Here is a 57,671-nt window from a genome sequence, read left to right as displayed (position 1 = left end):
CCGCCCAGCTGGAGGTCACGGCCGACGACACCGCGCCGAAGGTGGACGACCCCGCCGCCGGCTGCGACTGACCCCGCACGCCGCTCGATCCCGCGGTGTCGCGAATCGAGCGGCGATGCGGAGCCCGGTAACGCGGATCGCACGGAGGGAGCGGCACAAGGTTCGGGCGGGGTTCGCCCCCCGCACGCCCGGAGTGCCCGGGGGTGCCGGGGGTGCCCCCGCCCATCACCCCACGCACCGCTCGATCCCGGAGTGACGGGGATCGCGAGGGGTTCGCCCCCACCGCCTTGCGCGCCCGGGCTCCCCCGCCCACCGCCCGGCGCGCGGTGGATGCCCAGGGCCCGGCGGGTGTCCGGGGCGCGGGGGCGTCCGGGGCGCGGGGGTGTCCCGGGCGCCCGTCCGGGGCGCGCGTCCGGGCGGAGATTTGTCAGTGGTGATCTCTAGCCTCCGGCACATGACAAACGCGACGCAGGCGTATTGCTACGCCGCGCCTTCGATGCTGGTGGACGGGCGTCTCGGGCTCTCGACGTCCGGGGGCAGGGCCCTGAGCGGCCCCGCCGTTGCGCCGAGGTTCTTCAGCGGGGTGGTGACCCAGGCGGCGCCCGCGGCGGCGGCGCTGCTGGGCGTGGCCGACGTGGCCCTCACCCGTTATCACCAGCCGCGTCCGGGGTGGACCCGCGATCCTGTCGTCACGTGCGGCGGCGACCGGCTGCGGCTCGAGTCGTTCTCCGCCTGCGGCGGTGTGTACGCCCGGCTGGACCTGCTCTGGGACGCACTGGACGGCGAGGTGTTCGACCGGGGGACGACCAATGTCGACGTCAACGGCCCGCTGCGGGAGGCGCTGGCCCGCGTGGGCCCGCGCGACCCGCTGCACCTCGGGGTCGGCGCGGACGAGCTCACGGTGACCACACTCGACGGCGCGGTGGTGGAGAAGAAGGTGCCGCTGCCCGAGCGGTGGCTGCGGGGGTTCGCCGAGGTTCAGGTGATCGCGGCGCGGATGGACCTGCGGGCCGAGCTGCCGGGGATGAGCGCGGTGCGGTTCCTGCGGTCCCTGCCCAAGCGGGCGACGGCCGACCTGTGGGTCGCCCCGGCGGGCCGCGATCTGCGCGTCTCGGACCGGCCCGGCCCCGGATCGGTGTGCCTGTCCGGCGTGGGCCGCCTGGCGACGCTGCTGCCCCTGCTGCGCTTCGCCCGGGGCCTCAAGGTGTACGGCCCGGCGTCCCCCGGCGGCCCGGCGTCGAGCGCGTGGGAGCTGGAGCTGCCCGGCATGCGCTACACGCTGGTCCTGTCACCCGAGCGCTGGCGCGGGTTCTCCGGCGAGGGCGCGGTGCTCGCCGACCTCGCCACCGACGAGGCCGAGGCCGACGCCGACGTGGTGGGGATGCTGCTCAACTTCGAGCCCGAGGTGGAGATCGGCCTGCTGGCCGACCGCGCCGGGCTGTCGCCGACGCGCGTGCGCGCCGCGCTCACCCAGCTCGGCACGGCCGGGCGCGTCGGCTACGACCTGTCCGACGCGGCGTACTTCCACCGTGAGCTTCCCTATGACCGGGAGCACGTGCGGCACCTCAACCCGCGGTTGACGTCCGCGCGGGCGCTGGTCGCGGCGGGCGCCGTGGAGGTCACGGGTGACACGGCGCGCGTACGGACCGACGGCGGGCTGCGGGAGGTCGGCCTGACCGACGGATCGTGCACCTGCCCCTGGTGGTGGGACCATCGCGGCTCACGCGGGCCGTGCAAACACGTGCTCGCGGCGAGAATCGCCGCGCGATCCGTCACGGACGCCGACATGCGGACGGTCGTGGAGACGAGCCCGGAGGCGGCACGATGAGCGCCTGGCAGGAGGTGCGCGACCTCATCACGGCGCGTGAGACGAAGACGCTGGCCGACCGCGTGATCGCCCTCACCGAGGCCGAGCGCGCCGAGGTGGCGAAGCGGCTGCCGGGCTTCCTCACGGAGATGCGCGACACCGCCATGCAGATGGCCCGCGAGAGCGAGCGGGGTCAGGGCCTCGACGACGAGGACCCCTGGCTCGCCTGGGAGCGCCGCCGCACGGTGCGGGACGCCCTCTCCGAGTTCGGCACGGTCCTGCGGATCGCGGGCGCGGGGACCATCTCGGGGCCCGCCGCCGCGGCGGCGTGGCTGACCCGCCGCGAGCTCTACCCGGAGTGGGCGCCGGCCCCGAGCCAGGCCGAGGTGGTCCGGGTGCTGGTCACCCGCCCGGCCGAGTGGCAGGCCGACGTGGCGGCCCGGCTCGCCCTGAAAATCCGCAGGCCAGGCGACGATCGGATCGCCCCGCTGGCGCTCGCGCTGCTGCGGGCCTCCGGCATCACGCCGCCCGCGCACGACATGCTCGTCGTCGCGTGGCTGACGGGCGAGGCGGCGGACGACGATCCCCTGCTCGGCCCGCTGCTGCCGCGGATCTTCCACGCCGAGGGCGCGGGCCGCGCCCTGCGCGAGGAACGGCTCACGCCGACGCCCACCCGGTGGTTCTCCCTGGTCCAGCGGCTGCTGGAGGCCGGGCGGGTGTCGCGTGCGGAGCTCCTCGACGGCTGCGTGAGCCGGTTTCTGCGCGGGGGCAACGCCGCGGACCTGCGCTTCTTCGTGCGCCTGCACGGACTGGTCGGCCCCACGCCGCAGGAGGCGGCCGAGCGGGCCCGTGACTACCTGCGGCTGCTCCCCGCCGCCCCCGGTCCGGTCGCCGAGCTGGCCCTCACCCAGATCAACCGCTGCGGCCTCCACGACGACGCCGACGTCCAGGAGGCGATCGAGGCGCTGACCTTCAGGCCCGAGGCCAAGCTCGCCCGCGCCGGCCTGACCCTGCTGGACCGGGAGGTGCGGCGGAGTCCCGCTCGCGCCGGCGAACTCGCTCCCGCGCTCGTCACGGCGTTCGCCCACACGTCCGACGACGTGCGGCGGCGAGCCGTACGGATCGCGCTCAGGCACGCCGCGGCGCTCGGTAGGGACGCCAAGCCGATCGCCGAGGCGGTTCCACTGCTGCCCGCCGATCTCGGCCGGGAGCTCGCCGCGGTGTTCGGCGGCGAGGTCGCGGCCGAGGAGACGCCGGAACCGTTCACCCCCGCGCCGCTGCCCGTCTTCCCCGAGCCCGGCCCGTTCCCCCTGCGGGCCGTGGATTGGGCCACAAGGGCACCGTACGGGTGGGAGGCGTGCGAGCAGTGGCTCGCCGATTTCGTCGAGCGGGTGGGCAGCGATCGGGCGGCCCTGCGCGAGGCGCTCCTCCCTGCCTTCGGGGACTACTCCCCCCATCTGTACGACATGGAGTGCTGGCTCGATCCGGACGCCTGGATCGCCGCCATGGCGAAGGAGGTGATCACTCCCGGCACCGATCCCGGTGTGCCCGATCCGGAACCCGTCGATCCCTGGGCGGGATCGAGCTTCTCCGTGAGCGTGAGCGCCGTACCGCCCGACGAGCCGGAGGGCCACGATCACGAGCCGGACGGCCATGCCGGACCGGAGGGGCACACCGCACCGGACGACGCTGCCGCACTGGACGGGCACCCCGCGCTGGGCGAGCACCTCACGCTGGGCGACCATGCTGGGCGGAACGCCCCTGCCGCGCTGGACGGGCATACCGCACCGGACGACGCTGCCGCACTGGACGACCCTGCCGCACTGGGCAGGCATCCCGCGCTGGACGACCCTGCCGGGCCTGCCCGGCTGGAAAACGAAGGCGACGCGGAAGACGAAGACAGTGCGGAGGGCGAGGCCGCGCCGGAGCCGGCCTTCGGCAATCTGCCGGAGCACGTCCGGGAGGAGATCTTCCGCCAGATCCGTGAGCTCGGAGTCTCCGCCGAGCGGGTGGCGGCGATGCGCGACGGCCTGCCCGTGCCTCCCCGCGATCCCGCCGAGCCGGACTTCCGCGTGGGGATCACGTATTTCGGCTTCCGGCCGCTGTTCGGCAAGCCGGAGGAGCCGGACCCCGCGGTGGAGTTCCGCCGCCGCGCCCGGCTGCCGGAGCCCGCGCGCGTCTCCCCGCCGCACATGTTCCTGCTGCACCGGCTCAGCGAGATCTACCGGGCGCTCCAGGATGGGACGCTGCCTCCCGTCCTGCTGGCGACGCCGACGGTGACCACCGGGCACCTCGATCCCGGCGTGCTGGTGGACCGGCTGGAGCTGTGCGCCGCCGCGGGCACGGAGCCGCTGCCCGCCGACCTGCAGCAGGCGTTGCTACGGCTGCCACGGGGGGCGCACCCGGTCGCGGCCGAGCGCGCCGCACGCGTGGGATCGGAGGCGGCGTCGGCCGTCGGCGGCTGGCTTGCCCGGGGCGGCCTGCCCGATCCGGAAGCCGGGGTGAAGTGGGGCTACGTCGAGGGTGCCCATGAGTACCTGTTCGAGGAGCGCGACCCGGTGCACGTCGAGCGGGTGCGGCTGGTGCCGCTGCTGCGAGCGGAGCCGACCGGGCACCCTCTCATCGACGAGTTGCTGCGCGAGCCGTCGAAGTGGTGCTGGGACGATCACGGATACGCCATGGAGTGGTGGCCGTCGATCCTTCCGTCGCACCGCGAGGTCGTCTCCGTCAACTACCTGCCCCACCTGCTCTATCAGTGGAACCATCCAGGGGTCTATCCGCCTCATCTGAAGGGCGTGGCGGACGCCAACGGCCCGATCGGGGACGCGACCTCGCTCATCCTGGCCTACTTCCTGGCCACGAGCCACCCCGGCTCGGTGCCCCTGCTGCTGCGGATGACCAGCCGGGGAGCACTGGACGCCGAGGCGGTCGGCCGTCAGATCGCGCTGCTGATCCGCCGCACCAGGCTCGAGCCCCGTCCGGTGCTCGCGTCGCTGCGGGAGGCCGCGCATAAGGGGGCGCACGAGCAGGTGTGGGAGATCGTGCGGACCCTGTTGCCCGGCCTGCTGCCCTCCACCGGGGAGCGGCCGGCCGTCGCCCACACCGAGGCGGTGAGGTTCGCCGCCGACGTGGCCGTCTGGGTGGGCGCCCGCGGCGAGATCCCGGCGGTGTCGGCGCACGCCGCCACCGGCCGGGCGAGCCGCTTCGCCCGGGAGTGCGCGCGCCTGCGCGACCTGCTCGCCGGATGACCGGGCGCTGCCGGAACGATCCGGCCTGAGATCGTCCGTCTTGTCAGAGAAGGAGCGCGGACGTTCCGGCAGCGTGCGGGGCCGATCGTGCGCGCAGACGACGTCCGGCGGATGCGTCGTCTACCGGTGACCGGACCGGCTCACTTGCACTGCTCCAGCATGGCCGCCTTGTCGGCGGAGGTCACCGGCAGGTCGTACTTGAGGGCGACCTGGGCGAACCGCACGACGTAGGAGCAGCGGATGTCGCGGCTGGGCGGCAGCCAGGTGGCCGGCCCCGAGTCGCCCTTGGAGCCGTTGGTGGAGCCGTCGACGGGGATCAGGTTGAGCGGGTCGTTGGCGATCTGCTTGCGCTTGCTCTCGCTCCACCGCGACGCGCCCATCTGCCAGTCGTACGACAGGGGCATGACGTGGTCGATCTGGACCGCCGCCGCCTTCGACTTGGTCCAGTCGATCGTCTTGCCGGTGTAGGGGTCGTACAGGGTCATGGAGACGATGACGCAGTTGGACCCGTCGCGATATTTGACGTCCCGGCCGTCGCGCTTGAGCAGGTCGTTGCGGGTGTCGCAGCCGTTGCGCCCCCAGGGGACGTCGTCCACGTTGTCGGCCCAGGCGTAGCCGAACTTGTCGCGGTCATAGCCGGTCTTCGACCCCCGGCCCTTCGTCGCCACCTTGTCGATCAGCTCGCGGGCCTTCGCCCGGTCCTTGTCCGACGTGATCGGCTTGAGGCCGGGGCCGGTGCCGTCGGGGTTGTCGAGCGGGTTGACGCCACGCTCCGTCCCGGCGTCGTCCTGCGCGCCGCTGCTCGTGCCGCCGCCCTTGCTCGCGAGGTCGCCGTCGAGTTCCGGCATCGGCCCGCAGCCCGCGAGCACGGCCACCGCCATCGAGAGTCCGGTGATCGACACGGCGATCGACCGGGTTCCACGCCCGCCCACAGCCACCCCTAGGTAATGAAATGTCCCCCTCAGATATAGCAAAGTGCAAATAAGTGGCAAAGGAGGCGCGCGCAAGATCTCGGCGCATGACGAGGGGCGTGGCACGCCGTGCGTGCCACGCCCCCTCGACCGGGCCCGATGGAAGGCCCCGTTGTTCAGATGCGGTTGATCAGATGCGGTGAATCAGGCGGGGATCCAGTCCTGCCAGACGATCTTGTTGGCCTCGACCCACTTGCGGGCGGCGTTCTCGGCGCTCATCTTGTTCACCGCCATGTCGTAGGCCACGGCGTTCTGGTCGTCGTTGGTCCAGACGAAGTTCTTGATCAGTTCGTACGCCTTGCCGCCGGTCTTGGCGAACTTCACGCTGACGACCTTGTCGAGCAGGTACGGCGGATAGTCGCACTTGATCGTCTTGACGTTGGCGTCGCACCCGATGGCGTACGGCGGCAGGTTGATCTTGACGAGCTTGAGCTGGTTGAACAGCCACTGGGGCTCGTAGAAGTACATCAGCAGCGGGGTCTCGTTCTCGGTGGCCTTGCGGGCCGCCGCGATCAGCGCGTCCTCACTGCCGGAGTAGACCACCTTGTAGGGCAGGTTCAGGTTCCTGATCAGCGCCTCGTCGTTGGTGACGAAGGACTTGTCGCCCGCGAGGAACTGGCCGAGGCCGTCGCTCTTGTCGGTCTTGAACAGGTCCTTGTACTTGGGCAGGTTGTGCCAGTCCGTGATGTCCGGATATTTCTGGACCATCCACTCCGGGACGTACCACCCGATGACGCCCTTGTTGCCGTTCTCACCCGCGGTGATCGCGACCTTCTTGTCTTCGATGTACTCCTTCTTCAGCTCCGGGTGGCTCCAGTTCTCCAGCACGGCGTCGACCGTGCCCTTCTCGAAGCCCTTCCAGGAGTCCGCCTCGCCGCTCTCGACCTTCTCGACCTTGTAGCCGAGCTCGTGCTCGAGGAGATAGGCGACGACCGCGGCGCTGGCCTCGTAGCCGATCCAGGGGTTGATCGCGAGTCGTACGGTCTTCGTGCCGCTCCCGGCGCCTGCCCCGGCGGCGTCATCCGAACTCCCGCCACTGCAGGCGGTCATGACCAGCGCGAGCGTCAGCACGCCGGCAAGGAGACGGATCCTCATATCTAGCCTCTTTGATTTCGTACGGGCGGGTCGTGCGGGCGCGGAACGCGAACGGCGGGGCCGCGGCGACACCGGCAGAGTATTCCACAACACGCGGGATCGGCCGCGATCGCGGGGATCGCGGCCGACGCGTGCGTTCAGCGCCCGGACGGGCGGAACACCGGCACGACCTGGATCACTTCGGCATCCAGGCCTGCCACTTGGTGGGGTTGGCCTCCACCCACTTCTTGGCCGCGTCCTCGGGCGACATCCCGTTGTTGGTGATGTCGTCCGCGACCGCGTTCTGGTCGTCGTTCGTCCACTGGAAGGCCTTGATCAGCTCGTAAGCCTTGCCGCCGGTGTCGGCGAACTTCTTGCTCACGATCTTGTCGAGGTCGTACGGCGGGTAGTCACAGGCGACCTTCTTGGGGTCGCTGTCACAGCCCTCCGTGTAGGCAGGGAGGTTGACCTTGACCAGCTTGACCTGGTTGAACAGCCACTGCGGCTCGTAGAAGTACATGAGCAGCGGCTTCTTCTGGTCGGTCGCCTGCTTGGCGGCCTTGATCAGCGCGGCCTCGCTGCCCGCGTAGACCACCTTGTAGTCGAGCTTGAGGTTCTTGACCAGCGCCTCGTCGTTGGTGACGAAGGACGGGTCGCCGTCCAGCATCTGGCCCTTGCCGTCCGACTCGGAGGTCTTGAACAGGTCGGCGTACTTGTTCAGGTTCTTCCAGTCGGTGATGTCGGGGTACTTCTCCACCATCCACTCGGGCACGTACCAGCCGATGACGCCCTTGTTGCCGGTGCTGCCCGCCTCGACGGCGACCTGCTTCTCCTCGATGTACTTCTTCTTGAGGTCGGGGTGACCCCAGTTCTCCATGATGACGTCGACGTCACCGGACTCCATGCCCTGCCAGGACGGCTCCTCGGCGAGGGTCACCTTCTCGACCTTGTAGCCGAGCTCGTGCTCCAGCAGGTACGACACCACCGCCGCGTCGGCCTCGTAGCCGACCCAGCCGTTGATGGCCATCTTGACGGTGCCCGCGGAACCCGGAGCGGCCGCGGAGCCCGCGGCGCTCGCGCTCGGCGCCGCCGCGGAGTCGTCCTCTACCTTGGCGCCTCCGCAGGCGGCCACGCCGAGGCCGAGAGCGAGCACCCCTGCGATCAGGCGTAACTTCTTCATGCGTTCCTCTTCTTGTGGGGAGAGCGGCGCCCGTTGGCGCCTTGCGTGATCCGGTCGAGCATGACTCCGAGGAGGACCAGGGCGACGCCGGCGGCGAGGCCCTTTCCGTAGTCCTCCTGCTGCGCGAACCCGGCCACGACGTCGTATCCAAGAGCCCCGGCGCCGACCAGCGCGCCGATGACCACCATCGCCAGCGTCATGACGATGCCCTGGTTCGCCGCGAGCAGCAGCGAACCGCGCGCCATCGGCAGCTGGACCTTCCACAGCAGCTGCCGGTCCGTGGAGCCCGCGGAGCGCGCCGCCTCCACGACGGTCCCGGGGACCGCGCGCAGGCCGTCCTCGACGAGGCGGGCGACCACCGGCACCGCGTAGATGAAGGACGCGGTGATCGCCGTGAATCGGCCGTTGCCGAACAGGGCGACGGCGGGCAGCAGGTAGGAGAACGAGGGCATCGTCTGCGCCGCGTCCAGCAGCGGGCGCAGCCCGGCGGCGAACCACCGCGACCGCGCCGCCGCCACGCCGAGCGCGAGCCCCACGGCGATGGTGATCACCGAGGCGACCAGCACCAACGTCAGCGTCTCCATGGCGTGCTCCCACAGCTGCAGCGCGGCGACGCACAGGAGGCAGGCGGTGGCGACCAGACCGGCCGCCATCCCGCTCACCCGCCAGGCGAACACCAGCACCGCCGCGGTGACCAGCCACCACGGCGCGCTGGTCAGCACGTCCTGCAGCGGGTTGAGCAGGCCGTACGCCACCGCGTCGTTGAGGAAGCCGGTGAAGGTGTACCAGTGCGCCTCGATCCAGTCGACCACGTCGTTGATCGGCCGGACGATCTGCACCTCCCACTGCTCGGGGAAGTCCTGCGCCAGCACGGGGAGCAGGGCGAGCCCCGCCGCCGTCAGGACGGCGAACCCGCCCCAGCGGACGGCCCGCGCCCGGGTGCCGCCCTCGCGCCGCTGCGCCGCCGCCCGCGTCATGCGGTCGAGCACGATGGCGATCAGCACGATGGCGACGCCGGGCACCAGCGCGGCGCCCACGTTGACCCGGGCGAGCGCGCGGAGCAGGTCCTCGCCGAGCCCGGGCGCCGCGATCAGCGCCGTCAGCGGCACCATCGACAGCGCCGCGGCGATGGTCTGGTTGACGCCCAGCATGATCGTGTTGAGCGCCAGCGGCAGGCGGACCTTGCCCAGTGTCTGCCACCCGGTGGCGCCCAGCGACTCCGACGCCTCCACCGCCACACCGGAGACCCGCTCGATGGCCATCGCGGTGATCCTGATCGCGGGCGGCATCGCGTAGATCATCGTGGCGATCGTCGCCGACGCCGGGCCGATGAGGAACAGCAGCACCATCGGCGACAGGTACGAGAACGTCGGCATGATCTGCATGACGTCGAGCACCGGCGTCACGATCCGCCGTACGCGGGGCGAGCGGCCCGCCCAGATCCCCAGCGGGATGCCGAACAGCAGCGACAGCACCACCGAGGACAGGGTCAGCGCGAGCGTCTCGACGCTCGCCTCCCAGAACCCGAGCACGCCGACGCCGGCGAAACCGGCGAACGAGACGAGCGCGATCCGCCACCCGCCGGCCAGCCAGCCGAGCCCGGCGGCCAGCCCGAGGAGTCCGGGCCAGCCGAGCGCGACCAGGACGGCCTGGATCGCGTCGTAGACTCCGGCCGCGCCGAGGCGGATGTAGTTGACGACGTACAGGAAGATCGGGCTGCTGTTGCGGTTGGCGTCGACCCAGTCGCGGGCGTCGTTGAGCCAGTGGAACAGGGTGGCGTCGTCGTCGTGCGGCAGCACGGCCTTGCCGCGGAAGGCCACGTAGAGGACCACCACCGCGATCACGCCGGCCACCGGCGCGACCCACCGCGGCAGGCGCCGGGCCCGCGCCGGGGCCTCAACGGGCGGCGCGACCTGCACAGGCGCGCTCACCATCTACGCCTCCCCACCGGTGGCGCCGGCGGAGGCCCCGGCCACCACGGGCTGGGAGTCCGGCCGCACCGCGCCGAGGAGGTCGACCCGGCTCACCACGCCGACCAGCTCGCCGCCGGAGACGACCCGGATGGGCCGGTCGGACGCCATCGCGGCCGGGACCGCGTCGTGGATGACGGTGTCGGCGGGGAGCTCGGGACCGTCGAGCGGTTCATCGGGCTCGGGGGCACGGCAGATCCAGCGCAGCGACAGCACCTGCGCCCGGGGAACGTCCCGCACGAAGTCGGCCACGTAGTCGTCGGCGGGCGCGCCCACCAGCTCCTCGGGGGTGCCCACCTGCACGATCGCGCCCGCCCGCATGATCGCGATGCGCTCGCCGAGCTTGAGCGCCTCGGACAGGTCGTGGGTGATGAAGACCATCGTCTTGCCGACCTCGCGGTGCAGCCGGATGACCTCGGCCTGCATGTCGCGGCGGATCAGCGGGTCGAGCGCGCTGAACGGCTCGTCGAACAGCAGCACCTCGGGGTCGACGGCGAGCGCCCGGGCGAGGCCCACCCGCTGCTGCATGCCGCCGGAAAGCTGCTCCGGATAGGAGTCCTCGTGGCCTGCCAGCCCGACCAGCGACAGGATGCGCCGGGCCTTCTCGTGCCGCTCGGCCTTTCCGACGCCCTGGATCTCCAGGCCGTAGCCGACGTTGTCCACGACCTTGCGGTGCGGCAGCAGCCCGAAGTGCTGGAAGACCATGCTCACCCGGTGACGGCGGAGCTCCCGCAACTGCTTGGCCGACATGCCGCGCACGTCCTGTCCGTCGATGCGCAGTTCGCCCGCCGTCGGCTCGATCAGCCGGGTGAGACAGCGCACCAGCGTCGACTTGCCGCTGCCGGAAAGGCCCATGACGACGAAGACCTCGCCTGGGCGTACTTCGAAGCTGACGTCCCTGACGGCGGCGGTGCACCCCGTCTTCGCCCGCAGTTGCGCGGGCTCAAGGTCTGCGTCGGGGCTGCCGATGATCCGGTCGGCCTTGGGACCGAAGATCTTCCAGAGCCCGCGAACCTCGATCGCGGCTGTGCCCACTCTGATTCCCCTCACTTGGCGCTCGCCCGCGAGGCGGCGTGGACGCCCGGAAACGCCAAAGCACGGCGCGAGGGCTGCCGCTCGCACGCCGTGAATGAAGAGCGGGGGGCCAACGACTCCTCAGGGCACACGCACAGGCGTTGCGCTAGGCGCAACACGGATCCTGTTTTGACAACAGGTCTGAGGCTAGGGCCCTGCTGCCCCTCTTATGGTGAAAAATGCCACCTAATCTCCATATCGTGACCGTCCAGTGATCTTTTGGTTCGCGGGCCGTACCGGGTTGTGAAGGCGCGGCGGCGCGGCGTGAGGGCCTGCCTCCGGCGCGGCCACGTGCCGTCAGGGCCCGCCCCCGCGCAGGCTCGGCGTGAAGGCCCCGGCGAGGGGCATCGGTGCCGCGCCAGGCTCGGGTCACGAAACGCCGCCCCGCGAGGCGGCGCCCGCGTCGTCACGGACTGCGGACCGAAACCCCGCACGGCGAGGCCGCGCCGACGTCGTCACGGGCTCAGGACCGAAAACGCCGCGCGGCGAGGGGCGGGCGGTGTCACGACGGGCTCAGGTGACGAGGATGCCCCCGTCGACCGGGAGCACGGCCCCGGTGACGTACGAACCGGCGTCAGAGGCGAGGAAGACGGCGGCGGCGACGAGCTCCTCCGGATCGCCGGAGCGCTTCATCAGCACCCGCTGCTCCCGCATGCGGTCGAGATAGCCGCCGGGATACCGCGCGGTCATCTCGGAGTCGAAGAAACCCGGCTCCAGGCAGTTGACCCGGATGCCCCGTCGCGAGGTCCACTGCTGGGCGAGGTCACGGGTGAGCCCGACGACAGCGGCCTTCGACGCGCTGTAGGCCGCCTGCGGCAGCCCGGCCGTGGTCTCGCCGAGCACGCTGCCGATGTTGACGATCGACGAGCCCGGCCGCATGACCCGGGCGCAGGCCTGGGCCATCCAGTAGGTGCCGTTCAGGTTCACGTCGAGCACCCGGCGGAACTCTCCGGGCGCCTCCCGCAGTGCGGGCACGGCCGTGCCGACGCCCGCGTTGTTGATCAGCACGTCGACGCGGCCGAACTCGCCCATGGCCGCGTCGACGAGGGCCTGACACTCCTCGGGGACCGACACGTCGGTCGGGACCGCGAGGCAGCGGCGGCCGGTCTCCTCGACCAGCCGCCGGGTGCGCTCCAGCCCTTCGGGACGGCGGGCCCCGATCACCACGTCGGCGCCCGCCTCCGCCAGACCCCTGGCGAAGGCGACGCCGAGCCCCGCCGAGGCCCCCGTCACGATGGCCACCCTGCCGTCAAGACGGAACCGGTCCAGGATCACGCCGCCTCCTCGCTCACGAATCGAACCGACTCTAGAGCAAGGTTCCGCCGACACGGATCAGAGGCCGTATTCCTTGGAGATCCGCTCGTGCCGCTCGGCCTCGATGCCGACCTCGCGGGCGAGGTCGAGCCACGCGAGCGGGTGGGACCACTGCTCGGTCACGTCGTCGAGAACGGCGTCCAGCTCCGCCGGACGCACGGTGGGCGGGATCGCGATCCAGCCGAACACGCCGGGAAGCTGCTCGCCGGTGGCCGGGTGGGTGACGCGGTAGTTCTCGTCGCTGTAGACCCACATGGGCCAGCCGCGCTCGGCGAGGACCTCGTTGAACTCGGCCCACTCGTCCTCCGACGGCGCCGCGCCGTCGAAGAACCAGCTCGTGTAGCCGCCCGGGCGCAGCATCGTCACCCCGGCGAACGGGATGACGAAGCTCTCGCGCTCCTGCTCGTTCTCCGGGATCGGCTCCAGCGGCCGGGGGTCGATCACGACCACGTCGCCCGCGTTGTATTCCATGCCGCGCGGCTGCGGGATCGCGAGGCGCGCGGTGGCCGGGCCGGTCCGTACGGCGAGCACCTCCCGCTGGCTGCCGTCGGGAGCGGGGAGGATCACCCGGACCAGGTGCCACTCCTCCTCGATCGGGCCCTCTCCCGGCTCGATCGGCATGCCGAGCTTGGCGCCGGCGGCACGAACGGTCGCCCAGTCCTCCACGGCGGTGGACAGCACGATGAGCCGCCAGACGTCCTCCTCCTCGCCCTCACCGGAGTCGAGGAGCGGCTTGAGGATCTCGGCCGCCTTGGAGTTGTCGCCGAGCTGCTGCACCGCGCCCGACCACAGACGGCGCGCCTCCAGGCCGCTTCCGTGGGCGACCGCCTGCTCGGCCTCGGCCGCCGTCTGCTCCCAGCGCTCGCGGGCGCGGTGCAGCCGGGCGAGCGCGAGGTGCGAACGGGTCTCCGGCAGCCGGGCCGCCAGCGTCTCCACCCGCTCGTCCTGCCCGGCCTCGATGAGCAGGCCGGTGAGGTAGGAGATGTCGTCGTCGCCGGCTGCGGCGGGGTCGCCGTCCTCGACGATCGTCTTCCAGTAGAGGTCGGCGCCCACCGGGGCGTAGCCGAGGAAGCCGAGCGTCGTGGTGTGGCGCCGGGTGGCCTCCAGGTCGGTGCCGGACAGCGGCCACAGCCAGCCCACCCACCGCTCGGGGTCGGCGGTGCTGCCGTCGGCGGCGTCGAAGTAGGCGACGAGCTCGTCACGCGGGCCGGGCGGCGCGAGCTCCTTGGCGGCGTCGGCGGCGGCGCGCAGCTCGGCCACCCGCTCGGCCAGGCCCTCGGTGGCGCGGAGACTGGCGATCGCGGCCTCGGCGTAGTCGGCCAGCAGGCGGGCCTGCCACAGGCCCTGCCGCGCGACGGCCAGGTGACCGGCGGTCAGCGCCAGCTCGAACCTGGCGCGGTGGCCGCCCACGCTCTCGAAGTAGGAGATCCACTGTCGCAGGATGCGGCCGAGCTGCCAGGTGTTGGCGATGCCCTCGGTGAGCATGCCGACCGTGCGCGCCCACTCCACCCACTCGCGCGCGTGGTCGCCGATCACGTCGAGGTCGGGCAGCGCTTCGACGGCCTCCGGGATGCGGCCGAGCGTGGCCAGCACCTGCGACTTGAGCAGGGTCTCGCGGCGGCCCTTCGCGACCGGGTCGTCCGGCTTGAAGCCGGTCGAGGCGTCGAGCGCGGCCAGGGCGTCGTCCGCGCGCCCGGCGGCGAGCAGGGCACGCGCGGAGGCGGCGCCCAGCTCCCAGCTCGCCTCTCGGCCCGCTCCGCGCAGGCGCTCGACCGCCGCCTCGGCGTACGCGACGGCCTCGGCCGCCTGGCCGGCGTCGATCAGCGCCGCGACGTACTGCGTGGCCAGGCCGGAGAAGGCGAGGGACTCCGGGCCGACGCCGTCGAGGACGGCGCCCAGGGCGGCGAGCCGGGTCTCGGCATAACCGGGGCCGTCGGTGTTGGCCTGGGTCATCGCCAGGACCTCCACCGCGCCGGGGGCGGCAGGACAGTCGCTGACGTCGTCACGCTGGGCGAAGTCCGCCAGCGCGACGGCGTCCTCGAGCGCCGCCGCGCCGATCGCCCGGTCGCCCACCCGGCCGAGCAGGTGCCAGTAGCGCGCGAAGAACTCCAGCCACGGCTTCTCCAGCGTCTCCGCGTGCTGCGCGATCGCCGGCGCCACGACGTCGAGCTGGGTGAAACGGCCCTCCAGCGCCTGCGCGGGCACGTCACCCAGCGCCATGGCCAGCCCCGTGTTGCCCGCCTCGTGCAGTTCGCGCTGGGTGCCGCCGACCCAGGCCCAGATGTCCACGTCCATGAGCAGTCAGTCTGCCAGGTTGCCGACCATGACCCAAACGAACGCGGCCTTCGGCTCCCCGGCGCGTCAGCGCGCCCGGCCCGCCAGGGACGCCTCCCGGAGCAGGGCGCACAGCTCGGTGAGCTCCGCCGGGCCGAGCACCGCGTACGCGCGGGCGACGAGGTCGTCGGTCAGCGCCTCTGCCCTGGCCCTGCGCTCCACCGCCTCCGCCGACGGCGCGGGGTAGGGCTCGGGCCAGGCGAGGAAGCGGGCGACATCGGTGGTGCGGCCGTAAGGAACGGGGGTCCCGGCGTCGGCGGCGCCCACGAGGGTGGCCTCCAGCGGGCCGAGTCCCTCCGCCACCACGGCCGTCGCATGCCAGGCGCCACGCAGTTCCCGCACGACGTGCAGCAGGTGTGCCACGAGGGCGGGCCCGCCGTCGGGCCGCGGCATGGCCCGCCATCCGGCGAACAGCGGCGCGCAGTAGACGTCCGCGCCGTCGGCGACGGTGGCGAGCAGCTCGGCCAGCCGGTCGGCGTTTGCGAAGCCGGCGAGCCTGCGCCGCCCCCAGTCGTGGCAGGCCCCTGCGTAGAGCGCGGCGGCCTCCTCCGCGGGGAGTTTGCGCCCGCCCTCCCACGACTCGCGCACGTGCCCGGCCGGGAAGAAGACGACCGCCGCGAGCACGACGTCGGCGTCCACCTCGCCGAGGACGCCGCACCTGCCCCGGAAGTACATCTCCCGTGGGCCGAGACCGTGCCGCTCGCACAGCGCCTTGACCTCGCGGGAGAGCATGAAGCCCCCGCCGAGGGCCCCGACGACCGCCTTCGTCTCCACCACCGCGTCACGCGCGTCCATGCGCCCTCCTCGGTCCGGTCTCCCAGACTCACGGTGGCGGATCAGAACAAGATTCTGCAAGTCCTCCGGAACGATCAGAGGACGGCGGGCCACTCCCCCGAGGCGACGAGGACGGCCGGGCCGGACAGATAGCTCGTGTCCTCCTCCAGCCTGACGGTGACCGTGCCGCCGAGGACCCGGACCTCCCAGGTGCCGGTGGTCTCCCCGGCGGCATGGGCCGCGGCGACGGCCGTCGCGACCGCGCCGGTGCCGCACGACCGCGTCTCGCCCGCGCCCCGCTCGTGCACCCGCATCGACACCTTGTGGTCGCCCAGCATGTTGAAGATCTCGACGTTGACGCCCTCGGGGTAGACCCCGCGGTCGAAGGCGGGCGCGCGGCCGAGGTCGAACCCCGCCACCGGCTCCTCCACGGCGCACGCCAGGTGGGGGTTGCCCATGTTCACGTTCACGCCGCGGCACTCGCGCCCGTCGACCACCGCGCTGCTGTCCCCCAGCACCCGCGGCATGCCCATGTCCACGGTCACGTCGCCCGTCGCCCCGAGCCGTACGCGCTTGAGGCCCCCGCGGGTGGCGACGGCGAACTCGCCGGGCGCCGCGAGGCCCGCGTCCACGAGATAGCGGGCGAAGACCCGGACGCCGTTGCCGCACATCTCGGCGACGCTGCCGTCGGCGTTGCGGTAGTCCATGAACCACTCGGCCTCGCCGGCCAGCCCGGCCGCCTCGGGACAGAGCTTGGTGCGCACCACGCGCAGCACCCCGTCGGCGCCGATGCCCGCGCGCCGGTCGCACAGCGCCGCGACGTCCACCGGGGACAGGTCGAGCGTGGCGTCGGCGTCCGGCAGGATGACGAAGTCGTTCTCGGTGCCGTGGCCCTTCAGAAACCGCATGGCAGCAGTCTAGGAGGCCTCGGTGATCACGCGGATCGCGCGGTCGGCCAGATCGGGCGCGTCGAACGGCAGCCAGACCACCCGGGGGTCGCGGCGGAACCACGACTCCTGCCGCCGGGCGAACCTGCGCGTGGCGCGCACCGTCTCCTCCCGCGCCTGCTCCTCGGTCCACTCCCCCGAGAGGAAGCGCAGCACCTGCGCGTACCCGAGCGCCCTGCTGGCGGTCCTGCCCTCCGCCAGGCCGCGCGCCGCGAGCGCGCGCACCTCGTCGACGAGCCCGGCCTCCCACATGAGGGCGACCCTGCGTTCGATCCGCTCGTCGAGCACCGGCCGCGGCACCTCGACGCCGATCTGCACGCTGTCATAGACGGCGTCGTACGACGGCATCGTGGCGGAGAACGGCCGCCCGGACAGCTCGATGACCTCCAGCGCCCGGACGATCCTGCGGCCGTTGCTCGGCAGGATGTTCTCCGCGGCCACCGGGTCGAGGCCCTTGAGCCGCTCGTAAAGGGGCGCCGGGCCGGTCGCGGCGAGCTCCTTCTCCAGCCGGGCCCGCACGTCGGGGTCGGTGCCCGGGAACTCCAGGTCGTCGATCGCGGCGCGCACGTAGAGCCCGGATCCGCCCGCCAGCACGGGCGCCCTGCCGCGGGAGCGCAGGTCCTCGATCAGCGGGCGGACGAGCCGCTGGTATTCCGCCACGCTGGCGGTCCGCGTCACCGGCCAGAGGTCCAGCAGGTGGTGGGGGACGCCGCGCCGCTCCCGCATGGTCAGCTTGGCCGTGCCGATGTCCATGCCCTCGTAGAGCTGCATGGAGTCGGTGTTGATCACCTCGCCGTCCAGCCGGAGCGCCAGCTCGACGGCGAGATCTGACTTTCCCGCCGCGGTCGCGCCCACGACGGCGATCACAGGTAGCTGCCCCACACCCTCCAGTGTCCCAGCGGCGGAGAGGTCAGATGTCCCAGTCCAGGGTGGGAGGCAGGTGGCCTTCGAGGGTGAGCAGCCACCGCTTGGACTCCACGCCCTCGCCGCCGCTGAAGCCGCCGAGCCCGTTGCTCGCGACGACCCGGTGGCACGGCACGATGATCGGGATCGGGTTGGCGCCCATGATCGAGCCGATGGCCCGCGCCGGGACCCCCGTGCCGCTGCGCGCCGCCAGCTCCCCGTACGTCACCACCTCGCCGTACGGGACGGTCGCGAACAACGTGCCGAGGACCTGCCGCTGGAGCGGCGACATGAGCCGCCAGTCCACCGGCACGCGGAACTCCTTCAGCTCGCCCCGGAAGTAGGCCGTCAGTTCCTCCCGGGCGGCGGCCGTACGGGCCGGGTCGTCGGCGACGGCCATCCCGAGACGATCGGCGACGCTCTCCCTGAACCGGGGGCCGTCCTGGAAGTGCGTCGCGACGACCCCGTCTTCGGTGACGGCGGCGACCACGTCGCCCACCTTGGCCGGTACGGTCGCGAACGCCACCGTGCTGCTGTCCATGCGTCCCATTCTGCGCGCGCCCGGGCGGGGTAGGGTGATCGGGTGCTGGTCGCCGCTGCCGTCTGCCCGCATCCTCCGCTGCTCGTCCCGCAGGTCGCCGGGGCCGCCGCACCCGAACTCGACGATCTTCGCGCGGCCTGCGCCGCCGCGGTCGGCTCGCTTCTCGACGCCCGCGCCGACGTGCTGGCCGTGGCCGGCGGCGCCGACGCCACCGCGTCCTTCCCCGGCGACGCCGCGGGGACGCTGCGCCCGTGGGGCCCGGACGTACGGGTCGGCCCGGGCGATCCCGTCCTGCCCCTGTCGCTGACGATCGGCCGCTGGCTGCTGGAACAGGCGTCGTCCGGAGACGACCTGCCCGCGCTGCGGTTCGAGGCGGTCGGGTTCGACGCCCCGCCGGGCGAGTGCGCCGCGCTGGGCCGCCGCCTGGCGGACTCGGCGGGGCGGGTGGCGCTGCTGGTGATGGGCGACGGCTCGGCCAGGCGCACCGAGAAGGCGCCGGGTTACATCCACCCCGGCGCGGTGCCGTACGACGAGGTGATCGCCGCCGCGCTCGCCTCTGGCGACGCCGGCCGCCTGCTGGGCCTCGACCCCGGCGAGGCGCGGGAGCTGTGGGCGGCGGGCCGCGCGGCCCTCCAGGTCCTCGGCGGCGCGGCCCGGACGGCACCCGCCGCCTGCGAGCTGATGTATGACGACGCGCCGTACGGCGTGGGCTACTTCGCCGCCCGCTGGGCCTGGTAGTCCGCGCGCTTCGGCACGGGGACGCGCATGAGGTCGCGCGCCGTCACGACGTCCCCGGCGTAGGACGTGCGCACCTCGTCGACGAAGCGCGGCTCGTCCGCCGTCGTGTAGCGCTCGGAGAAGTGGGTGAGCACCAGCCGCCGCACCCCGCAGGCCGCCGCGATCCGCCCCGCCTGGGCCGCCGTCAGGTGCCCGTACTGCGCGGCCAGCGCGCTCTCGTCCGACAGGAAGGTCGACTCGATCACCAACAGGTCGACGCCGTCGGCCAGGGCGAACGCGCCGTCGCACATCCGGGTGTCCATCACGAAGGCGGCGCTCTGGCCCGGCTTGGGGGCGCTGCACTCGTCGAGCGTGACGGTCGTGCCGTCGGGCAGGGTCAGCGAGCCGTGCCGCTGAAGCTCGCCGATCATCCGTCCGCGCACGCCCCGCCTGGCCAGTTCGCCGGGCAGCATGCGGCGTCCGCCCGGCTCGTCCACGCGATAGCCGTACGACTGGACGGGATGCGACAGCGGCCGCGCGGTCAGCGTCACGGGTCCCGCCGGCCACCGGGTCACCTCGCCGGAGACCGGACGCGGCGCGATCACGTCGGTGTCGGCGAAGGCCGACGCGTTGCGCAGCCTGCCCCAGTACGTCTCGCCGCTCGCGGGGTAGGCCGCCCGCACCTCGTGGGTCACCTTGTCCCTGGCGATCCGCTGGACCACGCCGGGCACTCCCAGGCAGTGGTCGCCGTGGAAGTGCGTGACGCAGATCCAGGTGATGTCGTGCGCGCTCACCCCGGCGTGCAGCATCTGCCGCTGGGTGCCCTCGCCCGGGTCGAACAGGAACCCTTCGCCGTCCCAGCGCAGCAGATAACCGTTGTGGTTGCGGTGACGCGTGGGCACCGCGCTGGAGGTGCCGAGGACGACCAGTTCACGAACGGACACACGGCGATGCTAGGACGTGTCCGGCAACCGCCGCGTGCGGAGGCATCGGTCGTACACGGCGTTTCTATGGAAATTGCCTCACTCACTAATATCAGGGACATTTTTCGCGACAATGGCCGTCGGCATATTTGGAGTCCCCGGTAATCGGCGGAACCGCCGCGGGAATTCACATGCGGCGGGCAGACTGAGAAATCGGAAACGACTGCCCGCCGCACGGAAGATCACGACCTTGCCGGATTTCTCCCCAACCCCGCGGCACCGCCGCGAAGGTCACCCCGTTCTCGCCCTCACGGGCGTCGTCGGCGTGATCGCCGTCGCCGGGCTCGGCGTCGTGCTGGCCGTCCTGTCCGGTCGGACCCCCGCGCCCCCGCCCGCCCCGCCGGTGGCCGTCGACCTGGGCGCCGCGGCCACACCGGCACGTCCGGTGCCGGGATCGCCCGCCGCCGACCCCTTCTTCCCGTCGGAAACCGCACCGCCCGATCATGCGTCCGAGCTGCCGGAAACGGAACCGGAACGCGCGGCCGGACATCACGACGAGACCGGAGAAGCGGTCACGCGAGACGGCGCGGAGAACAATTCGGGAAACGACCCGAAAAAGGGGCAGCCGGTGAAAAAACAGCCGGTTCGGGAGCCGCGGGCGCATCGACGCGACGCACCACCGCCCGGCCGCGAGATCGAATCGTCACGGTCGTCCCGGCGTCCCGCCCCGGCGGCGCGCCCCTCCTCCGGGTCCCGGACGCCCTCGACGTCCTCGTCGTCACAGGGCGGCGGAGGCGACTCCGCTGACGGCCTGCCCGGGGAGGCGCGGCAGCCGCGACCGGCCCGCATGGCTCCGCAGGACGCCCGGCAGCAGACCGCACGCGGCTCCACGAGCGACGCCACGATGGCCGAGACCACGAAAGCCGGGAACACCGCGTCCAAGAGCGCCGGGGACACGGACCCGTCCGGCGCGGCGAGCACCCGGGTCGAGGACCCCTGCCTGCAGTTCGACGACGAACTGCGGCGCGACTACTGCTACGACGTCCTGCGCGCCCTCGGCCAGTGAACGTCGTGTGCCCGCGCGATGGCCGGAATCAGCGGCCGGCCCAGCGTCCCGGAGCGTGCCCCGACCCGCGCCCTTGCCCTGACCTGCCCGACGGCCGGCCCAGCATCCGGGAGCGTGACCTGCCCGGCGACCTGGCCCGTGCCTGACCCGCGCCACTGACTCGCCCAGCGGGCCGGCCCACGGCCTGCCCGGTGCTCCGCTCAGCGGCGCGGCCGGTGACCCCCGTTGAACGCCCGGTGACCCGGCCGTCGCCGGACCCGACGCGTCAGACGGCCGAGCAGGCGGACGGCTCGGCGGGCAGCGGAGCGGGACGCCCGATGGTGGGCATTCCCAGGCTGACCGCGTTGCCCCGCTGCGGAGCGGCCTGCCGGGCCTCCCACGCGTCGCCCGCGCGGGTCCGCCGTACGGACAGGACCTTGTCGGCCACCAGGTGGTGCGGCGCGGCATAGGTCACCTCGACCGTGACCATGTCGCCGGGGCGCGCGTCGGCGGCGGCCTCGCCGGCGAGGTGGACGAGGCGGTTGTCGGCCGCCCGGCCGGACAGGCGGCGGGTGGCGTCGTCCTTGCGGCCCTCGCCCTCGGCGACCAGCACCTCCAGGGTGCGGCCGACCTGCTTCTTGTTCTCCTCCCAGGAGATCTCCTCCTGGAGGGCGACCAGGCGCTCGTAGCGCTCCTGGACGACTTCCTTGGGCACCTGGTCCTCCATCGTGGCGGCGGGGGTGCCAGGCCGGATGGAGTATTGGAACGTGAACGCGTTGGCGAAGCGCGACCGCCGTACGACGTCGAGGGTCTGCTGGAAGTCCTCCTCGGTCTCGCCGGGGAAGCCCACGATGATGTCGGTCGAGATCGCGGCGTCCGGCATCGCGGCCCGGACCCGCTCGATGATCCCGAGGTAGCGCTCGGACCGGTATGACCGGCGCATGGCCTTGAGGATGCGGTCGGAGCCGGACTGCAGCGGCATGTGCAACTGGTGCATCACGTTCGGCGTCTCGGCCATGGCGGCGATCACGTCGTCGGTGAAGGCGGCCGGGTGGGGCGAAGTGAAGCGGACCCGCTCCAGGCCCTCGATGTCGCCGCAGGCCCGCAGCAGCTTGCCGAACGCCAGCCGGTCGCCGAACTCCACGCCGTAGGTGTTGACGTTCTGCCCCAGCAGGGTGATCTCCAGGACGCCCTGGTCGACGAGCGTGCGCACCTCGTTGAGGATGTCGCCGGGACGGCGGTCCTTCTCCTTGCCGCGCAGCGACGGCACGATGCAGAACGTGCAGGTGTTGTTGCACCCGACCGAGATCGCCACCCAGGCCGCGTACGCCGACTCGCGGCGGCTCGGCAGCGTGGAGGGGAAGGTCTCCAGGGACTCCTTGATCTCGACCTGGGCCTCTTCGGCGATCCGGGCCCGCTCCAGCAGCACCGGCAGCGACCCGATGTTGTGAGTGCCGAAGACCACGTCCACCCACGGGGCCCGGCGGACGATCTCGCCCTGGTCCTTCTGCGCCAGGCACCCGCCGACCGCGATCTGCATGCCCTTGCGGGCCATCTTGATCGGTCTCAGGTGGCCCAGGTTGCCGTAGAGCCGGTTGTCGGCGTTCTCGCGTACGGCACAGGTGTTGAACACGACGACGTCCGGCGTGTCGCCTTCGGCCGCGCGGACGTATCCGGCGTCCTCCAGCAGCCCGGACAGCCGCTCCGAGTCGTGCACGTTCATCTGGCAGCCGTAGGTCCGCACCTCGTAGGTCCGGGCCGCGCTTTCGGCGCCCTGGGTCGTCGCAGTCTGTGTGGTCGCAGTCATCGCACTACCAGGGTAGGCGCTTCGCCGCCCCTGCCCGTACCCGAACGTCGCACACCCGGCTGCGACGTGACGCATGGCGAGCCCTGCCGGACCATGCCGGGCGCGGACCCAATCGCGGACCCAATCGTGGACACGGAGCCGCCGTCATGACCCCGGCTCGCTTCTTTCATTACCCAGGCTTGTAACAACGGAAAGTTTCGTTTTATTGAGTCATTCATGTCTATGTGGTGCCCTTGTGAGGGCAGAAACCAACGCTCCCCACCGATTGGCCGAAACGATGCCCAACTGGAACCGATCATCCATTCTCGTCCGCAGGACGGTCGGTTACTCCATCGCCGCAGCGCTGGTCTGCACCGGGGTCAGCCTGCTCTTCCTCTTCGTCGTGGGCAGCAAGGACGCCGACATGGCCCGGGACCGGGCCACCGGGGCGTGGGACCGCACGGTGCCCTTGATCAGGGAGGGATACCTCCCCTCCATGCTGCCGGCGGGCCGCGACATCGCGATCCAGGTCCTGAACACGCAGGGACAGGTCGTCGCGTCCACGCCGCAACTCGCGCACAAGCCCCCGATGGCCACCTTCCGCGCGCCCAGCGCGAGCGTGCACGCCGAACGGGTGCTGTGCCCTCCCGCCGGGCTGAAGGACTGCATGACCGTCTTCTCGTACAAGGTCTATCAGCCGGACGGGCCGTGGCTCCTCTACATCGCGGTTCCAACCGTCCCCTGGTTCGGGAACACGGCGGCGTTGTCCTTCGCGATCGGCATGTCCCTGCTCGCGACCGCGATGACGGCGGCCGGGACCTTCCACGTGGTCAAAAGGGACATGACCGCGGTGGACGCCATCCGCACGGAACTGGCGGAGATCACCGCCACCCATCTGCACCGCCGGGTCCCCGTGGCGTGCGACAACCAGGAGGAGATCAACCTCCTGGCCGGAACGGTGAACGACACCCTCGACCGGCTCGAAGGCGCGTACAAGCAACTGCGGCAGTTCACCTCGGACGCCTCGCACGACCTGCGCAGCCCCCTCACCGCCATGCGGACGCAGCTCGAAGACGCCCTCATGCATCCGGACGACACCGACTGGCCGAGGATGGCCGGGGCGGTGCTCACCGGCGTGGACCGGCTCCAGGCGATCGTGACCGACCTGCTGACCCTGGCCAGGCTGGACGCCCGCGCACCGCTCGACCTCAGTGCGACCGACCTCGGCCGGTTGGTCGGCGAGGAGCTCGACCGCCACGACTACCGGATGCGGATCGTGCGGGATCTCCGGCGGAACGTGTTCGTCGACTGCGACCCGCTGCGGATCACCCGCCTCCTGGTCAACCTGCTCGACAACGCCGAACGGCACGCCACCTCGCTGATCACCGTCAGCGTGCGGGCCGACGGGCCGACGGCGACGCTGGAGGTCCTCGACGACGGCGCCGGGATCGCCCCGGAACACCGGGAACGGGTCTTCGACCGCTTCACCCGGCTGGACGCCTCACGCGACCGAGACTCCGGGGGGACCGGGCTGGGGCTGGCGATCGCACGGGAGATCGCGGAAGCGCATCACGGCACGCTGACCATCCAGGACAGCGAAAAGGGAGCACGGTTCGTCCTGCGTCTGCCCGTCCGCGAAGCGCCGCAGACCTCCGGCCGCAGTTCGCACGGCACCGGTCATGCCGGCCTTTTCAGCTTTCCGGTCATTCGGTGAGTTCCCCGTCAGTCGATCAAGCCGCTCTCCGGCCCCGATGAGCCCCGTCCCACCGCCGGCCGCCGGAGCCGTACGGACAAACCGGGAGTGATGTCCTGAGCAGCCGGGATGTGATCTATTCGGTACCGCTCCGTTAGTGACGCGGCGACGTTGACCCCCCTACGTTGTTGACCATGACGGAGATCAGTGGTTCCGACCCGCTTGTCAGACTGGAGGGAGTCAACAAGCATTTCGGTCCCCTGCATGTGCTCAGGGATATCGACCTGAGCGTGGGCCGGGGCGAGGTGGTCGTCGTCATCGGCCCGTCCGGCAGCGGCAAGTCCACGCTGTGCCGGGTGATCAACCGGCTGGAGACTATCGACACCGGGACCATCGTCTTCGACGGGCGGGAGCTGCCCGCGGAGGGCCGGGCCCTGGCCCGCCTGCGGTCCGAGGTCGGGATGGTGTTCCAGTCCTTCAACCTCTTCTCGCACAAGACGATCCTGGAGAACGTCACGCTCGGCCCGACCAGGGTGCGCAAGGTCGCCCGGCAGCAGGCCGAGCAGCGGGGCATGGAACTGCTCGAACGGGTCGGCATCGCCACGCAGGCGGGCAAGTATCCCGCCCAGCTTTCCGGCGGCCAGCAGCAGCGCGCGGCCATCGCCCGCGCGCTGGCGATGGACCCCAAAATGATCCTTTTCGACGAGCCCACCTCGGCCCTCGACCCCGAGATGGTCCAGGAGGTGCTCGACGTGATGACCGGTCTGGCCAAGGACGGCATGACGATGATGGTCGTGACCCACGAGATGGGCTTCGCCCGCCGGGCGGCCAACCGGATCGTGTTCATGGCCGACGGCCAGATCGTCGAGGAGGGGTCGCCCTCGGAGTTCTTCACCCAGCCGAGCACCGAGCGCGCCCGCGACTTCCTCTCCAAGATCCTCACTCACTAGATCCCAGCTCACGACAAGCTCCACAAGAAGCGAAAGGTGACGCGGATGCGATTCGGAGCCGGCCTGCTCGCGCTGGCCGCCCTGGCCACCGGCCTGACTGCCTGCGGCAACTCCGGTGCGGACTCGATCGTCGACAAGGCCAAGAACGACAAGAAGCTCGTGGTCGGCATCAAGATCGACCAGCCGGGCTGGGGGCTGAAGAAGCCCGACGGCAGCTACGGCGGATTCGACGTCGACGTGGCGAGGTACGTCGCCAAGGAACTCGGCGTGCCGGAGAGCGGGATCACGTTCAAGGAGGCCCAGTCGGCCAACCGCGAGCCGTTCATCCAGCAGGGCCAGGTGGACATGGTCGTCGCGACCTACTCCATCACCGACGAGCGCAAGCAGAAGATCTCCTTCGCCGGGCCCTACCTGGTCACCGGACAGGACATCCTCGTCCGCGCCGACGACACCTCGATCACCGGGGTCGAGTCCCTCAAGGACAAGAAGGTCTGCGGCGCCCAGGGCTCGTCGTCGCCGAAGCGGCTCGCCGACAAGTTCGGGCCCGAGTGGGAGTCCAAGAACCTCACCCAGCAGCAGGGGTACGGCGCCTGCCTGCCGCTGCTGGAGAACAACCAGGTCGACGCCATCTCCACGGACGCGACGATCCTCGCCGGGTTCGCCGCCCAGTTCCCCGGCAAGTTCAAGCTGATCGGCCAGCCGTTCAGCGAGGAGCGGTACGGCATCGGCATCAAGAAGGACGACAAGGCCGGCCGTGACGCGATCAACAACGCCATCGAGAAGTTCTTCAACGACGGCAGCTGGCGTGCGGCCCTCGACGCCAACCTCGGCGAGTTCGGCAAGTACTTCACCACGCCGCCGGCCGTCGACCGCTACTAGGACGGCGCGGAAGCGGCACTGAGAGGAGGCCGGCGGTGGAGGCCGTCGTCGACGAGCTTCCCGTCATCCTCGGCGCGTTCTGGCTGACGGTGAAGCTCACGGTGGTCAGCGGGGTGATCTCGCTGGTCTGGGGGATCGTGCTGGCGGCCATGCGCGTCAGTCCGCTGCCGGTGCTGCGAGGGGCGGGCGCGGTGTACGTCAACGTGCTGCGTAACACGCCCCTCACGCTCATCATCGTGTTCTGCGGCCTCGGCCTGGGCACGGTGATGAGCGTCCAGTTCTCCCGGGACGACCTGTCGCTCAACAGCTTCTGGCTGTCGATCATCGGGTTGTCCGCCTACACCTCCGCCTTCGTGTGCGAGGTCGTGAGGTCCGGGATCAACACCGTGCCGCTCGGGCAGGCGGAGGCGGCCCGGGCGATCGGGCTGACGTTCCTGCAGACGCTCCGCCTGGTGATCCTCCCCCAGGCGGTGCGCACGGTCATCGCTCCGCTCGGCAGCCTGCTGAACGCCCTGGTCAAGAACACGACGGTCGCGGCGGCGATCGGCGTCATGGAGGCGGCGCTGCGGATGAAGAACCTGTTCGACGCCCACGGAGACGCGATCATTCCCATCTTCCTCGGCTTCGCCGCCGGGTTCGTCGTGCTGACCCTCCCCTTGAACCTGCTGTCCGGCCGGCTGGCCCGGCGCCTGGCGGTGATCCGATGAGCGGACGCGGCGCCACCGTCCTCTACGACGTCCCGGGCCCGCGCGCCCGCCTGCGCAACAACGTGCTGACCCTCGTGTTCGGCGTCGTCCTGCTGCTGGTGGCGTACTTCGTCTGGACGAAGTTCGACGAGAAGGGCCAGTGGGACGGCAAGCTGTGGGAGCCGTTCCTGCGGGGCGAGACCTGGACCGAGCTGATCCTGCCCGGGCTGCTCAACACGCTGGTCGCCGCCGCGCTCGCCGCGGTGCTCGCGCTGCTGTTCGGGGCCGTGTTCGGCATCGCCCGTCTGTCGGACCACCGCTGGGTGCGGATCCCGGCCGGGGTGGTCGTCGAGGCGTTCCGCGCGGTCCCGGTGCTCATGCTGATCTTCTTCGCCCAGTACGGCGGGAGCCTCGCCGGGCTGGTCGTGACCGAGTTCGCGGCCGTGGTCTTCGGTCTCACGGTCTACAACGGGTCGGTCCTGGCCGAGATCGTGCGCGCGGGCATCCTCGCCGTGCCGCGCGGCCAGGCCGAGGCGGGATCCGCGATCGGTCTGCGCAAGAACCAGGTGATGCGGCTGATCCTGCTGCCGCAGGCGGTGACCGCGATGATGCCCGCGATCGTCAGCCAGCTCGTGGTGCTGCTCAAGGACACCGCGCTCGGGTTCGTCGTGGCGTACGCCGACCTGCTGAACGCGGGCGCCCGCGTGGTGCCGGCCAACTACGCCAACCTCATCCCCTCGGTCATCGTGATCGCGACGGTCTACATCATGATCAACCTGGCGCTTGGCTACCTCGCCAACTGGCTGGAACGGCGCAGCAGGCGCAGCCGCAAGGTCGCGGCCGACCCGGCCGCCGCCGAGGCGGCCGCGGGCGGCGAGGTCGCGCTGATGCGCTGACCTGCGGGAGTCCCGGGTAAAGGGAGCTTTGCCGTGTCGCTGCTGGCGGGGGGACAGGCTCGACCTCGATATTGAGCGCGTGTGGCGTGGCGTTGCCGTGGTCGGCGTCCTTGCGGCCGCGTTCCTGACCGGTGGATGCGGGAACGCCGGCACGCTGGTGGTCGGCGTGCGCTCCGGGCAGCCGGGCCTGGTCACCCGGCTCCCCGACGGCCGCTACAGCGGCTTCGACATCGAGGTCGCGCAATACGTCGCCAGGGCGCTCGGCTACCGCGACGACCAGGTCGTCTACACGCTCGACCCCACGCGGGCCGATCTCGTCGTCGGCGCCACCGGCCCCGCGGGCTCCCGGTATGTCGCCGGCCCCTACCTCGTCACCAGCACCGACGTCCTCGTACGGGCCGGCGACCTGTCCATCCGCCGCCCGCGTGACCTCGCCCGCAAACGCGTCTGCGCCACCCGGGAGTCCGCCGGGCCGCTCGTGAAGCGGTTCGGCACCCGCTGGCGCCAGGTCTTCCTCGCCGAGGCGAACCTGCCCGCGGCCTGCGCGCCGCTGCTGGCCTCCGGCAGGACCGACGCGATCGTGGCCGACGCCCCCGTGCTCGCCGGGCTGTCGGCGCAGTATCCCGGCAGGTTCCGCTTCAGCGGCGGGTCCCTGGCCACCGAGAAGTACGGCATCGCCGCCGAGACGCCCGCGCTGCGCGACCAGGTCGAGGAGGCGCTGCGCCGGATGTTCGACGACGGCACCTGGAAGCGTACGGTGATCGACCAGCTCGGCGCGCTCGCCACCCGCTACACCACTCCCCCGTCCCTCGACTGACGCGTTGCCGCATTCACGCCCCCGGAAGCGGGCTCCTCCGGCAGGATGCGGTCATGCCCCCCACGCCTGGCCCGAGGCCGTTCTCGCCACGGCCGTCGTCCATCTCCACCGCCGACGTCGCACGCGCCGGCCGGCGGCTCGGCTTCCCGACCGTGCTGGGCGGGGAGACGTGGTGGGAGGAGGACCGCCCCGCCGAGGGCGGCCGCCGCACCGTCGTCCACCGGGCCGCCGACGGCTCCCTCACCGACCTGCTCCCCGCGCCCTGGGACGCCCGTACGCGCGTGCACGAGTACGGCGGCCGGTCCTATGTCGTCGTCCCCGGCCACGGGATCGTCTTCGCGCACCACGCCGACCAGAGGCTCTATCTCGCCAGGCCGCGCACCGGCGGCGGCCCGGGAGTGGAGCGGCCCTCTCCGGTCACGCCGGAGCCCGACGAGCCCGGCACGCTGCGCTACGCCGACCTGCGGGTCCAGGACGGCGCGGATGGTCTGCGGGTGTGGTGCGTCCGGGAACGCCACCACCACGATGCCAAGGTCACCCGCTCGATCGTGGCCATTGATCCGATCGGCGGCGAGATCGCCGAGGTGGTCACCGGCAGCGACTTCTACGCCTCGCCCACGCCGTCCCCCGACGGCCGGCACCTCGCCTACATCTGCTGGAACCATCCCCACATGCCCTGGACCGGCACCGAGCTGCGGGTCACGCGGCTGTCCGACGGCGCCACGCGGACGGTGCTGGGCGGCACCGCCGAGTCGGTCCTCGCGCCGGTGTGGTGCGACGAGCGGCGCCTGTACGCGGTCTCCGATCGGTCGGGCTGGTGGAACCTCTACCGGGCCGACATCACCGGCTCGTCGTGCGAGACCCTCTGCCCGGCGGAGGAGGAGTTCGCCGGCCCGCTGTGGCAGCTCGGCGGCCTGCCGTACGCCGTGCTGGGCGACGGGCGGCTCGCCGTGCTGCACGGACGCGGCGACCTGCGCCTGAGCGTCCTCGACCCGGAGACGCGTACGCTCTCCGATCTCGACGTCCCCTTCCAGGGCTGGGCGCCCATGCTGGACGCGGACGGCGACGTGCTCGTCGGCCTCGGCTACCGGGCGGGCGCGCCGCGTTCGGTCGTCCGGATCGACACCACCGCAGGCCCCGGAGACCCCGCCGACGGCCATGCCGACCGCGGCGAGGGCGAGGCCGACCACGGCGGGAGCGGCCTCGACCGACCTGCCGATCTGAGCCCCGGAGACCCGGCCGACGACCGCGCCGACCGTAGCCCTGGTGCCCTGGCCGCTCGGGTGGCTCGGGCCGCTCGGGTGGCTCGGGCCGCTCGGGTGGCTCGGGCCGAGGAACTGCGCCGGGAGATCGACGACGTCCCCGCCGATGCTCTTCCCACGCCTCGTGCCGTCGAGTTCGGGGCGGCGCCCGGCGTCCGCGTCCACGCGTACCTGTATCCGCCGCGACAGCCGGACGAGGGCGGCGCGCCCTACGTCGTGTTCGTGCACGGCGGGCCCACCGGGCACGCGACGAGCGAGCTCAGCCTGGACAAGGCGTTCTTCACCAGCCGCGGCATCGGCGTGATCGACGTCAACTACGGCGGATCCAGCGGATATGGCCGGGCCTACCGGGAGCGCCTGCGCGGCCGGTGGGGCGTGACCGATGTGGAGGACGTGATCGCCGCGGCCAAGTGGCTGGTCGCGGAAGGTCTCGCCGACCCCGCGCGGATCGCCGTACGCGGCGCGAGCGCGGGCGGGTGGACGGTCATGGCCGCCTGCGGCGCGTCGGACGTCTTCGCGGGCGGCGTCTCGGTGGCGGGCGTCAGCGCGCTCGGGCCGCTCGTCGCGGCCACCCACGACTTCGAGTCGCGCTATGTGGAGTGGCTGGTCGGCCCCGAGGACCGGTATGGCGAGCGCGAGCCGCTGGCCCGGGCCGACCGGGTGAACTGCCCCATGCTGCTCATGCAGGGGCTCGCCGACCCGGTGGTGCCGCCGGCCCAGTCGCGGGCGTTCGCCGAGCGCCTGCTGGCGCGCGGCGTGCCCTGCACCTATCTGACCTTCGAGGGAGAGGCCCACGGATTCCGGCGGCTGGAGACCAGAGCGGCGGCGCTCGCCGCCGAGTTGTCGTTCTACCTGCAGATCTTCCGCTGAGCGGAGCCGGTCATCCGTCCGTCCCGGCGAGAAGCGTGCGCATCCGGTCGATCTCGATGCGCTGGTCCGCATCGACATGGGTGACGAACTGGTTGATCTCCGACTCCTCGCCTCCCCCGTCACCGAAGAGCCGCTCCACCATGGTCAGCGCTCCCAGGTGGTGCTGGATCATGTACTCGTAGAAGAGCCGGTCGAACCGCGCTCCCTTGGCCTGCTCCAGCTCGGCGAACTGCGCCTCGCTGAGCATGCCGGGCATGAGCTCCCCGCCGCCGTGGTCGTGTCCCCCGCCGGAGCCCACGCTCGGCACCTGCTGGAGCCGGGCCCTGAGCCAGCGCACCATCTGGTCGATCTCGTCCTGCTGGGAGATCTCGATCCGCTTGGCGAAACGCGGGAGGTCGCTGCTCTCGCTGCGCCCGGCGACGAGCGCGGTCATGCGCAGGGCCTGCGAGTGATGCCGGATCATCCCCTGCATGAACCGCACGTCGGCGTCGGTGTACTCCCTGCTGTCGGAGCTCGGCACCTCACCGGCCGGTAAGACCTTGCTGCCCTGTCCCGGTGCCCCCGGCTGCACGACGTTCACCGTGGCGGGGGGTGCGGCGGTCTCGGCCGTACAGGCACTGATCGCGGCGGCGGCCAGCGCGAGCGCGAGAAGCTGCCGTAACGACGGGGAGGAGATCATGGCCTGCGCTCGCTTCGTCGGCGGTTGGGGGGATACCGGCCAAACCGGAGGATGTGAAGGGGTATAGCACATTCGCCCCATATTCAGTTAGTGTCCCCCAAACGCCGCGTAGATCTTTTGGGTCGGGCCGGGCCCCGAGATCTGTCGCACGTCGCAATGGGTCACGCCGGCAAGATCAGAAAAGGAGGGGTGCGACCCTTGAGAATCAGTCGTGCGGCAGCACGTTGGGGGCGTGCTGGATTGAGGAAGATCGGAGTCGTCGCCGCAGGGGCGGTCCTGGTGGGCCTCCTGCCCGCCACGGCCATGGCGGACGACGCCGATCCACGAACCGGCCTGGGAGCAGGCTGGCTGGACGCTCAGCAGGCGAGCCAGGGGCTGGAACTCCTGGCCCACCGGGACAAGCCTGAAGGCTTCTATCAGGCCTCCAGCCCGGGCAACTCGTCGTTCGCGAACTCGGACATGGCCTTCAGCGGCAAGTACGCGTTCGTCGGCAACTTCACCGGTTTCAACATCTACGACATCTCGACGCCTTCCAATCCGGTGCTGACCACGTCCGTGGTGTGCCCGGGCGGCCAGGGCGACCTGTCGGTGTACGGCAACCTGCTGTTCATGTCGGTCGAGGAGACCCGGGGCAGGATCGACTGCGGCACGCAGGGCGCGAGCGGCACGGTCAACCCGGACCGCTTCCGCGGCGTCCGGATCTTCGACGTGAGCGACATCAGCAGGCCGGTCCAGGTGGCGGCCGTCCAGACCTGCCGCGGCTCGCACACCCACACCCTGGTGACCGGCAAGAACGACCCGGACAACGTGTACGTCTACGTGCAGGGCACGGCGAGCGTCCGGTCGGGTTCGGAGCTCGCGGGCTGCGCCAACACCGCGGCGACCGACCCGAACACGTCCCAGTGGCGTATCGAGGTCATCAAGGTGCCGCTGGCGGCCCCGCAGACCGCGGCGGTCGTCTCCACACCGCGCCTGTTCACCGATCCGGAGACCGGGGCGATCAACGGTCTCCAGAACGCCCCGCAGTCCCCGCAGCACCCGTCCGGCTCGTCCTGGTCGCCGTCGCCCGTCACGACACACTGCCACGACATCACGGCCTACCCGGAGATCGGGCTCGCGGCCGGGGCGTGCGCGGGCAACGGCCTCCTGATCGACATCTCCGATCCGGCCAACCCCAAGCGGCTCGACGCGGTGACGGACCCGAACTTCGCCTACTGGCACTCGGCCACGTTCAACAACGACGGGACCAAGGTCGTCTTCACCGACGAGTGGGGCGGCGGCACCGGGGCGCGGTGCCGTGTCACCGACGAGCCCTCGTGGGGCGCGGACGCCATCTTCGACATCGTCGACGGCAAGCTGAAGTTCCGCAGCTACTACAAGCTGCCCGTGCCGCAGACGAACCAGGAGAACTGCGTCGCGCACAACGGGTCGCTCGTTCCCGTGCCCGGCCGGGACATCATGGTCCAGGCCTGGTATCAGGGCGGCGTCTCGGTGTTCGACTTCACCGACTCGGCCAACCCGCACGAGATCGCGTACTTCGACCGCGGCCCGGTCAGCGCGACCTCGCTGCTCCTCGGCGGTTTCTGGTCCGCGTACTACTACAACGGCAACGTCTACGGCAGCGAGATCGCCCGCGGGATCGACGCGTTCAAGCTGACCGCGAGCCAGCACCTGGACCAGGCCGAGATCGACGCGGCTGCCACGGCCACCTTCGACCGGTTCAACACCCAGCAGCAGCCTCGGGTGACGTGGCCGGCGAGCTTCCCGCTGGTGCGCGCCTACTACGCGCAGGCGCTGCGCACCGGCACCATGAAGAAGAACACCGCCGACAACGTACAGAAGTTCGTCGACCGGGCCGAGCAGTTCACGAACGGGCCGCAGAAGAACGCCGCGGTGGCGCAGCTTCGGGCCGTCTCCCACCAGCTCGACACCTCCGTCAAGGCGCAGGCGACGCTGGCGAAGGCGCTCAACGACCTCGCCGACGCGCTCAGCCTCAAGGCCTGAGCCGACGGGGGGCGCCCCACCGGGGCAGTCCCCGCACGACCGGGGCCCCCGTCCAGCATTGGACGGGGGCCCTTCACCGTGGGTGCCCCGGGCTGTGGGGCATGAGGGCCGGGACTATGCCGGCCGAGGCTTCACGCGGCGATGCTCACCGGAGGGGCGCCGCCTACCGGGCAAGGTGGGGAGCGGACGGGGCGTCGCCGAGCGACCCCGGCAGGGCAGGCGGCACCGGGCAAGGCGTACCTGCCGGGGCTTCATGGGGTGAGGCTCTCAGATGGGGCTTACCGGGCGAACTCCGTGGCACGGGACTCGCGGACCACGGTGATGCGGATCTGGCCGGGGTAGGTCAGCTCCTCTTCGACCTGCTTGGCGACGTCCCTGGCGATGACCTGGGCCTGGATGTCGTCCACGTTGTCGGGCCGGACCATCACCCGGATCTCCCGGCCGGCCTGCATGGCGAAGACCTTGTCCACACCGTCGTACGACTGGGCGATCTCCTCCAGACGCTCCAGCCGCTTGACGTACGCCTCCAGGGACTCGCGCCGGGCACCGGGGCGGCTGCCGCTGATCGCGTCCGCGGCCTGGGTGAGGACCGCCTCGACGGTCTTGACCTCAACCTCGTTGTGGTGCGCCTCGATGGCGTGGACGACGTCCTCGTGTTCGCCGTACCGGCGGGCGATCTCCGCGCCGATCATCGCGTGGCTGCCCTCGACCTCGTGGGTGAGCGCCTTGCCGATGTCGTGCAGAAGCGCGCACCGCTTGACGAGGTCACGGTCGAGCCCCAGCTCGGAGGCCATGATTCCGGCGATGTGCGCCGACTCGATCAGGTGCTTGAGCACGTTCTGGCCGTAGGAGGTGCGATAGCGGAGCTGGCCCAGCAGCGTGACCAGCTCGGGGTGCATCTCGGTGATGCCCAGCTCGACCAGGGCGTCCTCTCCCGCGCGCACGCACAGGTCCCGCACCTCGGCCTTGCTGCGCTCGTACGCCTCCTCGATGCGCTGGGGGTGGATCCGGCCGTCGAGCACCAGCTTCTCCAGCGTCAGCCTGGCCGTCTCCCGCCGGACCGGGTCGAAACACGACAGCAGCACCGCCTCCGGCGTGTCGTCGATGATCAGATTGACCCCGGTGGTGGACTCGAACGCCCTGATGTTGCGGCCCTCGCGGCCGATGATGCGGCCCTTCATCTCGTCGCCGGGCAGGTGGAGGACGCTCACCACCGACTCGGCCGTCTGCTCGGTGGCGACCCGCTGCACCGCCAGTGTCACGATCTTGCAGGCGCGCTTCTCGCCCTCCTTCCGGGCCTCGCTCTCGATCTCCCGGACGATCAGCGCGGCCTCGCGCTTGGCCTGGTTCTCGATCTCCTTGACCAGCTCCGCCTTGGCCTGCTCGGCCGTCAGGCCGGCGACCCGCTCCAGGATCTCCTGCCGCCGCTCGGCCACCCGCTCCAGCTCCTCACGGCGGTCGGCCAGCTCGGTCTCGGTCTCGGCCAGCTTGCGGGCCCGCTCCGTCTGTCTGCGCGCCTCCTCGTCAAGCCGCTGCTCACGCTCAGCAAGCCGGTTCTCGCGACGCTCGAGGTCGGAGCGCAGTTCCTTGAGCTCCGTCTTGAGGATCCGCGCCTCCTCCTCGACCTCCTTGCGCATCAGCGCTGCGCTTTCGGCGAGTGTCTCCGACTTCTTGAGGATCTCCCCCGCGTCACGCTCCGCCTTCGTGCGGATCTCCTCGGCCTCGCGTCTGGCCTGTTCGAGTTCCTCGTTGACCTCGGCCTTCACCTCGGCGAGCTGCTCGGGCGAGGGGCCGGACGGTGCGACGACGCCGGTGCGGCGCATGACTATGACGAGGGCGGCGATCATCACGAGAGCCAGCAGCACTACCGCAACCGCAAGAACGATCACGATCGTGTCCATGCGCGCTCACCCCTCACGACAACTATTGGCAGAGGTCACACGCGCAGCACGGCAGCGCCCGGTGGCGTCACCAGGACAAATATCGTCGCAATGCCCGGACGCCCCAAGGGGCGGCCGATATGGCCCGGAGGCCGGTCAATGTCTCTCGTCCGTCGTGGTTCACCGTTATGGCAATCCGCGCTGCGCGGAGTAACTCCTCACTGCGGTCGAGATTAAGCGTCAGAGAGGTAACGAGCAAGCAAAGATGCCCTGTCAAGTGACTTTTGCGTGGTGCGATGGCTCACTCGAAGGTCTCCGGAAGCCCATCTGACGGGCTGCCTTCGGCCTCGATCGCCTCTCGGACCACGCGGAAAGCCAGCCCCGGCGAGTAGCCCTTGCGGGCCAGCATGCCGACCAATCGTCGCATGCGAGCCTGCGGCTCCACCCCACGGGTGGCGGCCAGCTTCCGGTCGACGAGCCTGCGTGCGGTCTCGGCCTCCTCGTCCGGATCAAGCTGCCCGACGGCGTCCTTGACCGTCTCCTCGGCCACGCCACGCTGCCGCAGTTCCTGCGCGAGCGCGCGGCGGGCCAGCCCGCGACCGGTGTGCCGGGAGCTCACCCACGCGGCGGCGAACGCCTTGTCGTCGATGAGCCCGACCTCGGAGAACCGCTCAAGCACGGCGTTCGCCGCATCCTCGGGCACGTCCCGCTTACGCAGGGCGTCCGCTAGCTGAGCCCGGGTCTTGGGGGCCATCGTGAGCAGCCTCAGGCAGATGGCCCTGGCCACCGCCTCCGGGTCGGCCGGCGGCCCCGCGCTCGCCGCGGTGCCCTCCTCCGGCCCGTCAGGAAGCCACCCGTCGGACCTCCTACGCTTCCCCCGGCGTCCCGGCGTGCCCGGCTCCCCCAAGCCGGCCCAATCTCCACGGCCTGCCAGGTCTCCCGGCACGCCCGGTCCCTCCGAGCCTGCCCAATCTCCACGGCCTGCCCGGCGTCCCGGCGCGGCCGACTCCCCCGGGCTCGCCCAGTCTCCCGGCGCGGGCCGGTCTCCCCGTGCGCCCGGCTCTTGCAGCCTTGCCCGGTCTCCGCGCGTGCGGCCACGTCCCTGGCGTCGGCGGCCGACAGGGCCGGCTTCCTGGCCCGCCTCCGCCCGCCCGCTCGCCTCGCGGCCGATCTCCTGCCCGCCAATCCTCGAACGCCCGTTTTCCGCACGCCCGGTCTCCGTACGCGCGTTGCCCGCACGCCCGGTCTCCGCACGCCCGCCGTCCGTACGCCCGCTTTCCGCGCGCCGGATCTGCTCGCGGAGGGCGGCGATCGTCGCGGAGACGTCCTCAGCGGGCCTCTGCGGCTCTTCGGCCGGCGCCCAGGGTCCCGAGTTCCAGTCCCCCGGCCCGATCTCGCCGTCCGGGCCAGGGGGCTCGTCGCGCCTCATGCCTGCGCTCAGACGTCACCCGGCTTGGGCGCACTGGCCGCCTTGCTGCCCCGGCCGGAGGTGGGGGCGGCCGGCGTCGCCGGGGCTGCGGGGGGCTCGCTCGGCGTGTCGAGCCGCGGCCCGACTCCGAGCTTCTCCTTGATCTTCTTCTCGATCTCGTTGGCGATGTCGGGGTTGTTCTTGAGGAAGTTGCGGGCGTTCTCCTTGCCCTGCCCGAGCTGGTCGCCCTCGTACGTGTACCAGGCGCCGGCCTTGCGCACGAACCCGTGCTCGACGCCCATGTCGATCAGCCCACCCTCGCGGGAGATGCCTACGCCGTACAGGATGTCGAAGTCGGCCTGGCGGAAGGGCGGGGCCATCTTGTTCTTGACGACCTTCACCCGGGTCCGGTTGCCGACCGGCTCGGTGCCGTCCTTGAGCGTCTCGATCCTGCGCGCGTCCAGCCGCACCGACGCGTAGAACTTCAGCGCCTTGCCACCCGTGGTGGTCTCGGGGCTGCCGAACATGACGCCGATCTTCTCGCGGAGCTGGTTGATGAAGATGGCGGTGGTCCGGGTCTGGTTCAGCGCACCGGCGATCTTGCGCAGGGCCTGCGACATCAGGCGGGCCTGGAGACCGACGTGGCTGTCGCCCATCTCGCCCTCGATCTCGGCCTTCGGCACGAGGGCCGCCACCGAGTCGATCACGATGATGTCGACGGCGCCGGAGCGGATCAGCATGTCCGCGATCTCCAGCGCCTGCTCACCGGTGTCCGGCTGGGAGACGAGCAACGCGTCGACGTCGACGCCCAGCTTCTTGGCGTACTCGGGGTCGAGGGCGTGCTCGGCGTCGATGAACGCGGCGATGCCGCCGCCCTTCTGGGCGTTGGCCACGGCGTGCAGGGCGACCGTCGTCTTACCGGAGGACTCTGGGCCGTACACCTCGACGATCCGGCCGCGGGGATAGCCGCCGATGCCGAGGGCGACGTCGAGAGCGATCGAACCGGTGGGGATGACCTCGATCGGGGCACGCGCCTCGTCTCCGAGGCGCATGACACTGCCCTTGCCGAACTGCCGCTCGATTTGCGCGAGGGCGGTCTCAAGGGCCTTCTCGCGGTCGTTGATTGCCATTGGGTGCCCCCTGAAGGGTGTCGTCTGCTCGGTCACCGAAAAGCTACGGGGTGCCACCGACATTTTCCGGAGCTTCCCGCACACCGCCCCGAGAGGTGGGCCGGGAGCCTGTCGCGCCCCGGCGACCTGACGGCGCGCACCCCGGCGGCGACCAGTCCAATATAGCCGAACGACTGTTCGATCACATGCGGAACCGCGGCCGAGCCGGGGACGAACGGCGTCCCAACCGTGCCGTTACATTCCCGGGCCTTACCCTGCCGTGGTTGTCAGCGCGCTGACCTGCGACGATTCTTGTAGCGAAGCTGGATCTCCCCGCTGGAGGGGCTACGTGACGGGCACCGGCGACTACAGCCGACAGCGTCTGGCCCGCCTTGAGGCGCTCGCGGCGCGACTGTCCGGGCAGGGTCTTTCCGCGCGGCTGCTCGGCACGGACGATCCGGTCCTGTCCGTCCGGCACCCCGGCACCGGCAGGCAGACGATCGTCTTCGCGACGCCCTCCGGGGAAGGATGGATGTTCCTGTGGGCTCCGGGCGGCCAGGAGAGCGCCGACGACCCCGGCCGTGCGGCCGAGCTGATCGGTCAGGCCCTCTCCCGGCCCCCATGATCCTCCGTCCGCGCCCCGCCGGGAGCGAACGCCTCGCCCCCGCCGTCAGAGAACGCCTCACCCCCCGCCGGGAGCGAACGACCTCGCCCTGCCACCAGCGAAGGACCTCGCCCTGCCACCAGCGAACGGGTTCACCCTGCCGTCAGCGGACGACCTCGCCCAGCTTCACCCGGGCGCCGGTGCGGAGCACCGCCCGCTGATAGACGCGGGCCGCGCCCAGCAGGACGGCCACCACGGCCACGACCATGAGCACCGCGGCGATGAGGATCTCCACCAGCGGCACGTCGACGGCCGCCGTACGGACGGGCATGACCATCGAGGAGAACGGCGGCACGAACGACAGCACGCGCGCGACCGTGCCCGTCGGCTCGACGGCGGCGAAGTAGGCCGTCAGGTAGGTGAACATCATGAGCATGGTCATCGGCGTCAGGACGCTGTTGAGCTCCTCCTGCCGCGACACCAGGGAGCCGAAGGCGGCGGCGAGCGCCGAGAAGAAGGCGTAGCCCAGCACGAACCAGACGACCGCGCTGACCACGATTCCCCCCATTCCGGGCGGCAGGTCGGCCGTGAAGCCGGTCGCGGACGACGCCGACAGACCGGCGGCGATGACCACGACAAGGTTGACCAGCCCCAGCGCCCCCAGCCCGACGATCTTTCCGCCCAGGAGCTGCCAGGGACGCACCGAGGTGAGCAGGATCTCCACGATGCGGCTGCCCTTCTCCTCGACCACGCCCATCGCGACGAACATCGAGGAGTAGATGAGTAGGAAGAACAGCACCATCACGATCAGGGTGGCGATGCCGGTGCGCACACCCTGATAGCGGGCGTCGGCGCCGACCGACTCCACCGTCAGCGGCGTGATCGTGAGACCGGCCGCCTTGATCTGCGCGTCGCGGTGGGCGCTCTCCAGGATCAGTCCCAGCCGCTGGTCGAGTTCGCCGTTCGCGAGGACCTTGTTTCCATTGATCAGGGCCGCGTCGAGGTCCCCGTCGACCACGGCCTTCCGCGCCGCCGCCTCGTCCGGCAGCCGGGAGTACGCGAGTTGGGCAGCGGGCGGGGGCGCCTCGCCCACCACGCCGACGTCGTAGGTGTCGTCGCCACCCAGGACCTTCGGCAGGAACGCGAGCGCCGCCACCAGGACCGCGCTGACCGCCAGACTGATCAGGTACGACTTCGTCCTGATGCGCGTGCGGATCTCCCGCTGGGCCACCAGCCACAGGCCGTTCATGCCACCGCCTCCCTGAAGATCTCGGCCAGCGTCGGCTGCCTGCGGCCGAAGTGCTCGACCCGGCCGGCTCCCATCGCCGTACGCAGGATGTCCTGGTCGTCGCCCTCGTCGCACAGCAGGACGTCGCGGTCGCCCTCGCGGGTGAGCTCGCCGGGCAGGCCGTCGGCCCAGCCGGGCGCGGCGTCCCTGACCACGACCCGCAGCACCCCGCGGCCCTCCCTCTCGCGCAGCTCGCCGACCGGTCCGTACGCCACCATCCGGCCCGCCGAGATGATGCCGACCGAGTCGCAGAGCTGTTCGACCAGGTCGAGCTGGTGACTGGAGAAGATCACCGGCACGCCCGCGGCGGCGCGGTCCTTGAGCACCTCCGCGAGCGCGTCGACCGCCAGCGGGTCGAGGCCCGAGAACGGCTCGTCGAGGATCAGGACCGCCGGTTCGTGGACGAGCGCGACCGCGAGCTGCACCCGCTGCTGGTTGCCGAGCGACAGCGCCTCCACGGCGTCGTCGCGCCGCTCGACCAGGCCGAGCCGTTCGATCAGGGCGTCGGTGGCCGAGCGCGCGGCGGCCGGGGCGAGCCCGTGGAGCCTGCCGAAGTATTCGATCTGCTCGGCGACCTTCATCTTCTGGTAGAGGCCGCGCTCCTCCGGCATGTAGCCGAACGTCCGGCGGTCGTCGTACGTCAGGGGGCGACCGCCGAGGCGCACCTCGCCGGAGTCGGCGTCGAGCACGCCCATGACGATCCGCATCGTCGTCGTCTTGCCCGCGCCGTTGGCGCCGACGAACCCGAACATCTCGCCCGGCCGTACGGCGAAGCCCACCCCGTCGAGGGCGGTCTTGTCTCCATAGCGTTTGCGCAGGCCGTCGATTTCAAGCACGGGGGGTTGCCTCCACAATCCGTCGCAGAACGTCCATGTAGGTCTCGAAGGCCGCACGCCCCTGATCGGTCAGCGAGAGCCAGGTGCGCGCCCGCTTGCCGACGAAGGTCTTCTCCACGTGGACGTAGCCGGCCTCTTCGAGCGTGAGGATGTGCTTGCTGAGCAGCGAGTCGCTGACCTCGATGGTGTCGCGGAGGAAGCGGAAGTCGGCCTTGTCCGCCGCCGCCAGGGCCGCCATGATCGACAGCCGCACCGGCGCGTGGATGATCTCGTCGAGCTCGTGGCGTGGATGGACTCTCATCAGCTCCTCATCAGGCGGAGTCCGCCGTACACCAGGGGCAGCCCGGCGAGCACCGACAGCGCGACGAGCACCACCGTCCAGCCCGTATCGGGCCGGTCGGGACGCAGGCACATGCCGACGACGAACGGCACCATCATCGTCACCACGTACGCGGCCGAGATCGGCCTGTTGATCTGCTTCAGCAGCCGGTTGTGCACCCGCAGCCGGGCCCAGTACACGCACAGGGCGACCGTCAGGATGATCCACCCGACCCCGGCGAGCATCGGCAGCGGCCGGCCACCGAGGAACATCGCCGGCCAGTAGAGCATCGTGGCCAGTCCCACGAGCAGGTATGCCCGCCCGGGCCCGCGCGATGAATGCCTGACCTGCCGATCCACGCGCCCTATCTCCTGAAGCGCCTCATCGGGACTGAAGTGATCTCCGGTCATGCCCTTCCTCCGTGTTCATCCAGTCAACACGCTAGCAAGCACTCAACCGTCGTTCAAGTGATTGCCATAGGCGACGGAAGGCATGGGGCATGGACGAATCGGCGTGTGGCGGGACCACACCGCCGCGGCGCGGGACGGAGGCCGCCACGGAGCGACAACGCCCGCGCGGCCCGCCGCTCAGAAGGAGAGAGGAATCAGCGCAGCCTGGGGTCCACGTCGACCTCCTGGCAGACGGCCTGCCAGACCCGCTTGGCCGCCACGCCCTCCGCGAGGGCCTGCTCGACCGTACGCCCGCCGAGCCCGGAGATCACGTAGTCCTTCGCCCACGACTCCGCGTACGCCTCACCGAAGTGGCGGCGCATCCTGTTCCAGAAGTCTGTGAGGCGCATGCGTTCAGTATGACGCCGCGGCCCGGATGCTCGTCCGGGCCGCGGGCGCCTTCCACCCCGCTGTCGGGAGACGGGGTCACATGACGCGGGAGCCGTACATCTCGCCCAGGGGATCGGCGAGCAGTTCCAGGCGCGCGCCGTCCGGGTCGCGGAAGTAGATCGAGGCGCCGCTCTCCACCTGGTAGGGCACCCCGGCGGCGTCGAGCTTGCCGCGCAGGCGCTCCCACGTCGCCCGCTCCACGGAGATCGCGATGTGGTGGAGCCCGCCGAGAACCTCCTTGTACGGCTCCAGGTCGAGGCCGGGGAGGTCGAAGAAAGCCAGCAGGTTGCCGTTGCCGATGTCGAAGAAGAAGTGGTTGGACCCGCGGTAGTCGCGGTTCTCGAAGATCTCGGTCAGCGGGAACTCGAGGAGCTCCTGGTAGAAGCGGATGGTCCGCTCGACGTCGGACGAGATCAGTGCGAAGTGGTGCAGACCCCTTGCGCTGCTGGGGGCACGGCGCTCGCTCAGGTAGCGTTCGCGAATCCGCGCGCGCTCCGCCTCGATGGCCGCGTAGTCGATTTCCATACTGAGGAAGCATGTCCCGACAGCGGCATCTCGTACCAGACGCGTAAAGGGAGCAGCCGCGTTCGCCGTCTCCTCCGTTCCGGCGCGCTCCGCTCCCGGCGATGCCCGTCGCCCGGCGGCGGGATGGCGGTGCGGCGTTTTCTGTCGGTGGGGCGATGCATGATGGGCAGGTGGGTGCGCTCGACGGATTCAGCCCGGTGACCAGGGAGTGGTTCACCGGCGCCTTCGCGACGCCGACCGCCGCGCAGGAGGGCGCGTGGTCGTCGATCGCGCGCGGTGAGAACACGCTCGTGGTCGCGCCCACCGGGTCGGGCAAGACGCTCGCCGCCTTCCTCTGGGCCGTCGATCGCCTCGCCGTCGAGCACACGACGGGCCCGGCTTCGCCGGGAGCCGAGGCGGACCGTCCTTCCTCGCCGGGGGCCGAGGCGCGGGGGCCAGGCGGCCGCCGCGGTGCGCGACGCGGCCGGAAGGGCGACGCGGGGCCGCCCCGGCCCTGCCGGGTCGTGTACGTCTCCCCGCTGAAGGCTCTCGCGGTGGACGTCGAGCGGAACCTTCGGGCTCCGCTGACGGGCATCCGGCAGACGGCGCTGCGGATGGGCCTGCCCGCCCCCGACATCTCGGTTGCGATCCGTTCCGGAGACACCGCGGCCGAGGAACGGCGTCGTTTCGCGGCCCGGCCGTCCGACATCCTGATCACGACGCCCGAATCCCTGTTCCTGATCCTCACCTCGCAGGCGCGCGAGGCGCTGCGCGGCGTCGAGACCGTGATCGTGGACGAGGTCCACGCCGTCGCGGGGACCAAGCGCGGGGCGCACCTCGCGCTGACCCTGGAGCGGCTCGACGCCCTGCTGCCCGCTCCGGCCCAGCGCATCGGCCTGTCGGCGACCGTACGGCCGGTCGAGGAGGTGGCGACGTTCCTCGGCGGGTCCCGTCCGGCCACGGTCGTGCAGCCGCCCTCCGAGAAGGTCATCGAGGTCGACGTCGTGGTGCCGGTCGAGGACATGACCGAGCTGGCACCGCCTCCGCCCGGCGCCGACGGCGAGTCGCCGGAGCACCGCAGAAGCATCTGGCCGCATGTCGAGGAGCACCTTCTCGACCTGATCGAGGCCCATCGGTCCACGATCGTCTTCGCCAACTCGCGGCGTCTGTCGGAGCGTCTGTGCACCCGGCTCAACGAGCTCGCCTGGGAACGGCGCACCGCACCCGCGCCGGGCGACAGTCCGAGCCCGGGGGATCCGGCCCACTGGTCGGACGCCTTCGAGGAGTTGCACGGGCGATGGTCGGGTCTGCGCGAAGACCCCGATGCTCACCCCTCGGACACCGCGCACGCGGACACCGCGCACGCGGACACCGCGAACGGGAACACCGCGAACGGGAACACCGCGCACGGGGACACCGAGCACGCGGACGCCTCGTGGCCTGAGCCGCCCCGCGGGGACGTCCGGCGGACCGGCCAGGCGGCCATGCCGTCGGAGCTGATGGCCCAGGCGGGGGCCTCGGGCGGCGTGATCCCCGAGGTGGTGCGCGCGCATCACGGCTCCGTCTCCAAGGAGGAGCGGTCCCAGATCGAGGAGGCGCTGAAGTCGGGCCGCCTGCCCGCCGTGGTCGCCACCTCCAGCCTGGAGCTGGGCATCGACATGGGCTCGGTCGATCTGGTGGCCTGTGTCGAGGCGCCGCCCAGCGTGGCGAGCGGCCTGCAGCGCATCGGCCGCGCCGGACACCAGGTCGGGGCCGTGTCCCGTGGCGTGATCTTCCCCAAGTATCGGGGTGACCTGGTCCAGACGGCCGTCGTGGCCGAGCGCATGCGCGCGGGGCAGATCGAGGAGATCCGCTATCCGCGCAACCCCCTCGACGTGCTCGCCCAGCAGATCGTCGCGATGACCGCACTAGACGAGTGGACCGTCGACTCGCTGGAGACGCTGGTGCGCCGGGCCGCGCCGTACGCCACGCTGCCGCGCAGCGCGCTGGAGGCGACGCTCGACATGCTCGCCGGGCGCTACCCGAGCGAGGAGTTCGCCGAACTGCGGCCGCGCATCGTCTGGGACAGGGTGACGGGCACCCTCCAGGGCCGTCCCGGGGCCCAGCGCCTGGCGGTGACCAACGGGGGCACCATCCCCGACCGCGGGCTGTTCGGCGTGTTCCTGGTGGGCGAGAAGGCGTCGCGCGTGGGCGAGCTGGACGAGGAGATGGTCTACGAGTCCCGCGTCGGCGACGTGTTCGTGCTGGGCGCGACCTCGTGGCGGATCGAGGACATCACCGCCGACCGGGTGCTGGTCTCCCCCGCTCCCGGGCAACCGGGCAAGCTGCCGTTCTGGCACGGCGACACGCCGGGCCGGCCCGCCGAGCTCGGCCGGGCGATCGGCGCGTTCCTCCGCGAGCTGTCCGCCGCCGGGGCGGGCGGCCGGGGCGACCCGGCGAAGGTGCGCGAGCGCATCCGCGCGGCGGGGCTCGACGACTACGCCGTGGGCAATTTGCTCGCCTACCTCGCCGAGCAGCGGGAGGCGACGGGCTATGTGCCCGACGACCGCACGCTCGTGGTCGAGCGGTTCCGCGACGAGCTGGGCGACTGGCGCGTGGTGATCCACTCCCCCTTCGGGGCGCGGGTCCACGCCCCCTGGGCGCTGGCCATCGGGCGGCGGCTGCGCGAGCGGTACGGCATCGACGTTCAGGCCGTCCACTCCGACGACGGCATCGTGCTGCGCGTGCCCGACACCTTCGAGGACGCGCCGACCGACGTCGCGGTGTTCGACGCCGAGGAGATCGAGGAGATCGTGATCGAGGAGCTGGGGGGCTCGGCTCTGTTCGCCTCCCGGTTCCGTGAGTGCGCCGGACGCGCCCTCCTGCTGCCCCGCCGCTCGCCCGGCAGGCGCAGCCCGCTGTGGCAGCAGCGCCAGCGTGCGGCCCACCTGCTCGGCGTCGCGAGCAAGTACGCCGGGTTCCCGGTGGTGCTGGAGACGATGCGCGAGTGCCTGCAGGACGTCTTCGACGTGCCGGGCCTGGTGGAGCTCATGCGCGACGTGGCCGCCCGCCGGGTGCGGGTGGTCGAGGTGGAGACCTCCCAGGCGTCCCCGTTCGCGGCGTCCCTGCTGTTCAACTACATCGGCGCGTTCATGTACGAGGGTGACGCGCCGCTGGCCGAACGGCGGGCGCAGGCGCTCGCCCTCGACACCGCGCTCCTCGCCGAGCTCATGGGACAGGCCGACCTGCGGGAACTGCTCGATCCGGATGTCGTGGCCGAGACCGAGCGCGAGCTGGCGCGGCTGGACAGGCCGCTGCGCGACGCCGAGGACCTCGCCGACCTGCTGCGCTCGCACGGCCCGCTGCTCGCCCAGGACGTCTCGATCCGTGAGGGAGACCCCGGCTGGCTCGCCGACCTGGAGCGGGCGCGCAGGGCCATCCGGGTGCGCGTGGCGGGCCACGAGCAATGGGCCGCGGTGGAGGACGCCTGGCGGCTGCGCGACGCGCTCGGGGTGCCGTTGCCGGTGGGCGTCCCGCATGAGTTCCTCGAAGCGCCCCTCGCGGGTGGGTCCGGCGCGGCGGGCCGGGCCGCCGCCCCCGATCCGCTCGGCGACCTGGTCGCGCGCCACGCCCGCACTCGTGGGCCGTTCGCCTCCGGCACGGCCGCCGCGCGCTTCGGTGTGGGCGTGGCGGTGGTGGACGAGGCGCTGCGCCGTCTCGCTGCGGCGGGCAGGGTGGTCGCGGGCGAGTTCCGCCCCGGCGGCCGGGGCGAGGAGTGGTGTGACGCCGGGGTGCTGCGGCTGCTGCGGCGGCGGTCGCTGGCGCGGCTCCGCAAGGAGGTCGAGCCGGTCCCTCCGGAGACGCTGGCGGCGTTCCTGCCCGCCTGGCACGGCATCGTCCCGCAGAGCGGCGCACCGGCCGGCAGCGGCCAGGGCGGCAGTTGGCAAGGCGGACCCGGCGGCTGGCAAGGCGGGACCAGCGCCGGCCAGACCGGCGGCGCACAGCGCGGACCCGGCGGCCAGGGCGGCGGCCGGCAGGGTGGGACCGGCGGCGGGCAGGCTGAGGGCTGGCACGCCGGAGGTCGGCAGGGCGGCGGCGCGCAGGCTGGTGGCTCGCAGAGCGGACCGGGCGGCTGGCAGGCCGGCGGCGGGACCGGGCTCGCGGAGCCCGGCGCCCACGGCGGCCAGGGCCACGGCTCGGCGCGGGCCATGGACGCGCTGATCACGGCGATCGAACGGTTGCAGGGGGCGGCCGTCCCCGCTTCCGCGCTGGAGTCGCTGGTGCTCCCCGCGCGGGTGCCCGGATACTCCCCCGCGCTCCTCGACGAACTGACCTCGTCAGGAGAGGTCGTCTGGGTGGGCCAGGGGTCCCTGCCCGGCGGCGACGGATGGGTCGGTCTCTACTTCGCCGACACCGCGCCCCTGCTGCTCCCCGAGCCGTCGGAGATCAGCATGACTCCGCTGCACGAGCAGATCCTGGAGATCCTGAGCGGGGGCGGCGCGCTGTTCTTCCGCGAGCTGTCCAACCGGATCGCGGCGGCGGCGCTCGGCGATGCGGTGCCGCCTCTGTCCGGCCCTGACGCCGCCTCGGCCCGCCGGGCCAGAATCCTCGGCCGCGCCACCGGCGCCCCGCAGCCGGGAGCCATCGGCCCGACGCCGGGGGTCACACCCGCGAACACGACACCGGACGTCACGCCTGGAAACGCGGCGGCGGGTACCGTGCGCGGGGACACCGAGCGGGGTGTCACACCCGGCCGTGCGACGCCGGGTGGCGCACCCGCGAGCACGACACCGGATGTCAGGCCTGGAAACGCGGCGGCGGATACCACGCCCGGGGACACCGCACGGGGTGTCACACCCGGGAACGCAGCGCCGGACGATACGACGCTGGCGGCGGCCCTGTGGGACCTTGTCTGGGCCGGCCGGATCACCGGCGACACGCTCGCCCCGCTTCGCTCGACGCTGGGCACCGGGCGGCCTGCCCACCGGCCACCGGCGACCAGGCGCCGCCGCGCGGTGCTGCCGACGAGAAGCGGCCCGCCGACCGTGAGCGGCCGATGGTGGCTGCTGCCCGCGCCGTCGGCCGACGGCACTCAGCGGGCCCATGCCCAGGCCGAGGTCCTGCTGGAGCGGCACGGCGTGCTGACGCGGGGCGGCATCACCGCCGAACGCCTGCCCGGCGGCTTCTCCGCCGTCTACCAGGTGCTGCGCGCGTTCGAGGAGAGCGGCCGGTGCCGCCGGGGCTACTTCGTCGAAGGTCTGGGCGGCGCCCAGTTCGCCCTGCCGGGCGCGGTCGACCGCATGCGCGCCATGTCATCCACACGGTCCTCCGCGCAGTCGTCCACACGCCCCGATCCGGCCGAGGACCTGTGGTCGATCCCCGCCCCGCCGCCGCCCCGCCGTGCGGTCGTGCTCGCGGCGACCGACCCGGCCAACCCCTACGGCGCGGCCCTGCCCTGGCCGGACCGCGCCGACGACGTGGCCCACAAGCCGGGCCGCAAGGCGGGCGCGCTGGTGGTGCTGGTGGAGGGCACGCTGATCCTCTACGTGGAGCGCGGCGGGAAGACCCTGCTCTCGTACGGGCCCGAGGAGGACCTGCGGCCGGCCGTGCAGGCCCTGGCCGTCGCCGTGAAGCGGGGGGCCCTGGGGAAGCTGACGGTCGAGCGGGCGGACGGCACCGCCATCACCGACTCGCCCCTGGCGCAGGCCCTGGAAGCCGCCGGGTTCCATCCCACCCCACGCGGCCTGCGCATCCGCAGCTAGCCGAGGGCCCGACCCACCGGGCGATACTCGGCGGGGTCCGTCGCGTCCAGCAAACGTGATCACGTCCGTGGCCCGGCAGGGCTCCGGCCCGGCGCGCGTCCTGGCACAGTCCCGGCGCAACTCCGGAACGCGTCCGGGCACGGCGCAGGCACGCGGCCGGGCACCGTGCTGCGCACGGCGTTGGGCGCACGGTGTCCGTCAGGCACTGTGTCAGGCACGATGCTGGGCACGATGCTGGGCACGGTGCCGCGCCAGGGCCGGCAGCAGGGTGCCGACCGAGACGGCGACGATGCCCGCGCCGAAGATCTGGAACGTCGCCTCCGCTCCCAGCCGCTGTGCGACGAACCCCGCGGCGACGGCGGGCAACGAGATCGCGGCATAGGCGACGATGTAGAAGGCGGCCATGACCCGAGCCCGGCCGTCCGGCGGCGCGGCGGCACCGACGGTGCGCAGTGCGCCGAACATCGCGAAGCCGACGCCGATGCCGATCACCACGCTGGCCGCGACGAACAACACGGCGCTGTCGGCGGACAGCGACCACGCCATCGACGCGATGCCCCCGATGAGCGCGAGCGTCCCCCAGACGATCTGGACGGCCGGGGGCAGCGCCCGCGCGACCAGGGGCGGCACCGCCGACGCGCCTCCCAGAGCCAGGATGGCCAGACCGGCCGCGAGCGGGCTCGCGGTGTGGAGGAGAGCGGGGGCCAGCGTGCCGGCGAGTCCCAGGTAGATGCCGATGATCGACCAGGCGCAGGTGATCGCGAGGCCCGCGACGACGAACGGCGCGCGGATCTGCCGTGGCACGCCCGGTGTCGCGATCCGGAGCCCGGAGCGTGACACCCGTGGCACGGTCTCGGGGACCGTCGTCATGCCCAGCAGCAGAACGGCGACCAGCACGGCGAGCACGACGAACGGGGTGACCAGCGGTGCCGGCGCGAACTGCAGGAGCACCGCGCCGAGCAGACCGCCGGCCCCGACGCCCAGGGCGCTGGCGACGACGTTGGCGAGACTGGCCGTGGCCGGATCGCGGCCCTGCCGCAACTCCAGCAGGGCGGCGCCGGACGCGCTGATCGCGATGCCGGTGGCCAGCCCCTGCACCGCGCGGGCGGCGAACAGCCAGGCGGCGCCGGACGCGAACCCGAACAGGCCCATCGCGACGAGCAGGCCGGACAGGCCCGTCATGACGACCGGCCTGCGGCCCCAGGTGTCGGAGACCCGGCCGAAGACCAGCAACGAGGCCAGCACCCCCAGGCAGTACGTGGCGTAGATCAAGGTCACGGTGGAGGTCGGCAGATGCCATCGGACCGCGTACAGCCTGTACAGCGGAGACGGCACGGCCGACGCGGCGAGGCAGAGCCCGATGACCCCCGCCGTCAGCGCGAACGCGGGCCCGGACGCCTGCCGTCTCGCCGACGGACCAGCCGACGCGGCAGCCGTCGAAGCAGGCGACATAGTGGGCGACGTAGTGGGCGACGCGGCAGCCGACGGATCAGGCGACGAAGCAGTGGAAGTCGCGTTGTTCACGCCTATCAGGTTCGCCGGGGCGCCGCGCGCGGACGAGTGGCAGAACTGCCGCCATCCATCAAAATCCTGCCGTTATGGTGATCGCATGAGAGCCGTTCCCGGCATCGTGGCCCTCGCCGTCATTGCGGACATGCCGATGTTCGAGCTGTCCATCGCCTGTGAGATCTTCGGAACCGACCGCCGCGAGCTCACCGATCCCTGGTATGAACTGCGGCTGTGCGCCGCCCGGCCCGGGACGACGCGTACGCAGAACGGGTTCGCGCTGCACACGCCCTACGACTTCCACACTCTCACCACGGCCGACACCGTGGTGGTCCCCGCGATTTCGGCCGACGCCGTGCTCGCGGGCGACGTGGGCCGCATGGGCGGCACGGGCGGCACGCGCAACGCGGACGACACGGGCGGCGCGGCCGGCATCACCGAATCGGGACTGCCGGAAGCCCTACGTGAAGCGCACGCGAACGGCGCCCGGATCGTCTCACTCTGCACGGGCGCCTTCGTCCTGGCCGCAGCGGGGCTCCTCGACGGGCGGCGGGCCACCACACACTGGATGTACACCGGCATCCTCAGCGCGCGTCATCCCCGCGTCCGGGTCGATCCCGCCGTCCTCTACGTGGACGAGGGCGACGTGCTCACCAGCGCGGGACGCACCGCCGGGATCGACCTGTGCCTGCATCTCGTCCGGACCGACCTCGGCGCCGAGGTCGCCAACCAGGTCGCCCGGCGCATGGTCACGCCCGCGCATCGGCCCGGCGGGCAGGCGCAGTACATCGAGGCTCCGGTGCCGCGTTCCGGTGACGACGGGCTGGCCCCCGTCCTTCAGTGGGCGCTGGAGCGCCTGCATGAGCAGCTCACCGTCGCGCAGATGGCCGCGTGGGCATCGGTCAGCGCGCGCACGCTGGTGCGGCGGTTCCATGCGGCCACCGGCACGACCCCGCTGCGATGGCTGCACGCCCAGCGCCTCGCGCGGGCCCGGCACCTCCTGGAGACGACCGATCTGCCGATCGAGCGGATCAGCCGGATGTGCGGCATGGGCACGGCCGGGAACCTGCGGCACCATTTCGTCAGGTCGGTCGGCGTGACCCCGGCCGACTACCGCCGGACGTTCCAGAGCGGGCGGGCGGTGTCCACGAGCGCGCCCGCCCGGATTCCCTACAGCTCGACGGGGCCGTAGATGGCGGCGGGGGCGCGGCGGGTCATGGCCCAGTAGCGGTCGCCGTACGACCAATGCCACCACTCGGTGGGGTAGTTGACCAGCCCGGCCGCCTCCAGGGCGGCGCCCAGGACGTCGCGGTTGTGCCGCGCCTCGGCTCCCACGGGGGCGGCGGTGTAGCACGCGCCGCCGCTCTGCTCGGGGGTGGCGTTGACCGCCGTGCCCATGTCGAGCTCCACTCCGTCGTCGTCACAGAGCGTGAGGTCGACGGCCGCGCCCGCGGTGTGCGGAGCCACCTCGATCGGCGAGACGTACCGGCTCGCGGCGACGTGCAGCTCCGCCTCCGTCAGCCGGGGGTACGCCGCCCGCAGTTCGTCCTTGTACTCCTCGAAATACTTCGTCTGCAGCGACGGCGGGCGATAGCCCTCGACCACCACCAGATGGCACCCGGCGGGCAGGAGGTCCTGGGCCTCCTCCAGACGGGCGAGCAGGCCCTCGCGCAGATGGGCGTAGGCCCCGGCGGGGTCGGCGAGCCGCTCGTCCACCCGCAGCCGCCCTCGCACGTCGCTCAGTTTCTCCCCGCATTCGTGCACCTCGATCGAGGTCACGCGGGGGTCGGAGATGAGCACCGGACCCTCGTCGAGGGCGGGCACGGCGGAGCGATCACGCGAGAAGTCGGACATGGGCATCAACCTACCGTCAGACGGTGTCCGAAAAGACCTCTTCACGTGCTCGGTCCAATGCCGCGACGATCGCACCCATGAGAACGGGATTGCCCTCCACTCCGGTCGCCACCACCGTGGGACGGCTCGGACACACCCGCGCCACCGCCTCCTCGACGCGCTCCGCGAGATGACCGCCGCCGGCCCTGCCCACGTCGCCGCCGAGCACGACGAGCCCCGGGTCGAGGACCACGGACACCGCCGCGACCCCGACCGCGAGCCGTCCCGCCAGGTCTTCGACGAAGTCGTCGTTGCCTGTGTCGATGGCCGTACGGACCAGGTCGGCGACCTCCGCGTCCCGCGTGTCCGGGGTGGTGAGGCCGTGCGCGCGGGCCAGGTTCCACAGCGCCTCTCCTCCGACGAGGCGCTGGAAGGAACCGGTCTGCGGCGCGGTGACCGCGCTGGGCAGGGGTTCGCCCGGGACGGGCAGCCAGCCGATCTCGCCCGCGCCGCCCGTGATGCCCCGGTGCAGCCGGTTGCCGAGCATGACGCCGAGGCCCTGGCCGACGCCGGTCCAGAGGATCACGAAGTCGTCGGCGTCCCGCGCGGCGCCGTACGCCTGCTCCGCGAGCGCCGCGAGGTTGACGTCGTTCTCGATGATCACGCTTTCGCCGAGCAGCGTGCGCAGCCCGGCGAGGATGCCGACGTGCCAGGCGGGCAGGTCGACCGAGTAGCGCACGTCGCCGGTGAGCGGGTCGACCACGCCGCGCGTGCCGATGACGAAGCAGCGCAGCCGGGTGAGCCCGATCCCGGCCGTCCCGCAGGCCCGCTGGACGGCCTCGTGGACCAGGCCCACGGGGTCGCCGGCCTCGCTCGGGTCGACGGTCACCTGGGCGACGACCGTGCCGGTGATGTCCGCGACGGCGGCCGTGACGCTGCCGGGCAGCACCTCCAGCCCCGCGACGTACGCGCTGGAGGGGTTGACGCCGTAGAGGGCGGCGTTGGGGCCGCGCCCGCCGGGACGCTCCCCCGCGGCCGTTACCAGGCCGCGCGTCTCCAGACGGGCCAGGAGCTGGCCGGATGTGACCTTGGACAGCCCGGTAAGCTCTCCCAACTCGGCCCTGGTCAGCGGGCCTCTGGAGATGAGGAGTTCCAATGCCGCGCGGTCGTTGATCTGCCGGAGCAGGCGAGGCGTACCCGGTCGTTGAGGCACCGGCTGGTTCCCCTCTCGTCACGATCCGCTAACGCGGTCTTTTTTATAAGAAAGTTTCTTGTTAGTTTATCGCCAGCCAGCCCGGAGGCAACCGATCAGCCTCGGGACGCCAGAGCGCCGACCGAAAGGAGAGCGCCTTCCAGCAGGTGAGCGGCCCGCCGACACCCCCCACGAGGCGCACCCCCGACGCGAAGCCGGGAAGGGAGAGACCAATCGTGAAGATCGTGAAGCTCGCGGTCGCAACCACCGCGACCGCTGCCCTGGCCCTGGGACTCGCCGCTTGCGGAAGCGACGACTCCGGAAGCACGACCGCCCCGTCGGCCTCCGCCGCCGCGAGCGGTCCGAAGTTCGCCGGCCAGACTCTTACCGTGTGGCGACTCGGTGCCCCCACCGACGTCTTCACCAAGTACATGGACGACCTGAACGCCAAGTTCAAGGAGCAGACGGGCGCCGAGGCGAAGGTCCAGTGGATCCCCTGGCCCGACGCGCAGAAGAAGTGGACCACCGCGCTCGCCGGCGGCGAGGGCCCGGACGTCACCGAGTTCGGCAACGACCAGGTCGCCGCCTGGGTGGCGCAGGACGCGCTCACCGACATCACCGACGCCGTCAAGAACGACCCCGAGCTCCAGCAGATCCCGCAGAACCTGTGGAGCTACGAGACGATCGACGGCAAGATCTACGCCGTGCCGTGGGGCGGCGGCACCCGCGCCGTGCTCTACCGCAAGGACTGGTTCGAGAAGCTCGGCATCGAGGTCCCCAAGACCTGGGACGACCTGGTCGCCGCGGCCAAGACGATCGTGGACAAGCAGGGCAAGGACGTCGACGGCTTCGCCTTCAACGGCGGCTCCGACGCGAACATGTCGCTGTCGCCGTTCGTCTGGTCGGCCGGCGGTGACTTCGCGAAGTTCGAGGGCGGCAAGTGGGTGGGCCAGCTCACCCAGCCGGGCTTCAAGGAGGGCTTCCAGTTCTACACGGACCTGGTCGCCAAGGACGGCGTGTCCGGCAAGGGCCGCCTGACGCAGAACTCCGTCGACATCGCCCAGCGCTTCGCCGCCGGCAAGGTCGGCATGTACGTCACCGGCGGCTGGGACATCGCGGCCATCAAGGAGCAGAGCAAGGGCAAGGTCGACGAGTCGAAGATGGGCTTCTTCTCGCTGCCCGCCAAGGACGGCTCCGGTCCGGCCCCGGCCTTCCAGGGCGGCAACGACATCGCCGTCTGGAAGGACGCCAAGAACCCCGAGCTCGCCCTCGAGTACGTCAAGCTCGCCGCGGGCAAGGAGTTCGGCGTCCGGTACGCCAAGGAGGGCGGCCTGCTCCCGCTCTACCCCGACGCGCTGGAGGAGATGGGCAGCGACCCCGCCCAGAAGCCGTTCACGGACACCTTCAAGGTGGCCAAGGGCTTCCCGGCCAGCCCCAACTGGGCGGAGGCCAACGACACCAAGGCCGTGCTGCAGAACGCGGCGCGTGAGGTGATCGAGGGCAAGAAGAGCGTCGACCAGGCTCTGACGGACGCGAACACCGAGCTTGAGACGATTCTCAACCAGTAGATCATGACTCAGATGTCAACCCTCGCCCGGGGCGGAGCCGACACCTCCGCCCCGTCGCGGCGCAGTCGCAAGGGGGCGCGCGGGCCGGGGCTGTCCCCCAAGGCCGTCCCCTACGTCCTGCTTCTGCCCGGTCTTCTGGTCATCGCGGTGCTGCTGCTCTACCCGCTGTACCAGATGGTCGAGATGTCCTTCCACAAGGTCGGACTCCGGCAGATCAAGGCCGTCAACCCCGCGCCCGCCGACTTCGTCGGCTGGGACAACTACACGCAGATCCTCGACTCCGACCTGTTCTGGTCGTCGCTGCGCAACACGGTGGCCTTCGCCGTCGTCACCGTCGCGCTGACGCTCATCCTCGGCACCCTCGTCGGCCTGCTGCTCAACAAGCTCGGCCCGAAGATGTCGACCTTCGTGGTCGTCGGCATCATGGCCGCCTGGGCCACCCCGCCGACCGCGCAGGCGATCGTGTGGAAGTGGCTGTTCGACTCCGACTCGGGCATCGTCAACTGGACGCTGAACCTCCTGCCCGACTGGCTGTCGAACCTGGTGTTCGGCCACGCCGACTGGAGCGGATATCCGTGGTTCAACGACACGCTCACGCTCTACTTCGTGCTGATCGTGGCCGTGGTGTGGGCGTCGTTCCCGTTCATCGCGGTGTCGGTGCTCGCGGGGCTCAAGAGCATCCCCTCGGAGCTGTACGAGGCGGCGAAGATGGACGGCTCGGGCGCGGTCCACACGTTCCGGAGGATCACCCTTCCGCTGCTCAAGCCGGTGTTCTCGGTGCTGGTCGTGCTGTCGATCATCTGGGACTTCAAGGTCTTCACGCAGCTCTACCTGCTGGCCGGCGGCACGGTGAACCGTGACGCGTTCAACCTGTCGCTGTGGAGCTACGCCGAGGCGTTCAGCAGCCCGCCGAAGATGGGCCTGGGCGCCGCCATCGCGGTCGTGCTGACCGTGATCCTGCTGCTGATCACCTTCGTGTACGTGCGTCAGATCGTGAAGACGGAGGACGACATCCGATGAGCCCGCTCGCCCGCAGGAGGCTCGGACAGGCCGCGCTGAACGCGGCCGGGGTCGTGGTGTTCCTCTTCGCCGTCTTCCCCGTCTACTGGATGGTCACGACGGCCTTCAAGCCGAACGACCAGATCTTCACCACGAGCTTCATCCCGTTCCCCAGCCCGCCCTCGATGGACCACGTCTCGCGGGTCTTCACCAAGGGCGTCGCCGGCCACTCCATCTGGCAGTACCTCTTCAACAGCACTCTCGTGGCGCTCAGCGCCGTCGTGATCGGCGCGGTGTTCGCGCTGCTCGCGGCGACCGCAGTGGCGAGGTTCCGCTTCCGGTTCCGCACGTCGTTCCTGATCCTGCTGCTGATCGTGCAGATGGTGCCGGCCGAGGCGCTGCTGATCCCGCTGTTCACCATGGTCAAGCGGCTCGGCCTGTACGACCAGCTGCCCGGCCTGATCATCATCAACGTCGGCCTGACGCTGCCGTTCTCCGTCTGGATGCTGCGCACGTTCGTCGCGGCCGTGCCCAAGGAGCTGGAGGAGGCCGCCTGGATCGACGGCGCCGGCCGCTTCACCACCTTCTGGCGGGTGCTGTTCCCGCTGGTCGCCCCGGGCCTGGTCGCCACCAGCATCTTCGCCTTCATCACCACCTGGAACGAGTTCGTGTTCGCCCTGACCCTCATCGGCGACCAGGGCAAATACACGATGCCGGTCGCGCTGCAGTTCTTCGTCGGTCAGCGGTCGACCGACTGGGGCGGGATCATGGCCGCCTCCACCCTGATGACCATCCCGGTCCTCATCTTCTTCCTGCTGGTCCAGCGGCGGATGGTCTCCGGCCTCGTCGCGGGTGCGGTCAAGGGATAACCCGACCGCCACCGGCACACCCCTCGTACGGCCCCCCTGGTACGGCCACCGGATCCGGTGGCCGTACGGGCCCTGCACGCGCGCCCTCACTCCACCGTCACCTAAGGAGCCGAGACACCATGTCCGCCACCCGCGACCCCCTGCCGGGGGCCGCCGACCTGTCCACGCGCACCGGCGACCCGGGCCTGCACCGGCTCGCGGCGGGCGCACTGCTGATCTCGTTCCAGGGGACGACCGCGCCGGACTGGGTCCTGCGCGGCCTGGAGGACGGTCTGGGCGGCGTCTGCCTCTTCGGGTTCAACGTCGCGGACGGCGAGCAGATCGCGGCGCTCACCGCCCGTCTCAACGAGGCGGGCCGCCCGGTCGTCTCGCTGGACGAGGAGGGCGGGGACGTCACCCGCCTGGCCTACCACACCGGGAGCGTCTACCCGGGCAACGCGGCGCTCGGCGCCGTGGACGACGTGGCCCTGACCGAGCGGGTCTACCACGCGATGGCCGCCGACCTGGCGCGGTGCGGGGTGAACTTCGACATCGGCCCGGTGGCCGACGTCAACACCGCCGACGACAACCCGATCATCGGCACCCGGTCGTTCGGCTCCACGCCGGACCTGGTGGCCCGGCACACGGTCGCCGCCGTACGCGGCCTGCAGTCGGCGGGGATCGCCGCCTGCGTCAAGCACTTCCCCGGCCACGGCGCCACCCTTCAGGACTCCCACCTGGAGATTCCGCTGGTGGACGCGCCGCTCGACGTGCTCAGGGAGCGCGAGCTGGTCCCGTTCGTCGCGGCGATCGAGGCAGGAGCGAAGTCGATCATGACGGCGCACGTGGCGGTTCCCGAGCTGACCGGGGACCTGCCGGCCACGCTCAGCGCGCGGGCGCTGACCTGGCTGCTGCGCCGCGAGCTGGGCTACGACGGCGTCGTGCTCACCGACGCCCTCGACATGCACGCGATCAGCGGGAGCGTGGGGCTCGCGGAGGGCGCGGTGCGGGCCCTGGCCGCGGGCGCCGACCTGCTGTGCCTCGGGCCGCTGCCCACCGCGGAGGACGTACGCGGCATGGTGGACCACATCGTGGACGCCGTCGCCGAGGGCAGGCTCGCCGCCGAGCGGCTGGAGGAGGCCGCCGCCCGGGTGGAGCGGCTGCGCGACTGGTTCGACGGCACGCGGCCGTCCCCGAACGGGTCGTCGGTCAATGGGGAGGCCGCGAACGGCGAGGTCGTCGGCCTGGACGCCGCCCGGCGCGCCGTGTCGCTGACGGGCTCGGCGGGGCCGCTGACCGACCCGTTCGTGGTCGAGATCGACACGCCGCCGACGATCGCGGTGGGCGAGGTGCCCTGGGGCATCGCGCCGTGGCTGCCGGAGGCCGAGATCGTCCGGGTCAAGCCGTCGGAGGCCGACGCCGGAGAGCTGCTCGGCCGGGCCCGGAAGCGTTCGCTGATCGTGGTCGTCAAGGACGCCCACCGCCACCCCGACAGCCGCGAGCTGGTCTCCGCGCTGCTCGCCGCCCGCCCGGACGCCGTCGTGATGGAGATGGGCCTGCCGATCTGGCGGCCCGGCGCCGGGGCCTACATCGCGACGTACGGCGCGGCCCGCGCCAACGCCCGGGCCGCGGTGGAGCTGCTGAGCGGTGACCCCTCGACGGCCGGGCTGTAGAGGGCGGGCTGTAGACAGCAGGATGTAGAGGGCCGTTATGAGGCAGGAGCCGACCGGCCCATCGGCCGGTCGGCTCCTGTTCACTTGTTCACCGCGGCGGCGTCCCCGGTGCCGCATACCGTGACGTCAGCCGCAGCTGATCGCGTTGTATGCGGCCTCGTAGGACGTGGTGACCTGCTC

Annotated in this window: 46 protein-coding genes (1 of these 46 running past the window's edge); 20 read left to right on the top strand and 26 right to left on the bottom strand. The window is 71.6% G+C overall.

The genetic code is table 11. The annotated features are described in order from the left end of the window. From HCK04_RS29060 to HCK04_RS29050, 3 genes are all read left to right on the top strand, one after another. Window positions 1-71: the 3' portion of a CU044_5270 family protein gene (locus HCK04_RS29060; protein WP_142650566.1), read on the top strand. It extends 958 nt beyond the left edge of the window; the window shows 71 of its 1,029 coding nt (coding positions 959-1,029); its start codon lies beyond the left edge, outside the window; its stop codon occupies window positions 69-71. A 383-nt stretch (window positions 72-454) separates the two neighbouring features. Beyond that, the gene (locus tag HCK04_RS29055) at window positions 455-1,828 is read left to right on the top strand and encodes an SWIM zinc finger family protein (protein WP_142650565.1); all 1,374 of its coding nucleotides are present in this window, start codon (window positions 455-457) and stop codon (window positions 1,826-1,828) included. Next, complete coding sequence (locus HCK04_RS29050) at window positions 1,825-5,055, top strand: DUF6493 family protein (RefSeq protein ID WP_142650564.1); 3,231 nt, start codon at window positions 1,825-1,827, stop codon at window positions 5,053-5,055. The genes HCK04_RS29055 and HCK04_RS29050 overlap by 4 nt, the downstream gene beginning before the upstream one ends. Window positions 5,056-5,195: 140 nt before the next feature. Here HCK04_RS29050 and HCK04_RS29045 read toward each other — a convergent pair whose 3' ends face one another. The 11 genes from HCK04_RS29045 to HCK04_RS28995 form a co-directional block, all read right to left on the bottom strand. After that, window positions 5,196-5,987: an HNH endonuclease family protein gene (locus HCK04_RS29045; RefSeq protein ID WP_260617442.1), complete on the bottom strand. Its 792-nt coding sequence runs from the start codon at window positions 5,985-5,987 to the stop codon at window positions 5,196-5,198. A gap of 183 nt (window positions 5,988-6,170) precedes the next feature. Beyond that, the gene (locus HCK04_RS29040; protein WP_142650563.1) at window positions 6,171-7,121 is read right to left on the bottom strand and encodes an ABC transporter substrate-binding protein; all 951 of its coding nucleotides are present in this window, start codon (window positions 7,119-7,121) and stop codon (window positions 6,171-6,173) included. 175 nt (window positions 7,122-7,296) lie between these two features. Further along, complete coding sequence (locus HCK04_RS29035; RefSeq protein ID WP_142650562.1) at window positions 7,297-8,280, bottom strand: ABC transporter substrate-binding protein; 984 nt, start codon at window positions 8,278-8,280, stop codon at window positions 7,297-7,299. After that, window positions 8,277-10,214: an ABC transporter permease subunit gene (locus tag HCK04_RS29030; RefSeq protein WP_142650561.1), complete on the bottom strand. Its 1,938-nt coding sequence runs from the start codon at window positions 10,212-10,214 to the stop codon at window positions 8,277-8,279. Before HCK04_RS29030 ends, HCK04_RS29035 begins: the two co-directional genes overlap by 4 nt. Next, the gene (locus tag HCK04_RS29025) at window positions 10,215-11,285 is read right to left on the bottom strand and encodes a glycine betaine/L-proline ABC transporter ATP-binding protein (RefSeq protein WP_260617441.1); all 1,071 of its coding nucleotides are present in this window, start codon (window positions 11,283-11,285) and stop codon (window positions 10,215-10,217) included. Window positions 11,286-11,837: 552 nt separating this feature from the next. Then, a complete protein-coding gene (locus tag HCK04_RS29020; protein ID WP_260617440.1) occupies window positions 11,838-12,599 on the bottom strand; it encodes an SDR family oxidoreductase in 762 nt (253 codons plus the stop codon). A gap of 57 nt (window positions 12,600-12,656) precedes the next feature. Then, window positions 12,657-14,933, bottom strand: coding sequence for a tetratricopeptide repeat protein (locus HCK04_RS29015; RefSeq protein WP_142650559.1), 2,277 nt, complete (start codon window positions 14,931-14,933; stop codon window positions 12,657-12,659). Between the two features lie 66 nt (window positions 14,934-14,999). Beyond that, window positions 15,000-15,767 carry a hypothetical protein gene (locus tag HCK04_RS29010; protein ID WP_142650558.1) on the bottom strand — a complete coding sequence of 256 codons (768 nt, stop codon included), beginning with the start codon at window positions 15,765-15,767 and terminating at the stop codon, window positions 15,000-15,002. Between the two features lie 74 nt (window positions 15,768-15,841). Next, a complete protein-coding gene (gene dapF, locus HCK04_RS29005) occupies window positions 15,842-16,654 on the bottom strand; it encodes a diaminopimelate epimerase (protein WP_142650557.1) in 813 nt (270 codons plus the stop codon). Between the two features lie 9 nt (window positions 16,655-16,663). Further along, window positions 16,664-17,575, bottom strand: a complete 912-nt coding sequence (gene miaA, locus HCK04_RS29000; protein ID WP_142650556.1) for a tRNA (adenosine(37)-N6)-dimethylallyltransferase MiaA — start codon at window positions 17,573-17,575, stop codon at window positions 16,664-16,666. A gap of 28 nt (window positions 17,576-17,603) precedes the next feature. Then, the gene (locus HCK04_RS28995) at window positions 17,604-18,137 is read right to left on the bottom strand and encodes a methylated-DNA--[protein]-cysteine S-methyltransferase (RefSeq protein WP_142650555.1); all 534 of its coding nucleotides are present in this window, start codon (window positions 18,135-18,137) and stop codon (window positions 17,604-17,606) included. A 42-nt stretch (window positions 18,138-18,179) separates the two neighbouring features. Between HCK04_RS28995 and HCK04_RS28990 the strand changes: the two genes are divergently transcribed. Beyond that, on the top strand, window positions 18,180-18,875 hold the full coding sequence (locus HCK04_RS28990) for a class III extradiol dioxygenase subunit B-like domain-containing protein (RefSeq protein WP_142650554.1): 696 nt from the start codon (window positions 18,180-18,182) through the stop codon (window positions 18,873-18,875). Here HCK04_RS28990 and HCK04_RS28985 read toward each other — a convergent pair. Next, a complete protein-coding gene (locus HCK04_RS28985; protein ID WP_142650553.1) occupies window positions 18,848-19,798 on the bottom strand; it encodes a ribonuclease Z in 951 nt (316 codons plus the stop codon). The two genes, HCK04_RS28990 and HCK04_RS28985, sit on opposite strands and share 28 nt — an antisense overlap. Window positions 19,799-20,027: 229 nt before the next feature. Here HCK04_RS28985 and HCK04_RS28980 point away from each other — a divergent pair, with 229 nt between their 5' ends. Continuing rightward, the gene (locus tag HCK04_RS28980) at window positions 20,028-20,843 is read left to right on the top strand and encodes a hypothetical protein (protein WP_142650552.1); all 816 of its coding nucleotides are present in this window, start codon (window positions 20,028-20,030) and stop codon (window positions 20,841-20,843) included. Between the two features lie 265 nt (window positions 20,844-21,108). Here HCK04_RS28980 and miaB read toward each other — a convergent pair whose 3' ends face one another. Beyond that, window positions 21,109-22,629, bottom strand: a complete 1,521-nt coding sequence (gene miaB, locus HCK04_RS28975) for a tRNA (N6-isopentenyl adenosine(37)-C2)-methylthiotransferase MiaB (protein ID WP_142650551.1) — start codon at window positions 22,627-22,629, stop codon at window positions 21,109-21,111. Window positions 22,630-22,906: 277 nt separating this feature from the next. Between miaB and HCK04_RS28970 the strand changes: the two genes are divergently transcribed. The 7 genes from HCK04_RS28970 (at window position 22,907) to HCK04_RS28940 (ending at window position 30,661) form a co-directional block, all read left to right on the top strand. Then, on the top strand, window positions 22,907-24,322 hold the full coding sequence (locus tag HCK04_RS28970) for a HAMP domain-containing sensor histidine kinase (RefSeq protein WP_142650550.1): 1,416 nt from the start codon (window positions 22,907-22,909) through the stop codon (window positions 24,320-24,322). Window positions 24,323-24,495: 173 nt separating this feature from the next. After that, complete coding sequence (locus tag HCK04_RS28965; protein ID WP_142650549.1) at window positions 24,496-25,251, top strand: amino acid ABC transporter ATP-binding protein; 756 nt, start codon at window positions 24,496-24,498, stop codon at window positions 25,249-25,251. 45 nt (window positions 25,252-25,296) lie between these two features. Continuing rightward, a complete protein-coding gene (locus tag HCK04_RS28960; RefSeq protein WP_142650548.1) occupies window positions 25,297-26,130 on the top strand; it encodes a glutamate ABC transporter substrate-binding protein in 834 nt (277 codons plus the stop codon). Window positions 26,131-26,165: 35 nt separating this feature from the next. Beyond that, complete coding sequence (locus HCK04_RS28955) at window positions 26,166-26,837, top strand: amino acid ABC transporter permease (protein ID WP_142650547.1); 672 nt, start codon at window positions 26,166-26,168, stop codon at window positions 26,835-26,837. Beyond that, window positions 26,834-27,712, top strand: coding sequence for an amino acid ABC transporter permease (locus HCK04_RS28950; protein ID WP_142650546.1), 879 nt, complete (start codon window positions 26,834-26,836; stop codon window positions 27,710-27,712). Before HCK04_RS28955 ends, HCK04_RS28950 begins: the two co-directional genes overlap by 4 nt. Before the next feature lie 79 nt (window positions 27,713-27,791). After that, complete coding sequence (locus HCK04_RS28945) at window positions 27,792-28,529, top strand: transporter substrate-binding domain-containing protein (protein WP_168066346.1); 738 nt, start codon at window positions 27,792-27,794, stop codon at window positions 28,527-28,529. 53 nt (window positions 28,530-28,582) lie between these two features. Continuing rightward, a complete protein-coding gene (locus HCK04_RS28940) occupies window positions 28,583-30,661 on the top strand; it encodes a prolyl oligopeptidase family serine peptidase (protein WP_142650544.1) in 2,079 nt (692 codons plus the stop codon). 10 nt (window positions 30,662-30,671) lie between these two features. Here the strand turns inward: HCK04_RS28940 and HCK04_RS28935 are convergent, their stop codons facing one another. After that, the gene (locus HCK04_RS28935; protein WP_147943544.1) at window positions 30,672-31,340 is read right to left on the bottom strand and encodes a DUF305 domain-containing protein; all 669 of its coding nucleotides are present in this window, start codon (window positions 31,338-31,340) and stop codon (window positions 30,672-30,674) included. Between the two features lie 240 nt (window positions 31,341-31,580). Here HCK04_RS28935 and HCK04_RS28930 point away from each other — a divergent pair, with 240 nt between their 5' ends. Continuing rightward, on the top strand, window positions 31,581-33,344 hold the full coding sequence (locus HCK04_RS28930; protein WP_240971911.1) for a hypothetical protein: 1,764 nt from the start codon (window positions 31,581-31,583) through the stop codon (window positions 33,342-33,344). Between the two features lie 278 nt (window positions 33,345-33,622). On the opposite strand, the gene rny is transcribed toward HCK04_RS28930, so the two are convergent. From rny to recA, 3 genes are all read right to left on the bottom strand, one after another. Next, complete coding sequence (gene rny / locus HCK04_RS28925; protein WP_142650541.1) at window positions 33,623-35,245, bottom strand: ribonuclease Y; 1,623 nt, start codon at window positions 35,243-35,245, stop codon at window positions 33,623-33,625. 280 nt (window positions 35,246-35,525) lie between these two features. Beyond that, window positions 35,526-36,653, bottom strand: coding sequence for a recombination regulator RecX (recX, locus tag HCK04_RS28920; protein WP_142650540.1), 1,128 nt, complete (start codon window positions 36,651-36,653; stop codon window positions 35,526-35,528). A gap of 8 nt (window positions 36,654-36,661) precedes the next feature. Further along, the gene (gene recA / locus HCK04_RS28915) at window positions 36,662-37,762 is read right to left on the bottom strand and encodes a recombinase RecA (protein ID WP_142650539.1); all 1,101 of its coding nucleotides are present in this window, start codon (window positions 37,760-37,762) and stop codon (window positions 36,662-36,664) included. Between the two features lie 328 nt (window positions 37,763-38,090). On the opposite strand from recA, the gene HCK04_RS28910 reads away from it, so the two are divergent. Beyond that, window positions 38,091-38,366: a hypothetical protein gene (locus tag HCK04_RS28910; protein ID WP_142650538.1), complete on the top strand. Its 276-nt coding sequence runs from the start codon at window positions 38,091-38,093 to the stop codon at window positions 38,364-38,366. Between the two features lie 142 nt (window positions 38,367-38,508). Here the strand turns inward: HCK04_RS28910 and HCK04_RS28905 are convergent, their stop codons facing one another. From HCK04_RS28905 to HCK04_RS28880, 6 genes are all read right to left on the bottom strand, one after another. After that, a complete protein-coding gene (locus tag HCK04_RS28905) occupies window positions 38,509-39,594 on the bottom strand; it encodes an ABC transporter permease (RefSeq protein WP_142650537.1) in 1,086 nt (361 codons plus the stop codon). Next, entirely contained in the window at window positions 39,591-40,469 is an 879-nt protein-coding gene (locus HCK04_RS28900) for an ATP-binding cassette domain-containing protein (RefSeq protein ID WP_142650536.1), read from the bottom strand. Before HCK04_RS28900 ends, HCK04_RS28905 begins: the two co-directional genes overlap by 4 nt. Next, a complete protein-coding gene (locus HCK04_RS28895; protein WP_142650535.1) occupies window positions 40,462-40,770 on the bottom strand; it encodes a transcriptional regulator in 309 nt (102 codons plus the stop codon). Before HCK04_RS28895 ends, HCK04_RS28900 begins: the two co-directional genes overlap by 8 nt. Beyond that, window positions 40,770-41,147, bottom strand: a complete 378-nt coding sequence (locus HCK04_RS28890) for a hypothetical protein (RefSeq protein ID WP_142650534.1) — start codon at window positions 41,145-41,147, stop codon at window positions 40,770-40,772. Before HCK04_RS28890 ends, HCK04_RS28895 begins: the two co-directional genes overlap by 1 nt. Window positions 41,148-41,392: 245 nt before the next feature. Next, a complete protein-coding gene (locus tag HCK04_RS28885; RefSeq protein WP_142650533.1) occupies window positions 41,393-41,587 on the bottom strand; it encodes a DUF3046 domain-containing protein in 195 nt (64 codons plus the stop codon). A 76-nt stretch (window positions 41,588-41,663) separates the two neighbouring features. Then, on the bottom strand, window positions 41,664-42,152 hold the full coding sequence (locus HCK04_RS28880) for a VOC family protein (protein WP_142650532.1): 489 nt from the start codon (window positions 42,150-42,152) through the stop codon (window positions 41,664-41,666). A gap of 170 nt (window positions 42,153-42,322) precedes the next feature. Between HCK04_RS28880 and HCK04_RS42825 the strand changes: the two genes are divergently transcribed. Beyond that, a complete protein-coding gene (locus tag HCK04_RS42825) occupies window positions 42,323-47,872 on the top strand; it encodes a DEAD/DEAH box helicase (RefSeq protein WP_260617439.1) in 5,550 nt (1,849 codons plus the stop codon). 210 nt (window positions 47,873-48,082) lie between these two features. On the opposite strand, the gene HCK04_RS28855 is transcribed toward HCK04_RS42825, so the two are convergent. Then, the gene (locus tag HCK04_RS28855) at window positions 48,083-49,324 is read right to left on the bottom strand and encodes an MFS transporter (protein WP_142650531.1); all 1,242 of its coding nucleotides are present in this window, start codon (window positions 49,322-49,324) and stop codon (window positions 48,083-48,085) included. Between the two features lie 157 nt (window positions 49,325-49,481). Here HCK04_RS28855 and HCK04_RS28850 point away from each other — a divergent pair, with 157 nt between their 5' ends. Next, entirely contained in the window at window positions 49,482-50,570 is a 1,089-nt protein-coding gene (locus HCK04_RS28850; protein WP_142650530.1) for a helix-turn-helix domain-containing protein, read from the top strand. Here the strand turns inward: HCK04_RS28850 and HCK04_RS28845 are convergent. Both HCK04_RS28845 and HCK04_RS28840 read right to left on the bottom strand, forming a co-directional pair. Continuing rightward, window positions 50,549-51,232 carry a M15 family metallopeptidase gene (locus tag HCK04_RS28845; protein ID WP_142650529.1) on the bottom strand — a complete coding sequence of 228 codons (684 nt, stop codon included), beginning with the start codon at window positions 51,230-51,232 and terminating at the stop codon, window positions 50,549-50,551. The genes HCK04_RS28850 and HCK04_RS28845 overlap by 22 nt on opposite strands. A gap of 16 nt (window positions 51,233-51,248) precedes the next feature. Then, window positions 51,249-52,424 carry an ROK family protein gene (locus HCK04_RS28840; protein WP_142650528.1) on the bottom strand — a complete coding sequence of 392 codons (1,176 nt, stop codon included), beginning with the start codon at window positions 52,422-52,424 and terminating at the stop codon, window positions 51,249-51,251. A 215-nt stretch (window positions 52,425-52,639) separates the two neighbouring features. Here HCK04_RS28840 and HCK04_RS28835 point away from each other — a divergent pair, with 215 nt between their 5' ends. The 4 genes from HCK04_RS28835 (at window position 52,640) to HCK04_RS28820 (ending at window position 57,491) form a co-directional block, all read left to right on the top strand. Further along, window positions 52,640-53,971, top strand: a complete 1,332-nt coding sequence (locus HCK04_RS28835; RefSeq protein ID WP_142650527.1) for a sugar ABC transporter substrate-binding protein — start codon at window positions 52,640-52,642, stop codon at window positions 53,969-53,971. A 12-nt stretch (window positions 53,972-53,983) separates the two neighbouring features. Beyond that, window positions 53,984-54,991, top strand: coding sequence for a sugar ABC transporter permease (locus HCK04_RS28830; RefSeq protein ID WP_240971908.1), 1,008 nt, complete (start codon window positions 53,984-53,986; stop codon window positions 54,989-54,991). Then, complete coding sequence (locus HCK04_RS28825; protein WP_142650525.1) at window positions 54,988-55,839, top strand: carbohydrate ABC transporter permease; 852 nt, start codon at window positions 54,988-54,990, stop codon at window positions 55,837-55,839. Before HCK04_RS28830 ends, HCK04_RS28825 begins: the two co-directional genes overlap by 4 nt. A gap of 119 nt (window positions 55,840-55,958) precedes the next feature. After that, window positions 55,959-57,491, top strand: a complete 1,533-nt coding sequence (locus HCK04_RS28820) for a glycoside hydrolase family 3 N-terminal domain-containing protein (RefSeq protein ID WP_142650524.1) — start codon at window positions 55,959-55,961, stop codon at window positions 57,489-57,491. The last annotated feature ends 180 nt before the right edge of the window (window positions 57,492-57,671 follow it).

This window comes from Microbispora sp. CL1-1 (assembly GCF_012034195.1).
GTDB lineage: Bacteria > Actinomycetota > Actinomycetes > Streptosporangiales > Streptosporangiaceae > Microbispora.
Note: the sequence above shows the minus strand (reverse complement) of the source record. Positions and strands in the feature narration are given on the sequence as shown.

Excerpts from the sequence above, each read along its gene's own strand:
- HCK04_RS29055 (WP_142650565.1), top strand. The coding sequence starts at position 455 with ATGACAAACGCGACGCAGGCGTATTGCTACGCCGCGCCTTCGATGCTG.
- HCK04_RS29050 (WP_142650564.1), top strand. The coding sequence starts at position 1,825 with ATGAGCGCCTGGCAGGAGGTGCGCGACCTCATCACGGCGCGTGAGACG.
- HCK04_RS29040 (WP_142650563.1), bottom strand. The coding sequence starts at position 7,121 with ATGAGGATCCGTCTCCTTGCCGGCGTGCTGACGCTCGCGCTGGTCATG.
- HCK04_RS29035 (WP_142650562.1), bottom strand. The coding sequence starts at position 8,280 with ATGAAGAAGTTACGCCTGATCGCAGGGGTGCTCGCTCTCGGCCTCGGC.
- HCK04_RS29030 (WP_142650561.1), bottom strand. The coding sequence starts at position 10,214 with ATGGTGAGCGCGCCTGTGCAGGTCGCGCCGCCCGTTGAGGCCCCGGCG.
- HCK04_RS29015 (WP_142650559.1), bottom strand. The coding sequence starts at position 14,933 with ATGGACGTGGACATCTGGGCCTGGGTCGGCGGCACCCAGCGCGAACTG.
- HCK04_RS29010 (WP_142650558.1), bottom strand. The coding sequence starts at position 15,767 with ATGGACGCGCGTGACGCGGTGGTGGAGACGAAGGCGGTCGTCGGGGCC.
- dapF (WP_142650557.1), bottom strand. The coding sequence starts at position 16,654 with ATGCGGTTTCTGAAGGGCCACGGCACCGAGAACGACTTCGTCATCCTG.
- HCK04_RS28995 (WP_142650555.1), bottom strand. The coding sequence starts at position 18,137 with ATGGACAGCAGCACGGTGGCGTTCGCGACCGTACCGGCCAAGGTGGGC.
- miaB (WP_142650551.1), bottom strand. The coding sequence starts at position 22,629 with ATGACTGCGACCACACAGACTGCGACGACCCAGGGCGCCGAAAGCGCG.
- HCK04_RS28970 (WP_142650550.1), top strand. The coding sequence starts at position 22,907 with ATGCCCAACTGGAACCGATCATCCATTCTCGTCCGCAGGACGGTCGGT.
- HCK04_RS28965 (WP_142650549.1), top strand. The coding sequence starts at position 24,496 with ATGACGGAGATCAGTGGTTCCGACCCGCTTGTCAGACTGGAGGGAGTC.
- HCK04_RS28960 (WP_142650548.1), top strand. The coding sequence starts at position 25,297 with ATGCGATTCGGAGCCGGCCTGCTCGCGCTGGCCGCCCTGGCCACCGGC.
- HCK04_RS28950 (WP_142650546.1), top strand. The coding sequence starts at position 26,834 with ATGAGCGGACGCGGCGCCACCGTCCTCTACGACGTCCCGGGCCCGCGC.
- HCK04_RS28940 (WP_142650544.1), top strand. The coding sequence starts at position 28,583 with ATGCCCCCCACGCCTGGCCCGAGGCCGTTCTCGCCACGGCCGTCGTCC.
- HCK04_RS28935 (WP_147943544.1), bottom strand. The coding sequence starts at position 31,340 with ATGATCTCCTCCCCGTCGTTACGGCAGCTTCTCGCGCTCGCGCTGGCC.
- rny (WP_142650541.1), bottom strand. The coding sequence starts at position 35,245 with ATGGACACGATCGTGATCGTTCTTGCGGTTGCGGTAGTGCTGCTGGCT.
- recX (WP_142650540.1), bottom strand. The coding sequence starts at position 36,653 with ATGAGGCGCGACGAGCCCCCTGGCCCGGACGGCGAGATCGGGCCGGGG.
- recA (WP_142650539.1), bottom strand. The coding sequence starts at position 37,762 with ATGGCAATCAACGACCGCGAGAAGGCCCTTGAGACCGCCCTCGCGCAA.
- HCK04_RS28905 (WP_142650537.1), bottom strand. The coding sequence starts at position 39,594 with ATGAACGGCCTGTGGCTGGTGGCCCAGCGGGAGATCCGCACGCGCATC.
- HCK04_RS28895 (WP_142650535.1), bottom strand. The coding sequence starts at position 40,770 with ATGAGAGTCCATCCACGCCACGAGCTCGACGAGATCATCCACGCGCCG.
- HCK04_RS28885 (WP_142650533.1), bottom strand. The coding sequence starts at position 41,587 with ATGCGCCTCACAGACTTCTGGAACAGGATGCGCCGCCACTTCGGTGAG.
- HCK04_RS28880 (WP_142650532.1), bottom strand. The coding sequence starts at position 42,152 with ATGGAAATCGACTACGCGGCCATCGAGGCGGAGCGCGCGCGGATTCGC.
- HCK04_RS28855 (WP_142650531.1), bottom strand. The coding sequence starts at position 49,324 with ATGTCGCCTGCTTCGACGGCTGCCGCGTCGGCTGGTCCGTCGGCGAGA.
- HCK04_RS28850 (WP_142650530.1), top strand. The coding sequence starts at position 49,482 with ATGAGAGCCGTTCCCGGCATCGTGGCCCTCGCCGTCATTGCGGACATG.
- HCK04_RS28845 (WP_142650529.1), bottom strand. The coding sequence starts at position 51,232 with ATGTCCGACTTCTCGCGTGATCGCTCCGCCGTGCCCGCCCTCGACGAG.
- HCK04_RS28830 (WP_240971908.1), top strand. The coding sequence starts at position 53,984 with ATGTCAACCCTCGCCCGGGGCGGAGCCGACACCTCCGCCCCGTCGCGG.
- HCK04_RS28825 (WP_142650525.1), top strand. The coding sequence starts at position 54,988 with ATGAGCCCGCTCGCCCGCAGGAGGCTCGGACAGGCCGCGCTGAACGCG.
- HCK04_RS28820 (WP_142650524.1), top strand. The coding sequence starts at position 55,959 with ATGTCCGCCACCCGCGACCCCCTGCCGGGGGCCGCCGACCTGTCCACG.